The organism is Mesorhizobium sp. B2-4-6 (genome assembly GCF_006442775.1).
Classification (GTDB): domain Bacteria; phylum Pseudomonadota; class Alphaproteobacteria; order Rhizobiales; family Rhizobiaceae; genus Mesorhizobium.
In genome coordinates, this window is record NZ_VFVI01000006.1 from 284,640 (window position 1) to 329,919 (window position 45,280).

Annotated in this window: 36 protein-coding genes (1 of these 36 running past the window's edge); 23 read left to right on the forward strand and 13 right to left on the reverse strand. The window is 63.9% G+C overall.

The window, feature by feature from the left end:
* On the reverse strand, positions 1 to 857 hold the 5' portion of the coding sequence (locus FJ957_RS18045; RefSeq protein ID WP_140833607.1) for an XRE family transcriptional regulator. Its footprint begins 586 nt before the window's first position; 857 of the gene's 1,443 nt are visible here — the first part of the coding sequence; it begins with the start codon at positions 855 to 857; the stop codon falls past the left edge of the window.
* 251 nt (positions 858 to 1,108) lie between these two features.
* On the opposite strand from FJ957_RS18045, the gene aceA reads away from it, so the two are divergent.
* From aceA to FJ957_RS18060, 3 genes are all read left to right on the forward strand, one after another.
* Entirely contained in the window at positions 1,109 to 2,398 is a 1,290-nt protein-coding gene (gene aceA, locus FJ957_RS18050) for an isocitrate lyase (protein ID WP_140833609.1), read from the forward strand.
* A gap of 54 nt (positions 2,399 to 2,452) precedes the next feature.
* The gene (locus FJ957_RS18055; protein WP_027168360.1) at positions 2,453 to 2,695 is read left to right on the forward strand and encodes a hypothetical protein; all 243 of its coding nucleotides are present in this window, start codon (positions 2,453 to 2,455) and stop codon (positions 2,693 to 2,695) included.
* Positions 2,696 to 3,006: 311 nt separating this feature from the next.
* Positions 3,007 to 3,369: a response regulator transcription factor gene (locus FJ957_RS18060; RefSeq protein WP_140833611.1), complete on the forward strand. Its 363-nt coding sequence runs from the start codon at positions 3,007 to 3,009 to the stop codon at positions 3,367 to 3,369.
* A 14-nt stretch (positions 3,370 to 3,383) separates the two neighbouring features.
* Here the strand turns inward: FJ957_RS18060 and FJ957_RS18065 are convergent, their stop codons facing one another.
* Positions 3,384 to 4,091 (reverse strand): HAD family hydrolase, encoded by a 708-nt coding sequence (locus FJ957_RS18065; protein WP_140833613.1) that lies wholly within the window; start codon positions 4,089 to 4,091, stop codon positions 3,384 to 3,386.
* Positions 4,092 to 4,206: 115 nt separating this feature from the next.
* Here FJ957_RS18065 and FJ957_RS18070 point away from each other — a divergent pair, with 115 nt between their 5' ends.
* From FJ957_RS18070 to FJ957_RS18090, 5 genes are all read left to right on the forward strand, one after another.
* Positions 4,207 to 5,001, forward strand: coding sequence for a class I SAM-dependent methyltransferase (locus tag FJ957_RS18070; RefSeq protein WP_140833615.1), 795 nt, complete (start codon positions 4,207 to 4,209; stop codon positions 4,999 to 5,001).
* A gap of 127 nt (positions 5,002 to 5,128) precedes the next feature.
* Positions 5,129 to 6,004, forward strand: coding sequence for an ATP-grasp fold amidoligase family protein (locus FJ957_RS18075; protein ID WP_181180608.1), 876 nt, complete (start codon positions 5,129 to 5,131; stop codon positions 6,002 to 6,004).
* A gap of 70 nt (positions 6,005 to 6,074) precedes the next feature.
* Positions 6,075 to 7,508 (forward strand): glutamine synthetase family protein, encoded by a 1,434-nt coding sequence (locus FJ957_RS18080; protein WP_140833619.1) that lies wholly within the window; start codon positions 6,075 to 6,077, stop codon positions 7,506 to 7,508.
* A 10-nt stretch (positions 7,509 to 7,518) separates the two neighbouring features.
* Positions 7,519 to 8,805: an FAD-binding oxidoreductase gene (locus FJ957_RS18085; protein ID WP_140833622.1), complete on the forward strand. Its 1,287-nt coding sequence runs from the start codon at positions 7,519 to 7,521 to the stop codon at positions 8,803 to 8,805.
* Between the two features lie 257 nt (positions 8,806 to 9,062).
* A complete protein-coding gene (locus tag FJ957_RS18090) occupies positions 9,063 to 9,953 on the forward strand; it encodes an SH3 domain-containing protein (protein WP_140833624.1) in 891 nt (296 codons plus the stop codon).
* Here the strand turns inward: FJ957_RS18090 and FJ957_RS18095 are convergent.
* Together FJ957_RS18095 and FJ957_RS18100 are read right to left on the reverse strand one after the other, a co-directional pair.
* Positions 9,937 to 11,256, reverse strand: a complete 1,320-nt coding sequence (locus FJ957_RS18095) for a Mur ligase family protein (RefSeq protein ID WP_140833625.1) — start codon at positions 11,254 to 11,256, stop codon at positions 9,937 to 9,939. The genes FJ957_RS18090 and FJ957_RS18095 overlap by 17 nt on opposite strands.
* Before the next feature lie 105 nt (positions 11,257 to 11,361).
* On the reverse strand, positions 11,362 to 12,108 hold the full coding sequence (locus FJ957_RS18100) for an SDR family oxidoreductase (RefSeq protein WP_140833627.1): 747 nt from the start codon (positions 12,106 to 12,108) through the stop codon (positions 11,362 to 11,364).
* A gap of 306 nt (positions 12,109 to 12,414) precedes the next feature.
* Here FJ957_RS18100 and zwf point away from each other — a divergent pair, with 306 nt between their 5' ends.
* From zwf to edd, 3 genes are read left to right on the forward strand one after another with little or no spacing between them, the layout of a single operon-like run.
* Positions 12,415 to 13,884, forward strand: a complete 1,470-nt coding sequence (zwf, locus tag FJ957_RS18105) for a glucose-6-phosphate dehydrogenase (RefSeq protein ID WP_140833629.1) — start codon at positions 12,415 to 12,417, stop codon at positions 13,882 to 13,884.
* Positions 13,866 to 14,582, forward strand: a complete 717-nt coding sequence (pgl, locus tag FJ957_RS18110; protein WP_140833630.1) for a 6-phosphogluconolactonase — start codon at positions 13,866 to 13,868, stop codon at positions 14,580 to 14,582. The genes zwf and pgl overlap by 19 nt, the downstream gene beginning before the upstream one ends.
* A 59-nt stretch (positions 14,583 to 14,641) precedes the next feature.
* Positions 14,642 to 16,465: a phosphogluconate dehydratase gene (edd, locus tag FJ957_RS18115; RefSeq protein ID WP_140833632.1), complete on the forward strand. Its 1,824-nt coding sequence runs from the start codon at positions 14,642 to 14,644 to the stop codon at positions 16,463 to 16,465.
* A gap of 62 nt (positions 16,466 to 16,527) precedes the next feature.
* On the opposite strand, the gene FJ957_RS18120 is transcribed toward edd, so the two are convergent.
* The 4 genes from FJ957_RS18120 to FJ957_RS18135 all read right to left on the reverse strand — a co-directional run bounded on the left by FJ957_RS18120 (position 16,528) and on the right by FJ957_RS18135 (position 22,924).
* Positions 16,528 to 18,177 carry a VWA domain-containing protein gene (locus tag FJ957_RS18120; protein ID WP_140833634.1) on the reverse strand — a complete coding sequence of 550 codons (1,650 nt, stop codon included), beginning with the start codon at positions 18,175 to 18,177 and terminating at the stop codon, positions 16,528 to 16,530.
* Between the two features lie 88 nt (positions 18,178 to 18,265).
* On the reverse strand, positions 18,266 to 19,264 hold the full coding sequence (locus FJ957_RS18125) for a GlxA family transcriptional regulator (RefSeq protein ID WP_095819786.1): 999 nt from the start codon (positions 19,262 to 19,264) through the stop codon (positions 18,266 to 18,268).
* Positions 19,265 to 19,283: 19 nt separating this feature from the next.
* Complete coding sequence (gene folD, locus FJ957_RS18130; protein WP_140833636.1) at positions 19,284 to 20,183, reverse strand: bifunctional methylenetetrahydrofolate dehydrogenase/methenyltetrahydrofolate cyclohydrolase FolD; 900 nt, start codon at positions 20,181 to 20,183, stop codon at positions 19,284 to 19,286.
* A gap of 218 nt (positions 20,184 to 20,401) precedes the next feature.
* Positions 20,402 to 22,924, reverse strand: coding sequence for a GumC family protein (locus FJ957_RS18135; protein ID WP_140833638.1), 2,523 nt, complete (start codon positions 22,922 to 22,924; stop codon positions 20,402 to 20,404).
* A gap of 200 nt (positions 22,925 to 23,124) precedes the next feature.
* On the opposite strand from FJ957_RS18135, the gene FJ957_RS18140 reads away from it, so the two are divergent.
* Entirely contained in the window at positions 23,125 to 24,420 is a 1,296-nt protein-coding gene (locus tag FJ957_RS18140; protein WP_140833640.1) for a lipopolysaccharide biosynthesis protein, read from the forward strand.
* A 126-nt stretch (positions 24,421 to 24,546) separates the two neighbouring features.
* Here the strand turns inward: FJ957_RS18140 and FJ957_RS18145 are convergent, their stop codons facing one another.
* From FJ957_RS18145 to FJ957_RS18155, 3 genes are read right to left on the reverse strand one after another with little or no spacing between them, the layout of a single operon-like run.
* The gene (locus tag FJ957_RS18145) at positions 24,547 to 25,470 is read right to left on the reverse strand and encodes a DUF6492 family protein (RefSeq protein ID WP_140833642.1); all 924 of its coding nucleotides are present in this window, start codon (positions 25,468 to 25,470) and stop codon (positions 24,547 to 24,549) included.
* Entirely contained in the window at positions 25,467 to 26,261 is a 795-nt protein-coding gene (locus FJ957_RS18150; protein WP_140833644.1) for a WecB/TagA/CpsF family glycosyltransferase, read from the reverse strand. Before FJ957_RS18150 ends, FJ957_RS18145 begins: the two co-directional genes overlap by 4 nt.
* Complete coding sequence (locus FJ957_RS18155) at positions 26,258 to 27,430, reverse strand: glycosyltransferase family 4 protein (protein ID WP_140833646.1); 1,173 nt, start codon at positions 27,428 to 27,430, stop codon at positions 26,258 to 26,260. The genes FJ957_RS18150 and FJ957_RS18155 overlap by 4 nt, the downstream gene beginning before the upstream one ends.
* Before the next feature lie 170 nt (positions 27,431 to 27,600).
* On the opposite strand from FJ957_RS18155, the gene FJ957_RS18160 reads away from it, so the two are divergent.
* The 6 genes from FJ957_RS18160 (at position 27,601) to FJ957_RS18185 (ending at position 33,512) form a co-directional block, all read left to right on the forward strand.
* Complete coding sequence (locus FJ957_RS18160) at positions 27,601 to 28,599, forward strand: glycosyltransferase (protein WP_140833648.1); 999 nt, start codon at positions 27,601 to 27,603, stop codon at positions 28,597 to 28,599.
* Complete coding sequence (locus tag FJ957_RS18165; protein WP_140833651.1) at positions 28,568 to 29,887, forward strand: O-antigen ligase; 1,320 nt, start codon at positions 28,568 to 28,570, stop codon at positions 29,885 to 29,887. The genes FJ957_RS18160 and FJ957_RS18165 overlap by 32 nt, the downstream gene beginning before the upstream one ends.
* A 137-nt stretch (positions 29,888 to 30,024) precedes the next feature.
* Positions 30,025 to 30,840 (forward strand): pyrroline-5-carboxylate reductase, encoded by an 816-nt coding sequence (gene proC, locus FJ957_RS18170; protein WP_140833654.1) that lies wholly within the window; start codon positions 30,025 to 30,027, stop codon positions 30,838 to 30,840.
* A 317-nt stretch (positions 30,841 to 31,157) separates the two neighbouring features.
* On the forward strand, positions 31,158 to 32,564 hold the full coding sequence (locus tag FJ957_RS18175; protein ID WP_140833656.1) for a PTS transporter subunit IIC: 1,407 nt from the start codon (positions 31,158 to 31,160) through the stop codon (positions 32,562 to 32,564).
* Between the two features lie 184 nt (positions 32,565 to 32,748).
* Positions 32,749 to 33,210 (forward strand): PTS sugar transporter subunit IIA, encoded by a 462-nt coding sequence (locus FJ957_RS18180; RefSeq protein WP_140647720.1) that lies wholly within the window; start codon positions 32,749 to 32,751, stop codon positions 33,208 to 33,210.
* A gap of 14 nt (positions 33,211 to 33,224) precedes the next feature.
* Positions 33,225 to 33,512: a PTS sugar transporter subunit IIB gene (locus FJ957_RS18185; protein WP_140833658.1), complete on the forward strand. Its 288-nt coding sequence runs from the start codon at positions 33,225 to 33,227 to the stop codon at positions 33,510 to 33,512.
* Between the two features lie 7 nt (positions 33,513 to 33,519).
* On the opposite strand, the gene FJ957_RS18190 is transcribed toward FJ957_RS18185, so the two are convergent.
* Complete coding sequence (locus tag FJ957_RS18190; protein WP_140833661.1) at positions 33,520 to 34,860, reverse strand: NAD(P)H-dependent oxidoreductase; 1,341 nt, start codon at positions 34,858 to 34,860, stop codon at positions 33,520 to 33,522.
* A 410-nt stretch (positions 34,861 to 35,270) separates the two neighbouring features.
* Between FJ957_RS18190 and FJ957_RS18195 the strand changes: the two genes are divergently transcribed.
* The 4 genes from FJ957_RS18195 to FJ957_RS18210 are packed head-to-tail and all read left to right on the forward strand — an operon-like array spanning position 35,271 to position 40,826.
* A complete protein-coding gene (locus FJ957_RS18195) occupies positions 35,271 to 36,719 on the forward strand; it encodes a TolC family protein (protein ID WP_140833663.1) in 1,449 nt (482 codons plus the stop codon).
* Between the two features lie 38 nt (positions 36,720 to 36,757).
* The gene (locus FJ957_RS18200; RefSeq protein WP_140833666.1) at positions 36,758 to 38,890 is read left to right on the forward strand and encodes a type I secretion system permease/ATPase; all 2,133 of its coding nucleotides are present in this window, start codon (positions 36,758 to 36,760) and stop codon (positions 38,888 to 38,890) included.
* Positions 38,891 to 38,905: 15 nt separating this feature from the next.
* Positions 38,906 to 40,195, forward strand: a complete 1,290-nt coding sequence (locus FJ957_RS18205; RefSeq protein ID WP_140833668.1) for an HlyD family type I secretion periplasmic adaptor subunit — start codon at positions 38,906 to 38,908, stop codon at positions 40,193 to 40,195.
* The gene (locus FJ957_RS18210; RefSeq protein WP_140655301.1) at positions 40,185 to 40,826 is read left to right on the forward strand and encodes a ribbon-helix-helix domain-containing protein; all 642 of its coding nucleotides are present in this window, start codon (positions 40,185 to 40,187) and stop codon (positions 40,824 to 40,826) included. The genes FJ957_RS18205 and FJ957_RS18210 overlap by 11 nt, the downstream gene beginning before the upstream one ends.
* A 97-nt stretch (positions 40,827 to 40,923) precedes the next feature.
* Here FJ957_RS18210 and FJ957_RS18215 read toward each other — a convergent pair whose 3' ends face one another.
* A complete protein-coding gene (locus FJ957_RS18215; protein ID WP_140833670.1) occupies positions 40,924 to 41,874 on the reverse strand; it encodes a transglutaminase-like cysteine peptidase in 951 nt (316 codons plus the stop codon).
* 323 nt (positions 41,875 to 42,197) lie between these two features.
* Here FJ957_RS18215 and FJ957_RS18220 point away from each other — a divergent pair.
* Positions 42,198 to 45,280, forward strand: a 3,083-nt coding sequence (locus FJ957_RS18220) for a VCBS domain-containing protein (protein ID WP_210243247.1), incomplete at its 3' end; no start/stop codon positions are given.

Here is a 45,280-nt window from a genome sequence, read left to right on the forward strand (position 1 = left end):
GCATGGAAAACCTGATAGGGCATCATCAGCGCATGCGCGGCATAGCGGCCGAGCTCGAAGCGGGCGAGCCGCCGGGCCTCGTCGGTGCCGAGCTTCAGCGCCTGGAGCTCGCCCGCGATGGCCACCGACATCCGCATCAGGCTCGCCTCCATGGCGACTTCGCGCAGTTGGTCGAAAGGCGACAGCCGCTCGGAGAGGAACAGGCGCTGCGAATGGCGGTCGTAACGGCGGCGCCAGTTGGGCATGGTGGCGACCGGCAGCACCTTGACGACGATGCCGTGCTCGCGCCTCAGCCAGGCCTTGAGCGCGCCGGACAGGTCGTCGCCGGGTTCGAGCACCGATGTGAAAGCATCCGCCTCCTCCTCCAGCGAAGCGAAGTGGTTCGGGCGGCGCTCGAACACTTCGTGGACTTCATCGGCAGGCAGGCGCGTGCCGGTCAGCGCGGTTGCCCTGCCCTCCCTGGCCAGAAGCTGGTTGAGGTCCGACAGGCGCTCAGCCTGTTCGCGGTAGGCGCGAAACAGTTTCACCATCGCCGCCGAGGCGTTCGGCGCGGTCTCGGCGAGATCGACCAGTTCCTGATCGCCAGGGAGTTCGCCGGCAAGAAGCGGATCCCTGAACGCCTCGCGCAGTGCCGCGATCGAGCCTTTCGTCTCTCCTTGCAATTCATGCGGATCGACCTTGTAGACGGAGGCCAGCTTGAGAATAAGCTGCACCGTCAGCGGGCGCTGGTTGCGCTCGATCAGGTTGAGGTAGGAGGGCGAGATGCCAAGCCCCTCGGCCATCGCCGTCTGGGTCAGGCCTCTGGCGTTGCGCAGCCGGCGCAGCCGCGGACCGGCGAAGATCTTCTGGTCGGCCATCCGTGCCATCCTTGACAAGAATTTACATGGATATCGAGTCCGGCGTCCACTACGCCATTTTTACAATCGTGACAAATTTACAGAGATAGCTTGTCAATGACAACACAGCTTTTCCTTTATTTTCAGGGCCGAAAGGTGGTTTTTCTGGGCGTTTTCGCGCTGCAATGTAAATGATGTCACACGCAGACCTCGCAAGGCTACATGCTTGCGATGTAGCGCTGAAGCAGTTTCCAAACGATCCGGAGTGACCAATGACCGATTTTTACAACCTCGTCCCCTCCGCGCCGGAAGGCCGGTTCGACGGCATCGAGCGTCCCTATTCGCCAGAGGATGTGAAGCGGTTGCGCGGCTCCGTGCAGGTTCGCCAGACGTTGGCCGAGATGGGCGCGAACCGGCTCTGGAAGCTCATCCACGAGGAGGACTTCGTCAACGCGCTGGGCGCCATGTCGGGCAACCAGGCCATGCAGCAGGTTCGGGCCGGGCTGAAGGCGATCTATCTCTCGGGCTGGCAGGTGGCCGCCGACGCCAACACCGCCTCGGCGATGTATCCGGACCAGTCGCTTTACCCGGCCAATGCGGCGCCGGAACTCGTCAAGCGCATCAATCGCACCTTGCAGCGCGCCGACCAGATCGAGACGTCCGAAGGCAGCGGGCTATCGGTCGAGACCTGGTTCGCGCCGATCGTGGCCGATGCCGAAGCCGGCTTCGGCGGGCCGCTCAACGCCTTCGAGATCATGAAGGCCTTCATCGAAGCCGGCGCCGCGGGCGTCCACTATGAGGACCAGTTGGCGTCGGAAAAGAAATGCGGCCATCTCGGCGGCAAGGTGCTGATCCCGACGGCGGCGCATATCCGCAACCTCAACGCGGCACGCCTTGCGGCCGACGTCATGGGCACGCCGACGCTGGTCGTGGCGCGCACGGACGCCGAGGCGGCGAAGCTTTTGACCTCCGATATCGACGAGCGCGACCGGCCCTTCGTCGACTACGACGCCGGCCGCACGGTCGAGGGCTTCTACAATGTGCGGAACGGCATCGAGCCTTGCATCGCGCGCGCCGTGGCCTATGCGCCGCATGCCGACCTGATCTGGTGCGAGACGTCGAAGCCTGATCTGGCGCAGGCCAGGAAATTCGCCGAGGGTGTGCACAAGCACCATCCGGGCAAGCTGCTCGCCTACAATTGTTCGCCGTCCTTCAACTGGAAGAAGAACCTCGACGACGCGACGATCGCGAAGTTCCAGAGGGAGCTCGGGGCGATGGGCTACAAGTTCCAGTTCATCACGCTGGCCGGCTTCCACCAGTTGAACTTCGGTATGTTCGAGCTGGCGCGCGGCTACAAGGACCGGCAGATGGCCGCTTATTCGGAACTGCAGGAGGCCGAGTTCGCGGCGGAGGCCAACGGCTATACCGCGACCAAGCACCAGCGCGAGGTCGGCACCGGCTATTTCGACGCCGTGTCGATGGCGATCACCGGCGGCCAGTCTTCGACCACCGCCATGCATGAATCGACCGAGCACGCCCAGTTCAGGCCGGCCGCCGAGTAACGGATAACAACCAGAGGAAACGCCCGCAGGGCATCTACATAGAGGAGAAGAGCAATGGCATCGATAAGCCGTGTCAAGGAAAGGGCAGAAGAACAATCGAGCGCGATGAGCGTCGACCAGCAGGCGACGATCCGCATGCTCGCCAACGATCTGCACCGACTCAACCAGTCCGTCATGAAGGCGGTCGAGGCCGGCGTCTCGGTGGAACTGGTGCGCTCGGCCAGGCACCATGGCGGCGACGGCAACTGGGGAGATCTTTTGATCCCGGTGATCGTTACCCAGCAGAGCCACACTTGACGTAACGTCAACAGTCTCGGCGATAGTCTCCCGCGCGCTATACGTTCGGGAGACTATCGTCTTTTTTCGGTTTGCCTTCACCGTCAAGGGTACGACTTTCTCTGAATCTCGGAATTTCTTGCTATATTTTCGACCTCGACCGTTTCAGCTTGACACCGGCCGCGATCTCACCCAATTGTGCCTCAGGTTTCAACCCTGCATTGAACCAGAGTGCCAGCCCGCCGATGTGTCCCGCCGACCATGACGACCACTCCGAAAAACGCCCGAAACCGACAGCCCGAACTGGCGCGACCGCGGCGGATTTTTCCAAAGTGCTTGTCGTCGGAAAATCGTCGATCAACCGCGTCGTGGTGTCGAAAATCGTCGAGAAATCGGGACTGAAGCCGATCTCGGAACCGCCCGAGGCCGCCGAGAAGACGCTGAACGGCCAACTGCCCGGCGCCGTCATCCTGGACGGCGGCCCGGACAACAAGGATTGCGACCGGCTGATGTCGGCCATCGACGCGCTGCGGCGCGCCTCGGGCAAACCGTTGCCCGCGGTGATCCTGCTTTCAACCAGGAGTGGCACGCCGGAAAGCCTCGGCCTGTCGAGCGTGGTCGATGCGGTGGTTGCCAAGCCGATCACGCCCGAGAGGCTGCAACCGGTGGTCGATCGCCTGGTCGGGCGCGGCTAAGGCCCCTAATCTGGTCAGCCTGCGGCGGCGATGCTTTCGATCAGCGCGGGCAACTCGCTCAGGTCGGCGATCTCGCGGAAACGCGGCGCCGCGATCGGCGCCTCGGCATGCTCGGCCGCCCAGGTCAATTCATGCGGGACATAAATACCCCAGCCGCCGGCGTCGATGGCCGGGACCACGTCCGACCTGAGCGAGTTGCCGACCATCATGCTCCTTTGCGGTCCGTCGCCATGGCGGCTGAAGATACGGGCATAGGTGGCGGCGCTCTTGTCGCTGACGATCTCGACGGCGTCGAAGAACTCGCCCAGTCCCGATTGCGCAAGCTTGCGCTCCTGGTCCATGAGGTCGCCCTTGGTGATCAGCACCAGGCGATAGTTGCCGGCGAGCTTCTCGACCGTCTCGCGCGCTTGGGGCAGCGGCTCGATCGGGTGGCTGAGCATGTCGCGTCCGGCAGCCAGGATTTCCGCGATGGTCGAGGCCGGAACACGGCCTTCGGTAACCTCGATCGCCGTCTCGATCATCGACAGCGTGAAGCTCTTTATGCCGAAGCCGTAGAGGCCGAGGTTGCGTTTTGCCGCCTCAAGCAGGTTCGCCGAAATCCGGCTTGCATCGCCATGCTCGGCAAGCATGGCGAGGAAGCGTTGTTCGGTCATGCGGAAGAACTGTTCGTTCTGCCACAGCGTGTCGTCGGCATCGAAACCGATTGTGGTAAGAGCGGACATTGTCACGTCATCCTCTTCACGAACGCGTGGTGTAGACGCGTTTGCCGGGTACTGCTAGCTCTAGCTGGAGAACGGTAGAGCGCGGGGGTGCATGCTGAATTCATGGAAAGGCGAGTTGGAGCGTATCCTGGAAAGCTCCCAGGACAGCGATCCGATCGAGCTCGTCATGGCGCTTCGAGAACTCGGGCTCGGCATGGGTCACGAGACTGGCGATGCGTTGCTCGCAAGCCATCCGGAATTCTTTGCCCACAAGCCGGCGCTCACCGAGGCATTCCGAAAAATGGTCCACGCGCAAGACGTCGCCGAGATCGCCTTGCTCTTGCAGCAGGATGCCGATGGACCGGTTTCCTTTCAAACCGTGGCGCCAAAAAGCACCAATATCGGCCTCATGTCCTCGAACTACGCTTACAACCGGCTGAATGAAGTTTTCAACCGCCTCGATTTTCGCGGCTGCCAGCAGGTAGTGATGGTCGGCTGCGGCGGACGGCCTTTCACCATGTTTCGTTTCCACGACCAAACCACGATCCCGCAAATCATTGGGCTGGATATCGTCCCCGAAGCCGTGGAAACGGCCAATGTGCTTGCGGCAAAGCTGGGCTACCCACGAATCCGCGCCGAACTTTGCAATGGCCTCGATTACGACTACGCCAATGCGCAAGTGGTCTACATCGCCAACATGGTATCGCCGAAGGCCGCCGTCGTGGCACGGGTTGCCGATACCGCGCCTGAAGACGTGACGATCATCGTCTGGGATCCCTGCTCGCTCGGCCGGCTCTGGGCCGACAAGGCCGAAGATGCCTTGGATCCGCGGCTCCAGGTCACCGGCCGCACCTCCGTTTCGCAAACCATGACCAGGGACATCATTCTCAAGCGACGGAGGTCAAAAGCAGCGGGCGAGAATCTTGATTAGCAAGGCAGTTTCAAGCCGGACTGTCGACCGCCTGGTAATAGGCCTGACGCGGATGTGGTGTTTTGCGCGCCATCCTTTTGTTTGCTGGCACACCTACAAAGATAGCCGCGTTCTGCCGGATCCCGCCATGCCGGTCACCTATGTCGACAAGTTCTTGTGGCGAAAGCTGTTCGACCGCAATCCACTGTTCACCCTCGCCTGCGATAAGCTCGCCTCGAAGGCCTATGCATTGTCCGTTTGCCCCGAATTGAAGACGGCCAAGGTGCTGTGGTCGGGCAGCGATGCCGCTCTCATTCCTCCCGATGTCCTTCTCGGTAATGTCGTGGTCAAGGCCAATCACGGCTGCCGATGGAACATCATGGTCCGCAACGGAGAAGTCGATAAGGCCAGACTGCATAGGCGTGCATCGCGCTGGGTACGCCGCCGCTTTGGCAAGCGCTTCGGGGAATGGGCATACAAGGACACCGTTCGCTGCATTCTGGTGGAGGAGATGCTGATGGATCGCGGCGAGCCCATCGGCACGGAATACAAGTTTCATGTCTCGGGCGGGATCACGGAATATGTTTACGCAGCCAGCCGTAACAATCAGGGCGAGGAGCGCAAGGGGCATTACCAGAGAGACGGGCGCTATATCTCTCCATCGTCGGACAGCGGTGCCGCCTGGGTCGAGGCACCACTGCCGAAGACATTTTCACGCATGTGCGAAATTGCGGAGAAGCTCTCCGCGCCGTTCGATCGGATGCGATGTGATCTCTACGCGCTAAACGGCGAGATCTTTTTCTCCGAGTTCGCCGTCTACCCGCTCTCCGGAAAGGGAATAACAAACGTAGAACTGCGTGATCTGTCTCGTCACAGTTGGGATTTGCGGCAATCGTGGTTTCTCAGCGCGCCGCAAAAAGGCTGGCGAAGACTTTATGCGTCGGCGTTGCGGCGGAGGCTCGAAGAAACGCAGCCGGAAGCCGGTTCGGGTGACGTTCGACAATTGCGAAGCGCTGTCGCGTAAACCGCTTCCCCTTCCCTTCCCCCATGGCGCCCGGCTATACTTCGAAATCCGCAACACAATCTGGTGAATGATGCCGCCTGAAAAAAAGGAAGTCCGTCCGTCAAGCCGGGGGGGGCGCGCCCGCACGCCTGCATTCCTGAAAAACCAGCGCGGTGTGAAGAACTGGAAGGAAGCCAGCGCCTGGCTCGAATGGCGCGGCATCGAGGACATCGAGTGCATCACGCCCGATCAGGCGGGCGTCGCCCGCGGCAAGATGATGCCGTCGAAGAAATTCACTTCCAACACCTCGCTGGCGCTGCCTTCGGCCGTGTTCATGACGACGATCTCCGGCGGCTATCCCGAGGACGGCAACGGCTTCCATTACCCCGAGGACGATGGCGACCTGAAGCTGCTGCCCGATCTTTCGACGCTGACCGTCGTGCCCTGGGAAGAGGACCCGACGGCAGCGGTCATCTGCGATCTCGTTCACCAGGACGGCCGCTCGGTCGAATTCACGCCCCGCAACGTGCTGAAGCGCGTGCTGGCCGCCTATGACGAGCGCGGGTTGAGACCGGTGGTGGCGCCCGAGATCGAATTCTACCTGGTGCGCAAGAACCCCGATCCGGACTATCCGCTGACGCCGCCGGTCGGGCGTTCGGGACGGCCGATCGGCGGCGGCGCCGGCTATTCGATCGCCGGCGTCAACGAATTCGACGAACTGATCGACGACATCTACCATTTCTCGGAACGGCAAGGCCTGGAGATCGACACGCTGATCCATGAGGAAGGCGCCGGCCAGCTCGAGATCAATCTGCGCCACGGCAATCCGATCGAGCTCGCCGACCAGGTCTTCATGTTCAAGCGCACCATCCGCGAGGCGGCGCTGAAGCACGAGATCTACGCCACCTTCATGGCAAAGCCAATCCAGGGGCAGCCTGGCTCGGCCATGCATATCCACCAGTCGGTCGTCGACAAGAAGACCGGCAGGAACATCTTCTCGGCCGAGGACGGCTCGGAGACTGATGCGTTCTTCCACTTCATCGGCGGCATGCAGAAGCATGTGCCGAACGCGCTGGTGATGTTCGCGCCTTACGTCAATTCCTATCGCCGGCTGACGCAGCAGGCTTCGGCGCCGGTCAACAACAAATGGGGCTACGACAACCGCACCACCGCCTTCCGCGTGCCGCGCTCGGATCCGGCGGCGCGACGCGTTGAAAACCGCATCCCGTCCTCCGACGCCAACCCCTATCTGGCGCTGGCGGCCTCGCTTGCATGCGGGCTGGTCGGCATGAGCAACAAGATCAAGGCGGAACCGCCGGTGCTGACGACCGCCAATGCGGATGAAATCGACCTGCCGCGTGGTCTTCTGGAGGCCGTCGGCCTGTTCGAGGACGATAAGGAGCTCGGCACCATCCTCGGCAAATCCTTCGCCGCCACCTACACCGCGATCAAGCGCGCCGAGTTCGAGACCTTCATGGAAGTGATCAGCCCGTGGGAGCGGGAGTATCTCTTGTTGAACGTATAGGGCACTGATCATGCCCTATCAGTCTCCCATTTCCCCGGGCCGCTCGTGGTACGAGGATACGGCCGGGCCTCGGCCCGAATACCCTTCGCTAGATGGTGATCGCCAATGTGACGTCGTCATTATTGGCGGCGGCTTCACTGGCCTCTCGGCAGCCGCGCATCTCGCCAAAGCCGGCGCGAATGTCGTGCTGATCGAAGCCTATCGTTTCGGCGACGGCGCTTCGGGGCGCAATGGCGGCCAACTCGGCACCGGACAGCGCGCCTGGGCGGAGGAGTTGGAGGCCGAGTACGGCCTCTCCCGTGCCAGGGCGCTGTTCGACATGGCCGAAGAAGCCAAGGCGCATCTGTTCGACTTCGCTGCCGCCAACGCCATCGACATCGACTATATGCCGGGTCAGCTTTCGGTCGCGCACAAACGGCGCTACGTCGACGACTACAGGCGCCACGCCGAGATCATGGCGAACCGCTTCGGCTACCCGCATGTCAGCTTCATGGACGCGGCGGAGACAGCGGAGCGGCTCGGCTCGACACGCTACTTCGGCGGCGCCCGCGACATCGGTACCGGACACATCCATCCGCTGAAGCTGGTGATCGGCACCGCGAGAGTGGCCGCGGCGGCCGGCGCGCATCTCTTCGAGCAGACGCCGTCCACCGGCATCGCTTCCAATGGCGGCAAGGTGACGGTCACGACGCCCAGGGGCACGATCGCAGCCGACAGATGCCTGATCGGGGTCAATGCCTATGGCGGCAACCTGGAGCCGGTGAGCGCGGCTCACATCATGCCGATCGGCTCCTTCATTGGCGCGACCGTGCCGCTCGGCGCCGCTTCCAAGGTGCTGCCGGGCGGCGAGTCGGTCGACGATTCCCGTTTCGTGGTGCGCTATTTCCGCAAGTCGAAGGACGGCCGGCTGTTGTTCGGCGGCCGCGAGGTCTATGCCGTCAACGATCCGAGGGACATCCATATCCACATCCGCAGGCAGATCGCCGAGCTCTACCCGGACCTTAAGGATGTCGAGATCACGCATGGCTGGGGCGGCTATGTCGGCATCACGGTGCCGAGAAAGCCATTCGTGCGCGAAGTGATGCCGAAGGTGATTTCGATGGGCGGCTATTCCGGCCACGGCGTCATGCTGTCGAACTTCTTCGGCAAGCTCTATGCCGAGACCGTTGCCGGCAATCGCGACCGCTTGAAATTGATCGAGGATCTGAAAATTCCCGCCTTCCCAGGCGGTCGGCGTTTGCGGGCGCCGCTCTTGTTCCTGGCGCTGAACTGGTTCGCGCTGCGCGACAGGATTTGAAGCCGGCAGGCCAGCCGAAGCCACCGATTCGAGGCTGGCGGCCTCCACGCGGCAGGTTGTGGAAGCCTTAACAGGCGCGCAGAATTTCGCAAATTGGCTCACTCATGCCATAATCAGCAGTAAAAGATGCAATTATGGGCGAAAATCCGGGGATTTCGCGGGCCTGCCCGCAAAGATTTCGGGACCGATGCCGATCGAAGCCAATCGTTACGGCAATGATCGAAAGAACGTCGGCCCGCTTGTTGGAGGTGGTTTGAGTGAACGAGCCCTTCAGTTTCGGCGCGCCGGAACGGCAGCGCTTTACAATGCAGTTCGGCTATAACGTACGGCCATCCTTCTGGCAGAAGGTACAGTCGAACGCGCATCTGGTCATTGCAGCGGTCGGCACCGCCGCGCTGCTCGGCGTGGCCGCGGTGGCGCTGTGGCTGTGCGTTCCGGGCAGTGACCGGCAAGTGACTGCGGCAAATGCCGCGCAGATCGTTCCGACAATTCCGGTGAAGACCACGAAAGTCGCTCCGGCGGCAGCAGCGGTCACTGTGGCGACGGCGCCGCAGGCCGCGCGCAAGGGGGATGCGGTGACGCCCACGACGGCGGCCCGCGAAGCCAACATTCCGGCCTTGGCATCAAACAACCCTCGCTGGACGGCTTCCGATGCCAAGACGCCACCTGCCCCGGCCGAGAACCACCCAGCTCCATTCAAGCAGGACGCCGACACGGCCCCCGCGCAATCGACCGATACGGCCTTTGCCAAGGCCGATGCCGAGAACGACGCCGCGAACGCGCTGTCGCAGGTCGCCGGTTCCGCCAGCGAGACAGCAGCGGCCGCGAAGAAGCCGGGCGACACGATGGACGGCGCCCAAACCGCCGCTATTCCTGAAGCCAAGCCGCAGGTTCCAGATCCGCAGCCGGCAGCGACGGACAGCTCGGCACAGCCTGAGCCGAAAGCTCAAAGAGCCAACGCGGCCGCAAACGGGCGCGTCTTGAGAGCTGTGACCATGCGCTCAGGCCCGAAGAAAGGTGCCGCCGCAATCGCCACGGTGCCGGCCAAGGCATCGGTGCAGGTGATGAATTGCAAGCAATGGTGCGAGATCGTCTATAACGGCAAGCACGGCTGGGTCTACAAAAGCTACATCAAGACCGGCGCATAAGGCTTGACCCACCAAGCAGCCATTCAAAGCGACGCCGTCTGCGCTGAAGCCGGCGATTGGCGAGGAAGGATCTGTGTTCCTCGAACGGCACTTCGTAGAGGCCGCAAGCCTGACAGCTCTCTTTCTTGCCGCATGCCGGAATCCAGCATCTGACGTCATGCGTCCAGGCCAGCGCGATCCTCTCCAGATGGAGATTGGATGAGCTCTTCAGCAGGATCAGTTCTCCGGGAACGGCCGTCCGCTTGATTTGGTCCGAGACTTCCTTCGGGGTGCGAAGTTCGACGAAACGGCCGCTGTCGCGGTCGGCCTGGCTGGCGCGCGAGCGATGGGCATTGTCGCCGGTGAAGATGACCTCGTCGGCGATGTCGCGGGCGATACCATAAGCCGTGCCATACTTTCTCGACGAACCGGTGTAGTCGGAAATCTGTCCAACGACGATCCGTTTACGAACGGCCTTCGCTTTGGCCATCATCTCGAACGCAATGTTCAGCGAATGCCAGGGCGCTTTGACAGCATCGACGATGAACTGTGGACCCCGATCGGTCACCAGCACCGTACAACGGTTGGCCAGAGGTTCGAAGGATGCGGTCCTTGCGGCGATTTTCTCCGGTGGAACACCAAGTTCCAGCGCCGTGACGACGGCGGCGGCTGCCGGCAGCCAGAAGTGCTCGCCGGGGAATGGTGTCTGCATGTGTATGTCGCCACCGTGCCGTCGAAGCGAAAATCTGAGCAGGTCCGGATAGGCGGCATGGATGTCTGTTACACGATAGTCCGCGGCCTCGGACTGACCGAAAGTCGCGACGCGGCACCTTGCGCCCGAAGCCATGTCAAGCACATGCGGGTCGTCGGCGTTCAAGATCGCGAGTCCGCCGGGCTCCAACGCATCGACCAGCGCCCGTTTTTCCCGCGCAACAGCTTCCAGCGTCCTGAACTTGCCGACATGCTCCAGCCGGATCATCGTCACGAGCGCGACGTCCGGCTTCAGCATTTGCGCCATGCCTTGGATCGAACCGGGCTCATACGCGCCGGCTTCGAAGACGACGTAGTCGACTTCGCCCGCGCGTTTCATGCGCTTGTAGAGCGTGCGGACCAGTGCGTTGAGCGTGTTGGCCAGAACTTGCGTATGGACCGTGCCGTGACCGGCCAGGATATGCCCAAGCAAGCTGGTTGCCGTCGATTTGCCGGAACTGCCGGTTATCCCGATGAAGACAGCCTTGCTTTGGGCACGCGCACGGTTTGCCCGATAGCGACGCAATCGCCAGCCCAGATCATTGCGAATTTCACGCAGCCTGACCTTAACCACGCGCCAATTCCCCTACGCCGATCCGTTATCGTTTTGACGGACCATGAAGTCAAATGGGACTCGGCTTGACCGCGCATAAAGCTGCCATGCGCCACCTGAAGCGGCTCAGATGCAGCGGCCGCCGTCGACCTCCAGCGCCACGCCGGTGATGAAGGCGGCTTCATCCGAGGCCAGCCACAGCGCCGCGTTGGCGATATCGAGCGGCGTCGAAAGCCGGCCGAGAGGGATCGAGGCGCGGAATTTTTCCCGGATCTCCGGCGTGTCGGCGCCCATGAACTTCTCCAGCATGCCGGTCTCGCCGGCGACCGGACAGAGGCAGTTGACGCGGATGTTCTTCGGCGCCAGTTCGACCGCCATCGACTTGGTGGCGGTGATCGCCCAGCCCTTGGAGGCGTTATACCAGGTCAGGCCTGGCCTCGGCCGAAGCCCGGCCGTCGAGGCCGTGGTCAGGATGACGCCGCCTCCCTGCCGGTCCATGATCGGCACGACGGCAAGCGCCGCGTGGTAGATCGCCTTCATGTTGACCGCGGTGATCAGGTCGAAGGTTTCCTCATCGATGCCGAGCATGTCGCCGTTGCGATGGGTGAAGCCCGCATTGTTGACCATGATGTCGATGCGACCGAAGGCGCTCTTGCCGGCATAGATCATCTCGTCGAATTCGGAGCGCAGGGAAACGTCGGTCTGGGTCCATATGGCGCTCTCGCCGATCTCTTCGGCCACCCGCTGGGCGCCCCTGGCGTTGAGGTCGGCGACGACCACGCGCGCGCCCTCTTCGGCAAAGCGCCTGGCCATGCCTTCGCCGAAGCCCGACGCGGCACCGGTGATGACGGCGACCTTGTTTTCCAGACGCATGGTTTTCCCGCTCATTGGATTCCGCAGCTTGACGTGACTTTTCCACCTGCCGCCCGGCCCACCGCGAGCCAGGCTACATCTCCCTTAGCTTTCGTCACATTCGCGTTCTATGCTGCAGCCGCGAACGCTTCCGGAAGCCATGGCTTGCCCGACGGGCCTGCCGGCGGCGCGAGTGTCGGGAAACATGTGGACCGATGCAAGTGCAAGCGATTGGTCCTCGCATGTGACACCATGGCACTGGAAAATTTAAATCGATTAGAATATACCAACCACGCTGCCGGCGCCCGGCATCAAATCGGACTGACCATGACCAGCCAGATCATTCCTGTCGATCCCTTCGACTTCATCATCTTCGGCGGCACCGGCGACCTGTCGGAACGCAAGCTCCTGCCGTCGCTCTACTACCGCCAGTGCGGCCACCAGTTCTCCGAGCCGACGCGCATCATCGGCACCTCGCGCGCAAAAATGACCGATGCCGAATTCCAAGCCTTCGCCAAGAAGGCGATATCGCAGCATGTGAAGCCGGCCGATATCGACGCCAAGGAGTTGGAAAGCTTCCTGGCCAGGCTTTCCTATGTCTCGGCGGACGCGACGAGCGGCACCGGCTTCGACAAACTCAAGAAGGCAATCGGCGACAGCGACCGCATCCGCGCCTTCTACCTCGCGGTGGCGCCGGCTCTGTTCGGCGACATTTCGCACCAGCTCAAGGAGCACAAGCTGATCACGCCGAGCTCGCGCATCGTGCTGGAGAAGCCGATCGGCCGCGACCTCACCTCGGCGCGGGCGCTTAATGACGCGGTGGGTGACGATTTCCACGAAAGTCAGATCTTCCGCATCGATCACTATCTCGGCAAGGAAACGGTCCAAAACCTGATGGCGCTGCGCTTTGCCAACGCGCTTTACGAGCCGTTATGGAACTCGGCCCAGATCGACCATGTCCAGATCACGGTCGCCGAAACAGTGGGGCTCGAAGATCGCGTCACCTACTACGACAAGGCAGGTGCGCTGCGCGACATGGTGCAGAACCATATGCTTCAGTTGCTCTGCCTGGTCGCCATGGAGACGCCGTCGTCGATGGATGCCGACGCCGTCCGCGACGAGAAGCTGAAGGTGCTGAGGGCGCTGAAGCGCATCAACGGCAATGAGGCGCCCAAGCACACGGTGCGCGGCCAGTATCGCGCCGGCGCCTCGGCGGGCGGCCCGGTCAAGGGCTACGTCGAGGAGCTCGGCAAGGACAGCAACACCGAGACCTTCGTCGCCATCAAGGCCGAGATCGGCAACTGGCGCTGGGCCGGAGTTCCGTTCTACCTGAGGACTGGCAAGCGGCTCGCCACCCGCGTCTCGGAAATCGTCATTGAGTTCAAGCCGATCCCCTATTCGATCTTCGGCGAGAGCGCTGGGCCGATCTTCGCCAACCAGTTGGTGATCCGGCTGCAGCCGGACGAAGGCGTCAAGCAGTACATCATGATCAAGGACCCGGGACCGGGCGGCATGCGGCTGCGCCAAATCTCGCTCGACATGAGCTTCGCGCAGTCTTTCCAGGGACGCGCGCCGGACGCGTATGAGCGACTGATCATGGATGTGGTGCGCGGCAACCAGACCCTGTTCATGCGCCGCGACGAGGTCGAAGCGGCCTGGAAGTGGATCGACCCGATCCAGAACGCCTGGGAAAGCGCCAGGCAGGAAGCTCAGGGCTACACGGCCGGAACCTGGGGGCCGTCGGCCTCGATTGCCTTGATCGAACGTGACGGACGGACATGGCACGAGAGCAATTGAGCGAAGTCCGTTACGGCTGGAACGGCTTTGCCGATCGCCAGGACCTGGCGACGGCGCTTGCCGGGCAGATTGCCGACCGGCTGAGCGACGCCATCTCGGAACGCGGCACCTCGCTGCTCGCGGTGTCCGGCGGCACCACGCCGGCGAAGCTCTTCGCCGCGCTGTCGACCGCGCCGATCGCCTGGGACAAGGTCACCGTGACGCTGGTCGACGAGCGCTTCGTGCCGCCGTCCTCGCCGCGCTCGAATGCCGGGCTGGTGGCGGCGAACCTGCTCCAGAACAAGGCAGCCGCGGCACGCTTCGTGCCGCTCTACCATGAGGCGGCAAGCATCGAGGATGCAGCCGCGGCGGACAGCGAAGCACTGCAGGCGCTGCCCTGGCCGCTCGACGTGGTGATCCTCGGCATGGGCGGCGACGGCCATACCGCCTCGTTCTTTCCCGATGCCGGCAACCTCGAGGAATTGCTCGACCCTGCCTCGCGACGGATCGTGCTGCCGGTGCATGCGGCAAGCGGCGGCGAGCCGCGGCTGACGCTGTCGATGGCGCGCATCGTCGCCGCCGGCTTCGTCGCGCTCCATATCGAAGGCGAGGACAAGCGCGCCGCGTTCAACGGCGCGATGGGTCCTGGCGCGAAGAAGCCTATCCGCAGAGTGCTCGAGGCGGCGCCGAGACCAATAGAGGTGTTCTGGGCACCCTGATTGCAACATGACGGCCCGACGGCGCTGGGAGGAAGTTGCCGGGCTCGAAAGGACGGACCATGACAGCCAGACGCGATATCGAAGCCATCACGGAACGCATCCGCCAACGTTCGAAAGCCGGCCGCGAAACCTATCTCGGCCGCATCGCGGAGGCTTCCAGCCGTACCGCCAACCGCGCGGTGCTGGGCTGCGGCAATCTCGCCCACGGCTTTGCCGTGTGCAGCCCGTCCGAAAAGATCGCGCTGGGCGGCGACCGCGTGCCGAATCTCGGCATCATCACCTCCTACAACGACATGCTGTCGGCGCATCAGCCCTTCGAGACGTTCCCGGCGCTGATCAAGGAAGCCGCGCGCGAGGCCGGCGGCATCGCCCAGGTTGCCGGCGGCGTGCCGGCCATGTGCGACGGCGTCACCCAAGGCCAGCCCGGCATGGAGCTGTCGCTGTTCTCGCGCGACGTGATCGCGATGGCGGCGGCGATCGGCCTGTCGCACAACATGTTCGACGCGGCCGTCTTCCTCGGCGTCTGCGACAAGATCGTGCCCGGGCTGGTGATCGCGGCGCTCACCTTCGGCCATCTGCCCACAGTCTTCATCCCGGCCGGGCCGATGACGACGGGCCTCGCGAATGACGAGAAGGCCAAGATCCGCCAGCTTTATGCCGAAGGCAAGGTCGGCCGCGCCGAACTGCTCGAGGCCGAGTCCAAATCCTATCACGGGCCTGGCACCTGCACCTTCTACGGCACCGCCAACTCGAACCAGATGCTGATGGAGATCATGGGCCTGCACACGCCCGGCGCCTCCTTCGTCAATCCGGGCACGCCGCTGCGCGACGCGCTGACGAGGGAAGCGGCGAAGCGGGCGCTGGCGATCACCGCGCTCGGCAACGCCTATACGCCGGTCGGGCGCATGATCGACGAGCGCTCGATCGTCAACGGCGTCGTCGGCCTGCATGCCACCGGCGGCTCGACCAACCACACGATCCATCTGATCGCGATGGCCGCCGCCGCCGGCATCGCACTGACCTGGCAGGACATTTCCGACCTGTCGGAAGCGGTGCCGCTCTTGGCGCGCGTCTATCCGAACGGGCTTGCCGACGTGAACCATTTCCATGCCGCTGGCGGGCTCGGCTTCCTGATCCGCGAACTGCTCGACGAAGGCCTGTTGCACGAGGACGTGCAGACGGTGTGGGGCCAAGGCCTGCGGCCCTATGCCGTCGAGGCGCGGCTTGGCGACGACGGCAGTGTCGTGCGCGAGGCAGCACCTCCGCAGAGCGGCGACGAGAAGGTGCTGGCGCCGTTCAAGAAGGCGTTCCAACCGACGGGCGGCCTGAAAGTGCTGGGCGGCAATCTCGGTCACGCCGTGATCAAAACCTCTGCCGTGAAACCGGAACGCCGCGTCATCGAGGCGCCGGCAAAGGTGTTCGACAGCCAGCAGGCGCTGAACGACGCCTTCAAGGCCGGTACGCTGACCGGCGATTTCATCGCCGTCATCCGTTTCCAGGGCCCGAAGGCCAACGGCATGCCGGAACTGCACAAGCTGACCACGGTGCTCGGCATCCTGCAGGATCGCGGCCAGCGCGTGGCGCTGGTCACCGACGGGCGCATGTCGGGCGCCTCCGGCAAGGTGCCGGCGGCGATCCACGTGACGCCGGAAGCGGTCGAGGATGGACCGATCGCCAGGATCCATGACGGCGACGTCATCCGGCTCGACGCCGATGCAGGCACGCTGGAAGTGCTGGTGCCGGGGACGGAATTCGCGCTGCGCCGTACGGCCGAAGCCGATCTCATCGGCAACGAGTTCGGCTTCGGCCGTGAGTTGTTCGCCGGCTTCCGGCAATTGGTCGGCCGCGCCGACCATGGCGCCGCCGCTTTCGGCAACGCCTGATCTTCTGACTTCAATAAAAAAGGGCGGCTCGAGGCCGCCCTTTTTTGTCCTGATCGCAGTGCCTACTGGACGGTGAGTTCGTTGCGCTCGCCGGCCTTAATGGTGAAAGGCGTCTCCTTGTCGGCCTTGTCGGTGGTGAAGTTGGTCACCAGCACGTAGTCGCCCGCGGCAAGCGTGGTCTGCATCTTCTCGCCGTAGGCGTAGGTCGCCTGCTTGCGCTCGCCCTGGATGTTCTTCTTGGCCTCGAAGATCTTGAAGCCGTCCGCGCCGGGCGCGTCGACTGCCACGACACCGGCATTCAGCGTCACGTTGACATCGGTCATCTGTCCGACCGTCACGCTGAAAGGCTGCTCGGTGGACACGGCCTGCACGTCGACGCCCATCACGTAGTCGCCGGGCGGCAGGTCGAACTGGCTGTCGGGACCATAGGCGTAGGTCACCTGATCGCGGGTGCCGTCGAGCTTCTTGGCCGCCTTGTAGACCTTCCAGGACACGTCCGCCCCGGTCTTTTCGCCGCCCTGAGTGTAGAAGGCGTTGGCCTTGGCCTTGCCGACGCCGACGATCATGTCCTTGTCGACGACCTGGCCTGCGACGAGCTGCATCGTCTCGCTCGCCTCGCCGGCTCCCAGCCTGACGCTGACCTTGGTCTCGCCGGTCGGGACGACATACCTGACCTCGCCGAAATTGGCGTCCGACGTGCCGCCTGGATAGGCGATGCTGATCTGCGCCCCACGGTCGATATCGGCGCCCGGCGCCGGCCGCGCGTGGATGGAGATCTCCGCTGCGTTCAGGTTGAGCGCCGGCTCCGCCGCCTTGTCGGCCGTGAGCGAGACCTTCTGCTCGGCCCTGGCGGCGCCGCTGGTGGCAACGACGATATAGTTGCCGGCGGCGAGGTGGAACTTGACGGTGTTATAGCCGTAGTCGACGTGCTCGCCGCCGACGCCCTTGGCGTCGTCCTTGAAGATTTCAAAGTAGACGTCGGACTTCGGCGCCTCGCCACCCTCCTTCAGCGGCGCTTTCGGGACGAGATTGTAGTCGATCTCAGCTGCCGTCGGCGCAGGAGCCGGCGCTGGTTCGGGAGCCGGCGCCGGAGCCGCGACGGTCTCGACCAGAGCTTCCTGCAGCGCTTTCTCGTCGGAGGCCTGGATGTATTTGCCGCCGGTGTTTTCGGCGAGGCAGGCGATCTTCTTGCCCTCGTCGGCGGTCAGGCCGAAGCCGACGACATCGGCTGTGAAGTCGACCCCGCTTTCCTTCAGCTCCTTGCCGAGCGCGCAAGGATCGCCGCCGCAGGTCTCCAGACCGTCGGTGATCAGCACCACCGTCGCCTTGTCCTCGGTGTATTTCAGCGCCCCGGCGGCCTGCTTGACGGCGGCCGTGAGCGGCGTCTTGCCGAGGAATTTCATACTGTCGGCCGCTGACGAGATGGCGCTGGCGGAACCGGCTTGCGGCGGCACGATCAGCTCGATGTCGTCGCAGCTGCCTTTGGTGCGATGGCCATAAGCCATGAAGCCGATCTCGTCGTCGGCCGGAACCGACTGCAGCACCGTTCGCAGCGATTCACGCGCGATCTCCAGCTTCGGCTTGCCGTCGATCTGAGCCCACATCGAGCCTGATGCATCGAGGATGATGATGACCTTGTTGGCGGCAAAGCCGAAACTGGTCATCGACAAAAGCAGGAGCGCCGCAGCGACGCTCCGTATCAGTCCCGCCATGGAAATCTCCTGAGAGTAGCCCTCGTCCGCGTTGCGAAAGCTATTTGACGCGGCATTCGGAGACAAGTCCGATGGCCGGCGAAGTCACTCAATAAGTGGTGCGCCGCTCTTCCGATGGCGGACGGCCGAATTGCAGCCGGTAGCTCTGCGCGAAATAGGAATGCGAGGTGAAGCCGGTGGCGATCGCCACGTCGAGGATCGGCATGTTGGTCTGGCGCAGCAATTCGCGCGCGCGTTCGAGCCGCAGCCGCATATAGTAGCGGCCAGGCGTCACGCTCAAATGGCGCAGGAACAGGCGCTCGACCTGGCGCACCGACAGCCCCGCCGACTTGGCAAGCTGCACCGCCGACAGCGGCTCGTCGAGATGGTCGGCCATCAATTCGACGATGCGCCTGAGCTTTTCCGACTTTCCGGTGAGGTCGCGCTCCGGTCCGACGCGCTGGCGGTCGCCGGCCGAGCGTATGCGCTCGTGCTGGAACTGGTTGGCGACGCCGTTGGCGAGGTTGGAGCCGAAATCGCCGCGCACGATCTCCAGCATCAGGTCGATCGAGGTGGTGCCGCCGGCGCAGGTGTAGCGCTTGCGGTCGATCTCGAAGACATTGCCGGTGCAGTTGATGTCGGGGAAACGCTCCATGAAGCCGGCGCGGTTCTCCCAATGGATCGTGCAGCGATAGCCATCGAGCTGTCCGGCCTCGGCCAAAAGATAGGAGCCGACCGAAAGCGCGCCCAGCGCGTTGCCGCGCCGGCCCCAGCTGCGCAGCGCGGCCAGCACCTTGCTCTTGCCGGGGAATTCGGTGGTGAGCCCGACCGAGACGAACAGGATGTCGACCGGTGGCATGTCGGCGACCGAATAGTCGATCTTCAGCGGCAGGCCGTTCGAGGCCATCACCGCGTCGCCATCGGCAGAAATCGTCGTCCAGCCATAGAAATCGCGGCCGAGCAGGCGGTTCGCCGAACGGAAGCAGTCGATAGCCGCCGCCAGCGAGAACATCGAGAATTTGTCGACCAGCAGAAAACCGAACTGACGGCCGCCCTGAACGGGATCGTTCGTGATCGGCCGTTCAACGGGAGCAGTCAGGTTCGGCAATGCAAAGGCTTTCTCAAAATCAGAAGGACGGCCGCTTCAACCCGGCCGCGAGGTAGGCGGAAGCTACAGTGTTCGCCATCAGCATGGCAATGGTCATCGGCCCGACGCCGCCGGGCACCGGCGTGATGGCCCCCGCGACCTTGGCCGCTTCGGCATAGGCGACGTCGCCGACCAGGCGCGACTTGCCCTCACCCTTCTCCGGCGCCGGGATGCGGTTGATCCCTACGTCGATCACGGTGGCGCCGGGCTTCACCCAATCGCCCTTGACCATTTCCGGGCGGCCGACGGCGGCGACCAGGATGTCGGCGGTGCGGGCCAGTGCCGGCAGGTCCCTGGTGCGGCTGTGGGCGATGGTGACGGTGCAGTTGGCAGCGAGCAGCAGATTGGCCATCGGCTTGCCGACGATGTTGGATCGGCCGACGACGACGGCGTTGAGACCGGACAGGTCCTTGCCGCGCACACGCTCGATCAAAAGCATCGAGCCCGCCGGTGTGCAGGGCACGAATGCCGTCTCGAGTTCGCCGGTGCCGAGCTTGCCGACATTGATGAAGTGGAAACCGTCGACGTCCTTTTCCGGCGCGATGGTCTGGATGACCTTTCCAGCATCGATGTGACCGGGAAGCGGCAATTGCACGAGGATGCCGTGGATCGACTTGTCGGCATTGAGGTCGCCGATGATCTTCAGCAATTGTTCTTCGGTGGAATCGGCCGGCAGCGTATGCTGGAGCGAATGGAAGCCGCATTCCTTGGCGGTGCGCGATTTCGAGGCGACATAGACCTGGCTTGCCGGGTCTTCACCGACGATCACCACCGCAAGGCCAGGCTTGGTAGCTCCCTTGGCCGACAGCTCCGCGGTCAGAGCCTTGACCTTCGAAACCACGTCCTCGGCGACATTCTTTCCATCAATCACTTCGGCCATCACCAACCCTCGCCTTCGCTTCGAGGCCGCATCGATGCATGGCCCCATTCCTTAATCGGCATTGTCGATCCACCAAAGCGAGACGCTTGCGGCCGAAATGCAGCGCGGCATTTTCACCAAAATTCGACAAGGCAATCCCGTCAAAGCGTCGTCGGATGCCGTAAACCCGAAACCGGCCGCTTTTATCGAACCACGAGTCGTTTAGAAACACGGACGCCTTAGAAATAGCGGCGGCGCGTGCGGCTTTCGGTCAGCTCGCGCACCGCTTCGCGGAATTCGCGCAGGCTGGCGCGGATATCGTCGATCTCGCCCTGCTGATCGGCGGGGGGCTGGCCGGCGGGGGGCTGGTCGACCTCGCCGGCGGCCGGCGACCGCTGATGATAGGGTGCCGCCAATGCCGAATAGTGATCCTCGTAGGGATCGGCCCGGCCATGGTCCGCCCGGTAGGAATAGGAATAGCCCTGCTCGTATGGCGGCCGGAAGTTCTCCCGCGCCGATGTCTGAGCCCGGGGGTAGCGTTCTTCCACGGCAGGCGCGCGCCAGGCGCTTTCGGGCGGAACAGAGTCCATATCCACCGTTTCAACCGGCTCGCGCCGCACGAAATAGCGAACCGCCGAGGCAAGCGAGCCGAAAAGCCCCGGGCGGCCGGCATCGTTGGCCGGTTCCGGCGGTGGCGCGACGGGTTGGACTGGAGCCGGCGCGGCTGCCGTCGTCGGAGGCAGCGCTGGAGGTGAGGCGGACGGCGGAGTGTAGGATGCAGCTGCCGGCGGCGTGTAAGATGCGGCTGGGGGCGGCGTGAACGACGGCGGCGGCGTGAAAGACGCGGCCGGGGGCGGCGGCGTGAATGACCGAGCCGGAGGCGGGGCGACAGGTGGGGCCGGCGGCGTCACAAGCGGTGGCGGCGGCGGAGCGGCCCTGTTGGAACTGTTCTCCATCATTGGAGCGCGTTCATCGACGCTGCGGCGCGAGCGGTTATCGGCCGTCTCGCGCAGGCTCGCATAGACGCCGCGCAGCCCGCCCAGGCCAATGCCGGCGAACAGGCCGGCGAACAGGCCGGCCAAGGCCATCACCGCACGCGACGGCCCCTTGGCCTGCAGTGGCGCATAGGCGTCCGAGATGACGCTTATGTTGGCGGTGTTGATGTCCTTCTGCTCGCCGGTTTCCTTGGCGCGCAACAGGAACTGCTCGTAGACGGAACGCTTGGCGGCGGCCTCGCGCTCCAGCTCGCGCAGCGAGACCAGATTGTTGTTGACGTCGCCGCTCTGCACCTTGGCCTGCGCCAGGCGCGACGACAGGTCCTGCTCGAGCTGGACGGAGCGCTTCAGGTCGACCTGCAGGGAGGACGCGATGCGCTGCAGCTCGGCGCTGATGCGCTCGCGCGCGCCGGCGAGTTGGGCGTTGAGCGCCTCGATCTCCGGATGACGGGGCCCGAGCCTGACCTCGGCGCGATCGGCTTCCTGCTTCAATGCCGCATATTGCGAGCGCAGCTCGCTCATCATGTTGGAGTTGATTTCCTCGGGCAAGGTGCCGCTAAGCACCGAATTGACGTTCAGCGAGCGGGCCGAGGCGGCGCGGGCATTGAGCTCGAGCGTGCGGGCGCGGGCGACGGAAAGCTGCTCGTTGAGCTTCAGCATCTGGTCGTCGCTGATCAGGTGGCCCTGCGCGTCGACAAGGTCGTGCGTCGCCCTGAAATCCTCGACCTGGCGTTCGGCCGTCTCGACGCCCTTGCGCAATTCGCCGAGCCTGGCGGTGAGCTCGTCGTTGGCGCGGCCCGCCGTGCTGGACTGGATCTCGCTGGAGATCTGCCTGAAGGCCTTGACCATGGTGTTGGCAATCAAGGCGGATTTCTCGGCGTTCTGCGTGGTGGCGCTGACCGAGACCACGAAGGTCTTGCCGCCGCGCTCGACGTCGAGGCTGTCATACAGATTGCCGACCGCCAGCGCACGCTTGCGCGCTTCGTCGGCGGGGCTCGCATCCTGCCGCGACAGGATCGAGCGCAGCGTCGACATCAGACCGATGCCGCCCTTGCCCTGGCCGTTGAATTCGGGGTCGTTGGTAAGATTGAGATCCGTGACGACCTTGTTGAGAACGGTGCCCGAAGTCAGGATGCGAACCTGGTTCTCGACGATGGCGAGGGTCGCATCCGAGGCGACCACGTTCTGCGTCAGGTCGCGATCGGTGAGCTTGAGGTCGCGCGGGTCGACAATGACGTCGGTCGTGGCCTCATACTTCTTCGGCGTCGACAACGCGATGGCGACGCCGAGCGCCGCGCCCAGGATGGTTGTCGACAGGATCAACGCCTTGGATCGCGTGACGCCGTGAACGACCTGCATCGGGTCGATCAGCGGTTTCCACTCCTCGGAATAGCCGCCGGCAGACGGCCGGCCTGCATGGCGAGGTTCGGGAGCGGCCTGCGGCTGGCGGCCTTCCGCAGTTGCCTCGTAGCCCTGCCCGAACGAAGCGGGCCGATTTCTTCCCGCGCGGTCGTCCCCGGTTTCGGCCGTATCCGAATCCGGGTCCGCCTGATCGTGGTCAAATCCGCCGGTCTCGGCGGGACGCGGGTTCAACTTTTCTTCGCGCTCGGAACGCGCGGCGCGATGGCGCGCGGCTGCGTCCTCGCGCCAGGAAGAATTGGCTCGGTCGCCGATCGAGACCGTCTTGTCGTCGCCACGCATGGCTTGGCCGAGCGCGAGCAGAGAACGCTCGCGCCTCCAGTCATCACGGTTATCCCTGTCGACCATTGTCCTGGAACTTGCTCTCTGGCGGCTTGGGCGCGCGGATCGGCCAATCGTTAAGCCACGCTAAACAGGCATAGGAAACAAACGGTTAATTTTGCGCCTCGGCGGGCAGAGTTTTTCGCCTTGTTCACGGCACTTCAGCGCCACCGGGACGGGCGCCAGAACGCCGCGTTAAACTTTCCAGCCTATGTATCGCCCCCGACATGACCCAGGCCAGCGACATGCCGCAAAGGCGGAGCTTCGCGCGGATCGGCCACTTCGTGGCCACCCGCCGGCAACTGGTGTCCGATTATTTCTCGGCGATCAGCGGCGCCGGCGGCCGGCTGGTGTTTTCGCTCGCCTATTTCGTGGCTTTGGCCAACACGCTTTCGATCGCCGAGTTCGGCATGTTCGCGACCGCGTCGGCCGCCGGCATCATGCTGTCGCGCATCCTGGCCTTCGGCTTCATCTCGGCGCTCTACCGCACCGCCACCATCCGCCCCAACCTGATCGGCACCTTCACCGCCGGTTTCCTGCTTCTCGGCGTCTTGTCGCTGCCGTTCCTCGCCGCCGCGTCCTACGGCGTCTATCTGATCTTCTTTTCCGGCACAGTGCCGCTGTCGGCTTTCGCCGCGGTCGTCTTCGCGGAGGCGCTTCTGTGGCGACCGGTCGAAGTGGCGCTGATCGTCAACAACGGGCTCGGTAAGTTCGGGCGGGCGGCCGTGCTCGCCATCCTGGCGACGGCGCTCAGGGCAGTCGGCGCGATCCTGTTCATGCTTGGCGCGCAGCACAGCATCGGCGCCTGGTCGTTATACTACATCGGCGCCAATGCCGCCTCGCTTATCGTCGCCTTCGTCTTCTTCTATCCGCGCCAGCGGCTGAGGCTGCGCGCCGAGCTTTATTTCAGGCGGCTCGCCGATTCCATCTATGTCGCCGGATCCGAAGTGCTGTTCTACCTGCAGATGGAGTTCGACAAGCTCCTGGTGCTGTCGATCGGCGGACCGCATCTGGCCGGCATCTACGCCATCATCATGCGGCTGGTCGACCTCACCGCAATCCCGATCCGCACCTTCTCGATGATGCTGGTGCAGCGCATGATGCGTGCGCCGGAGCTTCTGTCGCGGCTGGCGGTCAAGAGCGGCATCGAAGGCGGCGTGTTCCTGGTCTCGACGCTGGCGCTGGTGTCGCTCGGCATCGTGCTGCATTTCTTCCCGAACGCGCTCGGCAAGAATGTCGCCGAGGCAGCGCCGCTGGTCGCGCTGGCGGTTTGCGTGCCCGGCCTGCGCAACCTCGTCGAATACCAGGCCGAGCTGCTCTTCGCGCGCGGCCAGACGGCAGTGCGGGCGATCAATCTCGGCCTGCTCGCCGGCCTGAAGGCGGTTTTGCTGACCTATGTGCTGACGACGATCCCCGACACGCCCAACCTGGTGCTGTCGCTCAACATCGTCTTCCTGCTGCTCTATCTCGCCTCGATGCTGCTGACCTATTCGGCGATGCGCCGGCCGGCGAAAGCGATCTGATTCAGGTGAGGCCGGCCTGCAAACAGCGGCTCCCTGCGCTTCCGGTGCTCACGTACTTTAGTACGCTCCGCTCCGGTTCTCGGAAGCCACTGTTTTCGACTCGGCCTGACCTGAATCCCGCGCAGGCTAATCGAGGCCGATCAGGCGGCGGATGCGGCCGATATCGGTGCCGATGAAGGACTGCATGCCGATCGCCACCTGTTCCGGCGCCATGGTGTCGACGAAGCGGCGGAATTCCTCATCCGACAGCGGCTCGCCGTTCCAATGGACGCGGCAGAATTCCTCCGAACCATGGAAATGGCCGGCGCCTTCAAGCACGTCGTCGACATAACGGCCATAGATCATGCATTCAGAGAACTGGCGCGCCGAACCGACGACGCCGACCCAGTCGCGGCCATGCACCTTCTCGACGCGCTCTAACATCGCATTGACCGTCTCGCGGCGCCAGGCGATCAGGGTCGAGATGTAGTCGTGGCTCGATTGATTGGCAGAATCGATGCCGAGCGCGGCGCCGGCATTGCGCGACCAGATGCGATGCTCGTCATGTCCATCGTTCGACAGCACGCCGTCGCGCCGGAACAGCCGCGCGTTGCCGTCGCGCCAGAAGGCGTTCGCGTCGAAGGGTTTCAGGAAGGCGACGTCGGAATCGCAGAAGACCAGCACGTCTTCCTTTGCCTGTCTGGCAATGGCGATACGGCGCAGCTGCTGCACATGCCACCCGCGCAGCGGCTGCGTTTTCAGGCTCAGCCAGACGCGGCGGCGAAAACCGCTCAGCGGATCGTCGAACACGCGCAGCCAGCGCGGCAACAGGTCCCGCTCGTCGATGACGCTGCGACGGCTGCCTTCCAGCTGGCGAAACAGCGCGACGTCGCGATGCTCGGTGAGGATGTAATGATGCGCCATGCCGGTGACATGGCGGTCGATGGTTTCGCACAGAAGCCGGCAGCGCTCGAAATCGGGAGCGTAGCTTGCCGTGACGATCGCAGCCAGGGGCATACGCGGCAGCGGTCCGATGGCGGTGGAGGTGCCCGGCACGAAGCGGCTGTTCACCGACGCGCCTCCGCTGGCCGCGGCCCGAGCGACAGCTTCTGCCTGACGACGCGCCACAGGAAGACCGGATTGCCGACGATGTAGCGACGCCACAGACGGCCGGGCTCGATCCCCAGGCGGAACAGCCATTCAAGCCGCAGCCGGCGCAGCCATAGCGGCGCGCGCGGCACAGAGCCGCTCATGAAATCGAGCAGCGCGCCGACCGCGACCGGCAGCGTGCAATGGCGGCTGTCGATGTGGCGTTCGATCCACAATTCCTGGCGCGGAACGCCCATCGCGACGAGGAGCACGTCGGGCCGCAACCTGGCGATGCGCTCGAGGACCGCCGGCTCCTCGGCGGCGGAGAAGAAGCCGTCATGGATGACGACGAAATTGTGCTGCACGGCGAGCGTCGAAAGCTTCGCACACGCGGCTTCGGCATTGGCCCGCGTCGTGCCGAGCAGCGCCACCGTCAGCGGGTGCGACGAGGCCTGCAGGAAGGCCGGAATGAAATCGGTGCCGTTGAGGTTGCTGGGGAAAGGCGCGCCGTAAAGCAGCTTTGCCGCCATGTCGACGCCGACGCCGTCGGGGAGGATGAGGAAGTTTTCCAGCGCCTCGGCAAAGACCGGATCGGTGCAGGCAAGGTTGGCATTGTGGGCGTTGAGGAAGCTCACCTTGGTGAAGCGACGCTCGTCGATCAGCCTGGTGAGCAAGGCGATGGCCTCGTCCCAGCGTATGGCAAGCACGGGAATGCCCAAAATGGTCTTGAGCGTGTCGAAGCCGAAGGCCGCGCGCGCGGTGTGCATGTTCATGCGGCGACCTCCTGCCTGACGGCGCCGAGCTTCTCCAGGCCAAGCCCGATCGCGGCATCGAGCGCCTTGAGCTGGCGGCGATGGAAGGCGCTGCCGTCGACGTCGCCGACATTGGCCGCGGCCGCCTGAAGAGCAGCGGCGAAGGCAATCGGATCGTCAGTCACCACGCAATTGTCGGGACGATAGCCGATGCCGCGCAGCGAGCGGCTGGTGGCGACGGACGGCAGGCCGAGCTCGAAGGTCTCGATGGTCTTCAACTGCACCCCGCTGCCTGCGGTGCTGATCAAGGGAATGACGGCGGCGCCACGCACGAAGGCCTGCGCGTCAGGAACCCTGCCGGCGAAGGAAACACCGGGATGCGGCGAGCTGACGCCGGAAGGCATGTGGCCTGCGATCCTGACGCGGAAATCCGGCTTCAGATGCGGCACGACCTTGCTCAGGAACCAATCGAGCCCGATGCGGTTCGGCTGCCAGGTCCAGGTGCCGATCAACGCGGCGTCGCAATCGATGTGGCGCTTCGCCTTGCTTGCGGGCGCTTGCGCGCGGGTCACCAGCGGCAGGACAGCCGAGCGTCCGCCGGAGGCGACGCCAAGTGCGGCGCGGTCCTCCTCGGCCAGCGTGAAGACAAAGCGCGCGGCACCGCAGAGCCGCTCTTCCATGACCTTGAGGAGCCTGGCCTCGCGGCGGAACATCCAGCGCTGCAGCGCGCTGCCGGCCGCGACGGCGTTCTCCGCTGCCGAGCGATGCTCGACATTGTGCGCGACAAAGACGAATGGACGGTCGGCGAGAACCTTCTCAAAGGCACCAGCGAATTGCACCGAATTCAGGACATAGCCATCGAAGGGACCGGCGCGCTCGATGGCGGCGCGCAACTCGGCGTCGGGAACAACACGCAGCTTGACCGAGGAGAAGGTAAGGCCCGAGAGAACCGCCTTGCCCAGCCAGGCAAGCTTGCGCAGCGGCGAAGCGCTTTCGGTGCGGACCTCGACGGCGTCGAGCACGATGGTGTTTTGCGGATCGGACGGGGCCTTTCCCGGCCAGATGAAGCCTATCACCGTCACGCGCACGCCGGCCCGCCGCAGCGCGTCGATGATCGCGGCGTTGGCAATCTCGTAGCCCGAGGCGAGAGCGCCATCAGGCACGATCGATGTGGCGAACAGCAGATGCATTTCACCTATCCTTGGCTGCAGCCGGTAGCAAAACGCGGTGAAGCCTTGATTAAATGGCACTGTCAAAGGCCGAAGACCCGACTTTTCCGACAGGCGGGCGACAAGGTGATTAACGAAGCGTTATCACCGCGATGCTATCGAGGGCGCGGAACCCACGCTGCTGGAAACGGATGATCCCTTTGCCGTCCGACGCTTCTGTATCGATCGCGGGGCGGTCGCCGGGGCTTGCCGCCGAGACCGTCGAGGCGGTCGTGACGCTGCCGACCTTCAAGCGGCCGAAGCAGGTGCAGGAAACCCTGGCTTCGCTCAAGGCGCAGCGGACCGACAGGCGCTTTGCCGTCATCGTCATGGAAAACGAGGCCGAGGCGCGCGAGGGCGCGGGCGCGGTGCTGCCGCTGTTCGAAAGCGGCGAGATGCCAGGCATCGTGATTATCGCGCATGAGCGTGGCAATTGCAGCGCCTACAATGCCGGCTGGCAGACGGCGATCCTGCAGTTTCCCAACTTCAAGCACCTTTTGGTCATCGACGATGACGAGATCGCCGAGCCAGACTGGCTGGAGCGCATGTGCAACGCCGCCGAAAGCCTTGGCGCCGACATCGTCGGCGGCCCGCAAGTGCCGGTTTTTGCCGATCCGAGCCACGCCAGATGGGCCGGGCATCCGGTCTTTGCACCACCCTATCGTGAAACGGGCCGCGTGCCGGCGCTTTATTCGTCCGGCAACCTGGTGGTGGGGCGCAACGTGCTTCAGGCGATGGGACCGCCCTTTCTTGATCTGCGGTTCAATTTCATGGGCGGCGGCGACTCCGACTTTCTCAGCCGTTCCGCGCAGAAAGGCTTCGTGCTCGGCTGGTGCGCCGAGGCAAAGGTCAACGAGACCGTTCCGGCCCGGCGCGTCGAGGCCGACTGGATCCGCGCCCGCAGCCTGCGCAATGGCGTGATCTCTACGCTGGTCGAAAAGAAGAAGCGGGCCGGCACGCCGCTTGCCGGCCTTAAAGTTCTCCTGAAGAGCCTGGCGCTGCTTGCGGCCTCGCCGTTGCGCGGCGCCGTCCGGCTGGCGCGCACCGGCTCGCTGACGAGCGGCCTCTATCCGGTCTATGTCGCGCTCGGCCGGGTGCTTGCCGAATTCGGATATGCCAATGAGCAATACCGACAGCCTGAGAAGAATTGAGCGCGCCCCGCTCAGCGCCGCCTTCACCAGGGAAGGTCTGGCGACGGCTATCGCCGCGCTCTTGTTCACCGTCATCATCGTCTCGTTCCGGCCCTTCCAGCCGGCAGGCGCGGAGCTGACCGGCGACGGCGGCGACATCGTCAACCAGCTTGGCTTCGGCTCGCTCGGCGCGGTCTCCATCTTCTCGCTGCTCGCCTTCGCCGATCCGCGCGTGGTGCGCTCGCTGGTGAGCCCGTCCTGGGCGCTGATGCTGGGCTTCTTCTTCCTGTCGGTGGTGCTCGCCACCGATCCGCCCGCGGCGATGCGCGCCGCCTCCTTCACCATGATCGGCATCATCACAATGGCGACGATCCTGGTGCTGCCGCGCGACGCCGACTCCTTCGCCAGGGTGGTGATCTTCACCGCCGTCGTGGTGATCGGCCTTTCCTATACCGGACTGATCGTCTTCCCGCACGAGGCGCTGCATACCGCCGACTCGCAGGAGCCCGAGCATGCCGGCCTGTGGCGCGGCGTCTTCACGCACAAGAACATCGCCGGTCCGGTGATGGCCTGTTTCAGCTTCGCCGGGCTCTATCTGTTCCGGCGTGGCCAGCGCTGGTGGGGCGCCGGCATCTTCTGCGCGGCGATGATCTTCATGCTGCACACCGGCTCCAAGACGACCGCCGGGCTGATCCCGTTCTCGATCATGATCGTGGTGCTGCCCAGCCTCATCGGCATGCGGTTGGGCACGCCGATCCTGTTCGCGCTGGCGATCGTGGCCACGGCCGTCGGCACGCTCGGCATCGTCTTCATCCCGCCGGTGAAGCATCTGGCGGCGATCTATTTCCCGAACCTGACCTATACGGGACGCACGACGCTTTGGGAGTTCGCCGGCGAGATGCTGGCGAAGAAGCCCTGGACCGGCTACGGCTATGAAAGCTTCTGGGGCACGCCGCTGCTGCTCAACCAGGACCAGCCCTTCGACCGGCCCTGGGACATCCGCACCATCGTGCATGGCCATGACGGCTATCTCGACATCGCCGTGCTGATGGGCATCCCGGCGCTGTGCGTCGCCGTCTACACCTTCCTGATCGCCCCTTTGCGCGACTACATGCGCATCCCGGCGCGCAAGGAAAACATCTTCCTCGGTGATTTCTTCATGATGGTGGTGCTGTTCACGGCACTGAACGGTTTTCTGGAAAGCTTCTTCTTTCACCGCGGCGATCCCGTCTGGTTGTTCTTCGTGCTGGGCGTGCTTGGCCTGAGACAAGTCTCGCTGCGGCCAATCCCGGTTCGCCTTTCAAACTGATTGGTTAGGCAATTCCGGACGGAAACCGCTGGACACTTTTCCTGGAATTGTTTCGACCTGGCCGGTCGATCTCCTGCCGACTGGCCTTTTCCGTTGCGGCGCAACCGTCTAAGGAGGGCCTTCTTGCGGAGGTTTTCATGACGATCAGGCTGATTCTCGCCGGCTGCGGCAATATGGGTTACGCCATGCTCTCGGGCTGGCTGAAATCCGCGAAGCTCGAGCCGCGAGCGGTGTTCGTGGTCGAGCCCAACGCGGAACTGCGCCGGCGCGCCGAACATCTCGGCTGCCACGCCGCAGCCGAAGCTGCAGCTATCCCGGCCGACGCTGTGCCCAATCTTGTCGTCATCGCTGTAAAGCCGCAGGTTATCCGCGAGGTGACGGCGCACTACAAGCGCTTCGGCGACGGCAGGACCAGCTTTCTCTCCATCGCCGCCGGCACGCCGGTCGCCACCTTCGAGGAAATTCTGGGCGAGCTCGCACCGGTGATCCGCTGCATGCCGAACACCCCGGCGGCGATCGGCAAGGGCATGATGGTGGTGTTTTCCAACCCGCTGGTCTCCGACGACGTCCGCCGCTTCGTTGCCGAACTGCTTTCGACAAGCGGCGTCGTGACGACGATCGACGACGAAGGCCTAATGGACGCCGTGACCGCCGTCTCCGGCTCCGGCCCCGCCTATATCTTCCACTTCATCGAGGCGCTGACGATAGCCGCCGAGAAGGCCGGCCTGCCCGCCGCAACCGCCAAGCTGCTTGCCATGCAGACCGTCTTCGGCGCCGCCTCGCTTGCCGCCGAAGCAGACGAGGAGCCGAGCGTGCTGCGCCAGCAGGTGACCAGCCCCAACGGCACGACCGCCGCCGCGCTTGCCGTGCTGATGGGCGGCGACCGCCTGACCAAGCTCGTCACCGAAGCCGTGGAAGCCGCCCGCCTGAGGTCGATAGAGCTGGGCAAGTAGCACCCTAACCCGATCCGGAAAACAGCCTGGCATGCGCCAAGCCGGCCAGGTCGAATCGACGATTGCTTTACCGGCCAACCGGTTTCCCCAAACAATCGGTGGGTTTCCCTTTGGCCCAAGGATTGCCGATTGACTTTAGCATAGGCCACCCAGATAAAACTTTCGTTCGCTGATAGAAGCAAATGTTCATTCGCTCGACTGAACATGCCGGCCTCGTCGGCGAGTGGGGAGTGCCTGGGCCGGGAGGGCCGAGGCGTCATTGAGTTGCGGGCATCATTCATGCTTCGAGCCGAAGCCGATGCCCCTGGGGAGGTAGAATGGACACCATACTTGCAGGCTTAAAGGGAGCCATCGACACGCTCGGCGCGACAGTGCTCTTGCCGATCGTCATTTTCATCATCGCCGTGGTCCTTGGAGCCAAGGTCAGCAAGGCCTTCCGCGCCGCCATCACGATCGGCGTCGCGTTCATCGGCATCAACCTCGTGCTCGGCCTGATGTTCACCTCGATCGGCGACGTCGCCAAGGCGATCGTCACCAACACCGGCATCCATCGAGACATCATCGATGTCGGCTGGCCGTCCGCCGCCGCTATCGCTTTCGGCTCGTCGGTCGGCCTCTGGGTGATTCCGGTCGGCATCCTGGTCAACATCGTGCTTCTGCTCACGCGCATGACACGCACGCTCAATGTCGACGTCTGGAATTTCTGGCATTTCGCCTTCGTCGGCTCGCTGGTCGTCGCCGCCACCAACAATCTGGCGTACGGCATCATCATTGCGGCGCTTGTCGCGGCGCTTGCGCTGCTCTTCGCCGACTGGTCGGCGCGTGCGGTGCAGCAGTTCTACGGCGTGCCCGGCATTTCCGTGCCGCATCTCGCCTCGGCGCAGATCCTGCCGATCGCCATCGTCCTCAATTGGATCATGGACCGTATCCCCGGGATCAACCGCATCAACATCAGCACCGAGACCATCGAGCGCCGCTTCGGCGTCTTCGGCGAGCCGGTGATACTCGGGCTCATCATCGGCCTGGTGCTCGGCCTGATCGCCTTCTACAACGCCGGCGATCTCGGCACCGTGCTGGCCAAGGTGCTCGGCACCGGCATGACGCTGGCGGCGGTGATGCTGCTTCTGCCGCGCATGGTGAAGATCCTGATGGAAGGCCTGCTCCCGGTTTCGGACGCCGCGCAGGAATTCGTGCGCAAGCGCACCGGCGACCGCGAGCTGCTGGTGGGGCTCGACTCCGCCATTCTGATCGGCCATCCGGCGGCGATCTCGTCGTCGCTGATCCTGGTGCCGATCGCGATCATCCTGTCGATCATCCTGCCCGGCAACCGCGTCATCCTGTTCGCCGACCTAGCCGTCATTCCGTTCATCGTCGCGATGACCGCGCCGCTGGTCAGGGGCAACGTCTTTCGCATGGTCGTCATCGGCACGGTGACGCTGGCCGTCGGCTTCTACGTCGCCAACGCGCTGGCGCCGCTGTTCACAAGTGCTGCCGTCACCTCGGGCTTCAAGCTGCCTGCGGATGCACTGCAGATCACCTCCGTGGTCGACGGGTTCCTCTGGGTTCCTTATGTGATCATCGAAGCGATCCAGGGGCTCGGTATCATCGGTATCGCCGTCATCGCGGTGGTCATCGCGGCGCTGTTCCTGTTCTACCGCCGCAACCCGCTCGGCTGGGAACGCGCCGCCGGTGCCGAGGATGAACCGGCCGAAGGCACTGCCTGAGCCGGGTTAGATCGTGATGGCGTTTCGTTGAATCGCCGTCACGATCCAACTCTTTGTTGGAGCATGATCTCTCTTCGAAAACCGGTTCCCACTTTTCGGGATCATGCTCTAGCCTGAAACTGAAATGATCGTGCGCCCGAAGCCGATGCGGCGGGCGCACGGTTCGCATCGAATGGAGTAGCCCTTGTCGAATGGCCTGATCCAACTGCTGGACCCCGAGGCGGTCGTCCTCGGCTCCGACGCTTCGACCAATGAGGAGATCATCCGCATCCTGGCCTCCAGGCTGGAGGCGCTGGGCTATGTCAAGAGCAGCTACGCCGACGCCGTCGTGCGGCGCGAGATGACGATCCCGACAGGCCTGCCGCTGGAGCGCGCCGACAATGTCGCCGTTCCGCATACCGACCCCGAACATGTGCTGAAGCCGGGCGTCGCGATGGGCACGCTCAAGCGACCCGTCACCTTCGCCAATATGGAAGATCCCGACGAGAAGCTGCCGGTGGGCTTCGTGTTCCTGCTTGCCATCAATGACAAGGACAAGCAGATTGACACGCTGCAGACCGTCATGGCCACCATCCAGAATCCCGCGGCGCTGGATGGCTTGAGGACGGCCAGGACCTTCGATGACGTCCGCGCCATTCTCAGCTGACAAAAGGAAAGAACATGTCCAGACAGAAAACCATTCTTTTTGCCTGTGGGACGGGCGTCGCGACCTCGACGGCGGTCAATGTCGCGGTGACGGAGGCGATGAAGAAGCGCGGCCTGACCTTTCACGCGCAGCAGGCCAAGGCCACGGAAGTGCCCGGACTGGCCGACAGCGTCGACTTCATCGTCGCCACCACGCCCATCTCGGCATCCGTGACCAAGCCGGTGATCAAAGGGCTCGCCTTCCTCACCGGCATCGGCAAGGACAAGGCGCTGGACGAGATCGAGGCGGAGTTGCGCAAATAGCAGCGGCTCAGCCCGACAGGGCTGGCGAGCCGATCTTCGCTCCGTAGAGCATGTCGTCCTGCAGCCGGCGCAGGGCGTAGAGCCTCGTCGTCCGATCCGGCGCAGCATTGTCCTCGGTCAACAATGCACCCTTCCTGACCGACTTCAACACCTTGCCGCCTTCGAGCAGGCCGACCGGAACGGCGCGGTTGGCGCGGGCGTCGGTGACGGTCATGGTCCAGGAGCGGTAGCAGGTCTCGCCGATGGCATCAAAGGTCTCCCCGGCGGCAAGGTCGCGCTTGGCGACCGCGCAGACTTCCGCCACCGGCCTCGGCAGGGGCACCATGTCGGGCTTGCCGTAGAGCATGATGCGGGCGGCGGTGAGCGGCACCTCAAGCGAGGTCAGGTGATAGGGCCGGAACAAGCCGTAGTAGGGGCCGTGGCCAACATGGAGATCATCCAAGCGCTCGACGACGCGCGGGTGCATCGCCTCGACGATGACGAAGACGCCGGGCGCCACGCCCTTGCCGATCGTGTAGTCGACGACGCCCTTCCTCGACAGGAGGCCGCCATCCTCCCGCGGGATCAGCACCGTGGCTAGTTGATCGCGATCGGCCTTGGGGCCGTGCATGCCTGGAACATCCGGGACCAGGCCGGTGGCATTGGCGATGGCGCACATCTCGACCATGGTTTTCGAGCCATCGACGAACTCGACCAGCATGCGCGGGTTCATGTTTCGGCGCGCCGCCTCTTCGCGATAATCGTCCGGAACGGCGTCATGGTTGAGCGGATTGTTCTTGCCCTTGCCGGCCGCGACGATGCCTAGTCCAAGCGCCGAGGCGAACTCGATCAGTTCCATGCAGCTCGACGGCTCGTCGCCCGCGCCGACCGAATAGACGACACCCAACCGGTCGGCCTGCTGCTTCAGGTAGCAGCCGATGGTCACGTCCGCCTCGACATTCATCATCACCAGATGCTTGCCATGCTGCATGGCCATCAGGTCGAAATCGGCAGCAACGCCGGGTTTGCCGGTGGCGTCGATGACGACGTCGATCAGCGGGTTGGTGACCAGCATCTCGTTCGAGGTGACGGCGATCCTGCCGCTCTCGATCGCCCGGGTGACCCCGGAGCCGGTCTCGGTCTCGGCCGCCATCGCCTCGTCGCCATAAGCGATGCGGATCGCCTCGCGGGCGGTGTGCGGGCGCCGCGTGGAAATGGCCGCGATCGAAATGCCCGGCATCAGCATGCCCTGCGTCACCAGATCGGTCCCCATCTCGCCGGACCCGATGACGCCGATGCGCACCGGCCTGCCCTCGGCGGCGCGCCGGGCAAGATCGCGGGCAAGCCCAGTCAAGGCGACATTGGTCATGCAAGAAATCCACGGCTTTTTTGCTTCGGCCCGCAATACAGGGAACGATCCGCTTTTGCCAATCAAACCAGGCTGAAATGGCGATTTCTTGCGCATGCTTTGCAAGGCCGCAGCAGATTTTGCGGGAGCTTGTGCATGGCCGCCGCACGATTCGCCGTTTCTTTCAGGCCATTAACCATTGCAGCGCGCTTTGAACGGGAAAAACTCGACGGCCGCCCCCGGTTTCTGTGCCATTTTTGCTACAGGTTTGGCCCTAATGTCCGGAATCGCACTTTTAAGGGGTGTCTAATCCATTATATGCTCACAACCTCGAAAAATCTGATAGATACTGGCCGAAAGCTCCGGTGGCAGGCTTGGGCAAATAAGCGCCAATAAAAAAACAATGGCGCGGGGATAGTCACGGGGTAGAAATGACCAGGACGGGTAAGGTTACCGTCGGCTGGCGCGTTGCGCTTGCTGTCACGGTGTCAATGCTGGCTTGTGGTAGCGCCAGCGCACTCACACTCAAAGAAGCCGTTGCCGTCGCTGTGGAATCCAATCCGGAGATTGGACAGGCGATCGAGAACCGCGAAGCGATCGAATTCGAGCTGCGACAGGCCAAAGGCCTTTATCTTCCCAGCGTCGATCTGGAAGCATCGACCGGCGTTCGCCGCCTGGACAATGATACACGGCGCGCGCTCGACGAGGATCACAAAGCCCTCTATCCGAACGAGGCCGACCTCACCGTCTCGCAGACACTTTATGACAGCGGCGCAAGGCGGGCGGAACTGAACCGACAGGCCTCGCGGGTCGATGGGGCTTCCTTCAGGGTTCTGGAACGGTCCGAATTCATCGGGCTCGCAGTCGTCCAGGACTATCTGGAATACATGCTGCAGGCTTCGATCGTGGCCGAAGCCAAGAAGAACCTCGGCTTCCATCAGTCCATCCTCAGCGACATCAAGCAAGGCATCGCGGGCGGCGCGCTCAACGACGCCGACCGGCAGCAGGCCGAGGAACGCCTTTATGCCGCCAAGGCACGGATGCAGGAAGCGACCGAAGAACTCGAGGCGGCCAAGATCCGCTTCTTTAAGAATGTCGGCAAGCCACTGACCAACGCGTCGCGGCCGTCCGATGTTGCAGCCGCCCTGCCGCGATCGCTGGACGATGCGATCGGGCTCGCCAGGCAGAACAATCCACGCGTCCACATGGCCAACAGCGACATCGATGCCGCCGCTTCGCTGGTCGACGCGGCGCGGGCGAAGTACGGCCCGACGATCACCGCCGAAGGCGTCGCCCGGGGCGGGTATGACATCGATGGCGACAATGGCGACGCGAGCGACCTGCAGGCCCGGGTGGTGCTGCGCTGGAACCTTTATCGCGGCGGCATCGACAAGGCCAACGAGCAGGAACAGATCCGCCGCACCAGCGAGCAGCGCCTTGGGCTTCACCAGGTGCTGCGCGAGATCGAGGAAGCCGTGCGCACCTCGTGGGACCGCCGCTTCCGCCAGGCAGAACTCGCAAAGACGCTGCGGCAGCAGGCAGCCACCAATGAAAAGCTGGTCGCCTCCTATCGCGAGCAGTTCAAGGTCGGGCAGCGCTCGCTGCTCGATGTGCTCGATGCCCAAAACACACGCTTCAACACCGCGACACTGGCCGACACGTCGTCCTACGCGTCGCTGTTTGCAGAATACCGGCTGCTGGCCGCAACCGGGGAATTGCTGAAGACACTCAACATCCAGCCGGCAAAGCAGGCCGCGGCCTACGCCCGTGAGGAATTCGGTGTGCCGGCTACGGCCGATACCGAGACCTATGCGCGGACGCCGTCGGAGCAGAAGAACGATCTGCCGTTCGACATCCTCGCGCCGGTCAGGAAAAAGTAGCCGATGTAGCGTCGATCTTCGGTCCTTCGGGGCGGATCGTGAACCAGCAACCTAATATCCTATCGCCCAAGGAGGCTTTCAAAGCCTGCTTCTGCGCTGTCGCGGCCTATCTCGGCAGGCCGAGCGCGGAAACCGTGCTGTTCGCCGGCGTGCCGATTTCGGAGACACGCATCGAGCCCGACGAAATCCGCCACCTGGCCGAGCGCATCGGCCTGGAGGTCCAGGATTTCAGCCATCGCGATTTCCTGCGTGGCCGCTTCGATCTTCCGGCCATCATCTTCCGCGTCAGCCAATTGCCGGTCGCCCTCCTGGCGGAGATGGAAGGCGGGCAATATCTGACGGCGCCGCAGGAAAACGGCCGCACCACGATCGACAGGTCGGAACTCGCCGAAAGCTATATCAGCGGCGGCACATCCTTCTCGATCACCTATGCCAACCAGGCCGAGGAGATGACGGTCGGCACCGCCGCGCGGATCGAAAGGCGCCACTGGTTGACCGGCACCATGGGGTCGTTCTGGCGCACCTATTCGAAAGTGGTGCTGTCGGCGGTGTTCATCAACCTGCTGGCGATCGCCTCGCCGATCTTCACCATGAACGTCTACGACCGCATCCTGCCCAACAAGGCGATCTCGACGCTGTGGGTGCTGGCGCTCGGCATCGGCGCGGCGATCCTGTTCGACCTGCTTCTGAAGACGGCCAGGGCGTCGCTGATCGACTATGCCGGCCGCAAGGCGGACCTGCGTATCTCCTATCTGCTGTTCGAGAAAGTGCTGAATTCCTCGCTTTCGGCGCGGCCAGGGTCGACAGGCGAATATGCAAACCGCGTCACGCAATACGAGTTCGTGCGCGAGTTCTTCACCTCGAACACGATCAGCGTCTTCATCGATACGATCTTCGTCTTCGTCTTCCTGGCTGTCATCTACGCCATCGGCGGCTGGCTGGTGGTCATACCGGCGCTGGCCTTCGTCATCTCCGTCATCGTCGGGCTGATCACGCAGCGGCGGATCGGCAAGCGGGTTGCCGCCTCGATGAACGAGGCGTCGCAGCGCCAGGCCCTGCTGGTCGAATCCATTTCAACGCTGGAAACGATCAAGTCGCTGCGCGCCGAAGCCTATCTGCTGCGCAAATGGGGCGAGCATTCGAAGAACGCGGCCAACACGTCGGAAAAGATCAAGGAGCTCTCGGCGGCGGCGGGCAACATCACCGGCGCCATCCAGCAATTCGTGACGGTCGCCCTGGTGGTGGCCGGCGCCTATGCCTTCTCGGAAGGCCAGGTGTCGACCGGCGCCATCATCGGCACCGTGATGCTTGCCGGCCGCGCCGTGGCGCCGCTCGGCCAGATCGCCATCACGCTTGCCCGATTCCGGCAGGCCATGCTGTCGCTCAAGATCATCAACACGATCATGTCGCAGCCGGAGGACCGCCCCGATACGGTCGGTTTCGTCAACCGGCCGATCCGCAGCGGGGCGCTGGTCTTCAAGAATGTCGGCTTCGCCTATCCGGGCACGGAAAACGAGGTTCTGAGCGGGCTCAACATCGCGGTCAGGCCCGGCGAGCGGATCGGCATCATCGGCCGCATCGGTTCCGGCAAGACCACGATGGGGCGGCTGATCGGCCGGCTGTTCCTGCCGACGTCAGGGGAGTTGCTGCTCGACGGCATCGACATCCGGCAATACCATCCCTCGGAGGTCCGCGCCGCGGTCGGCATCGTCGCTCAGGCCGGCGACCTGTTTTCAGGAACCATCAAGGAGAACCTCTTGATGGCCGCGCCGGAAGCCACCGACGAGGAGATCATCGATGCGGCGAAAGCCGCCGGCGTCGACGACTTCGTCTCGCGGCATCCGCGCGGCTATGACATGAATGTCGGCGAGCGTGGCACCAATCTCTCGGGCGGGCAAAGGCAAGCAGTGGCAATCGCGCGGCTGCTTTTGACCAAGCCGAAGATCGTCTTCCTGGACGAGCCGTCAGGTTCGATGGATCTCGCTTCCGAACGGCAGTTGATCAAGCAGCTCAAGGTGGCGTTCGACCGCGGCACGACGCTGATCGTGTCGACCCATCGCTACAGCATGCTGGAACTTGCCGACCGCCTCATCGTCATCGACCAGGGCCGCGTCGTCGCCGACGGGCCGAAGGAACAAGTCATTCAGGCGCTGCAGAAGGCAAATGCCTGACCGGAACGTATGGACATGCTAGCAAGGGAAGACCGGCCACCACTTTTCGCCTCGGCGTCCGTCTACATCGTCGGAGCGCTGTTCGTGTGTTTCACGGCCTGGGCGTCGTTCGCCGAGGTCGACGAGATCGCGCGCGGCGACGGCAAGGTGATACCCGCTTCGAAGACGCAGATCATTCAGGCCAGCGAACCGGGCGTCGTGCAGGAGATCGCCGTCCAGATCGGCCAGATCGTCAAGAAGAACGACCTCATCATCCGTCTCGACAATTCGGGCAATACTTCGAGCCTTGGCGAAGAGAAGGCCAAGGCGCGAGCGCTGCAGGCGCGAATCGCCAGGCTGCAGTTCGAGCAGAGCGGCAGTGTCGAAGGGGCGTTTCCCTGCCCTGTGGAAATCCAGAAAGTCGCGCCGGAGATCTGCGACAACGAGCAAAAGCTGCTTGTCGCGCGCCGCGACAATTTCGAGGTCAAGCTGTCGGTTCTCAAATCGCGCCTCGACCAGCGCGAGAAGGAGCTGGACGAGGCCACCGCCAATGCCGACCGCCTGTCCAAGAGCCTTGCCGTCACCGACCAGGAAGCGGCGCTGGTCGAACCCATGGTCAAGAAAGGCCTGATGGCCAGGACCGAACAGATCCGCGTCGAGCGGGAGCAGACCGATCTTCACGGGCAGTTGACCCTGGCCGGCGAGACCATCAAGAAGACCAAGTCGGCTATCACCGAGGCGCAGCTTCAGGTGAACGAATTGGGCCTGCAATTGCAGCAGGAGGCGTTGAGCGACCTGACGCAGGCGCTCGCCGATCTTTCCGTGGTCGACGAAACCATCCGCGGCGCCACCGACAAGGTGGCGCGCACCGACATCCGCTCGCCGGTCGACGGCATCGTCAACACGCTCGACGTCAACACGCTCGGCGCCTTCGTGCAGCCAGGCGCGGTCGTGGCCGGCATCGTGCCGACCTCCGAGACGCTGCTGGTCGAGGCCCGGGTTTCGCCGCGCGACGTCGCCTTCATCCAGCCGAACCAGGAGGCGCTGATCAAGGTCACGGCCTATGATTTCTCGATCTTCGGCGGCATCGAGGGCAAGGTCTCCAACATCACCGCCGACAGCCTCGTCGACCAGAAGACGGGCGAGCCCTACTACCAGGTGCGGGTCGCCACCGACAAATCGACGCTTATAAGGAACGGCAAGACCTATTCGATCATCCCCGGCATGATCTGCTCGGTCGACATCAAGACCGGACGCAAGACGATCCTCAACTATCTTTTGAAGCCCATCAACAAGGCGCGTCAGGAGGCAATGAGTGAGCGATAGCGCCATCCATCCGGACACTTCGCGCGAACGGCTGCTGCCGGCGCTCGCGGCCGAGGATTTCGGCCCGGAATTCCGCGTCGTGGCGCGCGGCGGCGTGCGTCGCGGCATCCGGCTGGAGCGGGCCTTCTGGGTGTCGCTGAAGCAGATGGCCGAAAGCCGCAAATGCACGATCGGCATGCTGGTCGAGGAGATCGCCGAACACCATCCCGACCAGGGCAATCTCACCTCGGCGATCCGCGTCGCCTGCATGCGCGGCCTCGCCGAGGAAAGCATGGAATTGCGCAAGCTCGCTTCGATCCGCACGATCAATGCAATCCTGATCGCCTGCCCCTCGCCCGCCTTCGCGCTGTCTTCGTCGAAGAAGATCCTGGCCTTCAACACGCCGTTCCAGCAACTGGTCAGGCGTCAGTTGCCGAGCGCGCCGGGCGAGGATGGGCGCCAGGACCTGAAGCTGGCGCTCGACCTCAACGTTCCCGACATCTTCGCCCGCCTCGACGCCAATGGCGAAACGCCGGTCACCAGCGGCTTCGTGATCGGCGCGGGCGAGCGCCGCTATCGCGGCCAGCTCAGCGCCGTGCGCGCGCCTGTCACCGATCCGGAACTGCTGATGGCTTTCGTCTACAACGGCTAGAGCTACGCATTTTCCTGGAACGGCGGTTTTCAGTCCGGAATGCGTCAAGACAATAAGCGACCGTGTGTATTTCGGTGAGACGCTGAACCGCTCGAGTCTACGGCCTCAGGCTCGAAGCCGCCGATGGTTCCAGCGATCCTTCGCCCGGAGCGACCGTCGCGAAGCCGCCTGCGATGTCGGCGATCTGCGCGCCAGACTTCGACCCATGGATCCAGGCGCGATCCGTGCTGAAGGAATAGAGCGGAACATAGTCGGGCAGTTCGCTGTCGCGCAGGACGGCGTTGCCGAGGCTGTCGAGGATGAAGGCCCCGCTTCCCGTGCTTACCGACAGGACGGCGTGGAAGAACTTGCGGCGGCGATCCTGGAGCACCACGAGCGACATGCTCTGTGCCGGGATCCCGGCCCTGAGCAGCGCCGCCATCTTGAGTATGGCGAAATCCTCGCAATCGCCGGCGCGATGTTCGAGGATTTCCGAAGGCTTTGCCCAATAGTCGAGCTTGCCGTAGACGACGCTGTCCTTGCGATAGGCGATCAGGCGGTTGATGCTGCTGTTGACGAAAGCGAGCTTCTCGCGAAAGCCCTTGTCGGCGGCAATGTTGATGATCTCGGCGAAAGCCGGGCTCTCGCGATCGCAGACGCTGCCGGCGGTGCAATCGACGATGGACCTGTAGACGGGAGCCCAGCGCGCCGCGACCGGGAAGTTGCGCATCGACAAAGCGACGGAGCCGAAGACACCGGGGATGATCGCGGCGGTCTGGATCGGATCGATGCCGGGATCGGCCTTGGCGCTCGAGTGGGCTTCAACCGCGTAGGCCGCTGCCGGCGCGTAGCCTGCCGAAACCTCCGCGATCCGGTAAGCGGTGGCCGGCTGCCGAGGCCGCGGCCGGGCCAGCGAAACACCGCCAAGGCTCGCCGGCGCAAGCACCTTTTGCAGGACCGAATCTGGGCCCGGATCTGCGCTGGCGGACGATGGATTTGCCGAACCGGCAAGGCCGATCGCCAGCAAAAGAACCTTGATCCCCGTCGGGCCTGCTTTTTGTATTTTCATAACGCCCACCTTTGACTGTGGACGCTACCAATCTTGTCTCAAATTATCGGAAAGGAAGGTAGGTAAATTTCCGCGAATCACTCTATTCTGTTTTACGTCAAATTTTATTCAAAATTATACTTCCATTTACCAAGGCGGAGGCGCGCGGCGCGCTCAATCCCGCCTTCCTTAAGATCATGCATACCCAGATATATCATCGCGATTTACCAAGTGTAAAAAATGCGATTCTCTACATATTCGAATATATGAAATCGATTGAAGGTCTGTTGCAAAGTCCAGGCCCGACATGTCTCTTTCCGGGAAATGCCGGAGGGGCTTCAGCTATGACAACCAATATCGAATTCGACGCCGTTTCAAATTCCTGGGACGAGCACGCGAGCGCTGGTGAGAATCATATTTCCACGGGTGTCCAGGTCGCGCAGGCGACCACCGGCCAGGCTGCAAGCGAGCCGGTGCCGGTCGACGTCGGCAGCGGCGCGCCGGCGCAGGGCACGGCCGATGCGCCGGCCGCGAACCAGCCGGCGGTCGATGCCAAGGCCCCTGCTTCCGCCGCTCCCGCAACGGCGGCAAATGCAGCGGCAGGGAATGTCCCGCATGAATATCACGTCGAGGCCGGCAACGTCGTAAAGCTTCCGGCCAGCGTGTCGATCGACAACATCAAGGTCGACGGACATGATCTCGTCCTCACGCAGCCCGACGGATCCCAGATCGTCATCAAGGACGCCGCGTTGAATGTGCCGACCTTCATCCTCGGCGACGTCGAGGTGCCGCGCGTGGCCCTGATCGCCGCGCTCGAGGCAAGCCATGTCGATGTCGCCTTCGGCGCTGACGGCTCGATCTCGGCCGGCGGCAACGGCTCGCCGGGCAGCGCGGGCGGAAATTTCGAACATCCCGCAGGTGGGATCGGCGACGGCTTCGGCCTGACGTCGCTGCTGCCGCCGACGGACCTGGCGTTCGGCCAGCCTGACCATCGCGAGCTGTTTCCGGGCCTGCTGCCCGACTCGACGCCGACGATCCTCGACCTGACGCCGTCGACCAGCGGCGGCGACACCATCGTCGACGAAAAGGGCCTTGAGACCGCCGGAGCGACGGGGTCCGGCGAGGCGGCCACCAGCGGTGCGGTGGACAACGACCCGTCCGAACACAACACTGGCACCTTTACCATCACCTCGCCCGACGGCATCGGCTCGGTGGACATCAACGGTAAGGTGATTACCGGCGCCGAACTCGCCAACAGCGCGTCGACGCCGATCAACATCACGACGCCATTCGGCAACACGCTGACCATCAACGGCTATGACGCCGCCACCGGCCAGGTGAGCTACACCTACACGCTGGAGCATAGCGCGCAGCATCCGGACGGCGCCGGTACCAATTCCACCTTCGACAACTTTACGGTGACAGTCACCGACAGTGACGGTGACGTCTCGCTGCCCGGCACGCTCTCGGTCCAGATCGTCGACGATGTGCCGGTTGCGCACAATGCGGATGCCGGCACGCTGACCGAAGACGGCGCCACGACCGCCGTCGGGGGCAACGTCACAACCGACTACAACAACATGTTCGGCGCCGACGGCCCGGCAGCGGCGAGCCCGGTAACCTGGGGCGCGGCGACCGCCACGCTGGGCGGCAACACGGTCAACCTGGCCGACTACGGCACGCTGACGCAGAACGCCAACGGCACCTGGAGCTTCGTGCTGGACAACAGCAAGCCCGCGACGCAGGCGCTGGAGACCGGCAATACGATCAACGTCTCGCTCGGCTACACGCTGACCGATCACGACAGCGACGCCGACGCCAAGACCATCACCTTCGAGATCAATGGCGCCCACGACAGCTCGACCGTCGTGGTCACGCCGAGCGATGATGCCAATGCCAATGGCGCTTCCAACGTCGTGTACGAACACGGCCTGACCTCGGTTGCCGACACCAGCGAGACCGACACCGGCACGTTCAAGGTCACGGCCACCGACGGCATCAAGGACGTCACCATCGGCACCGAGACCCACACGCTGGCCGACTGGCTCGGCAAGACCATCAACACGGGCGAAGGCACGCTGACGGTCACCGGCGTGACGCCCTCGGGAGCGGGCACGGAGGCCACGTTCGCCTATAGCTACACGCTCAACGGCGCGCAGACCCATCCCGCCGGCAACGGCAACAACACGCTGCCCGACAGCGTTGCGGTTGCGGTCGACGGCATCGGCGGCACCCACGGCGACGGCACCATCAGCATCGTCATCGTCGACGACATGCCGGCCGCGCATAATGCGGATGCCGGCACGCTGACCGAAGACGGCGCCACGACCGCCGTCGGGGGCAACGTCACGACCGACTACAACAACACGTTCGGCGCCGATGGCCCGGCTGCGGCGAGCCCGGTAACCTGGGGCACGGCGACCGCCACGCTGAACGGCAACACGGTCAACCTGGCCGACTACGGCACGCTGACGCAGAACACCAACGGCACCTGGACCTTCGTGCTGGATAACAGCAAGCCCGCCACGCAGGCGCTGGCTGACGGCAACACGATCAGCGTATCGTTCGACTACACGCTGACTGACAAGGACAGCGACGCCGATACCAAGACTATCATCTTCGATATCCACGGCACCAACGATGTGCCGACGATCACCGGGGACACCACGGGTGCGGTCGTCGAAGCCGGCAATGCCGATCTCGGCACCGCCGTCGCCGGCACGACCACGACCGATCCGGGCGCGGTGACGACCGGCACGCCGACGGTAACCGGCACGCTGACCTCGCACGACCCCGACCAGGGCGCCACGGCCTCCTGGAGCGGCAATGCCGCCGGCACTTATGGCAGCTTCGCCGTCAACCCGGCCACGGGCGTGTGGACCTACACGCTGGACAACAGCAAGGCCGCCACCAATGCGCTGGCCGAAGGCGCCACCGCGACCGAGACCTTCACCGTGACGGTGACGGATGACCAGGGTGCTACCGCCACGCAGGTCGTGACCGTCACCATCACCGGCGCCAACGACAGCCCGGTCATCAGCTATGCGGTGGGCAACGCCGCCGGCAACGTGACGGAAGACGGCACGCTGACCGCGAGCGGCCAGCTGGCCTCGGCCGACCCCGACACGGGCCACACGGCCGCCTGGAGCGTCAGCCCCAACAGCCCGCAGGGCACGGGCACGACCTACGGCTCCTTCAGCGTCAACAGCAGCGGCCAGTGGACCTACACCCTCAACAACGGCAGCGCCGCCGTGCAGGCGCTGGCGGCAGGCCAGACCGTGACCGAGACCTACACGGTGCGCGTCACCGACGACAAGGGCGCCTGGGACGACCAGCAGGTCAGCGTCGTCATCCACGGCACCAACGATGTGCCGACGATCACCGGGGACACCACGGGTGCGGTCGTCGAAGCCGGCAATGCCGATCT

What these genes read in the sequence shown, in the direction of transcription:
- aceA (WP_140833609.1), top strand. Translation starts at nt 1,109, where the DNA reads ATGACCGATTTTTACAACCTCGTCCCCTCCGCGCCGGAAGGCCGGTTC.
- FJ957_RS18055 (WP_027168360.1), top strand. Translation starts at nt 2,453, where the DNA reads ATGGCATCGATAAGCCGTGTCAAGGAAAGGGCAGAAGAACAATCGAGC.
- FJ957_RS18065 (WP_140833613.1), bottom strand. Translation starts at nt 4,091, where the DNA reads ATGTCCGCTCTTACCACAATCGGTTTCGATGCCGACGACACGCTGTGG.
- FJ957_RS18075 (WP_181180608.1), top strand. Translation starts at nt 5,129, where the DNA reads ATGCCGGTCACCTATGTCGACAAGTTCTTGTGGCGAAAGCTGTTCGAC.
- FJ957_RS18080 (WP_140833619.1), top strand. Translation starts at nt 6,075, where the DNA reads ATGCCGCCTGAAAAAAAGGAAGTCCGTCCGTCAAGCCGGGGGGGGCGC.
- FJ957_RS18085 (WP_140833622.1), top strand. Translation starts at nt 7,519, where the DNA reads ATGCCCTATCAGTCTCCCATTTCCCCGGGCCGCTCGTGGTACGAGGAT.
- FJ957_RS18100 (WP_140833627.1), bottom strand. Translation starts at nt 12,108, where the DNA reads ATGCGTCTGGAAAACAAGGTCGCCGTCATCACCGGTGCCGCGTCGGGC.
- zwf (WP_140833629.1), top strand. Translation starts at nt 12,415, where the DNA reads ATGACCAGCCAGATCATTCCTGTCGATCCCTTCGACTTCATCATCTTC.
- pgl (WP_140833630.1), top strand. Translation starts at nt 13,866, where the DNA reads ATGGCACGAGAGCAATTGAGCGAAGTCCGTTACGGCTGGAACGGCTTT.
- edd (WP_140833632.1), top strand. Translation starts at nt 14,642, where the DNA reads ATGACAGCCAGACGCGATATCGAAGCCATCACGGAACGCATCCGCCAA.
- FJ957_RS18120 (WP_140833634.1), bottom strand. Translation starts at nt 18,177, where the DNA reads ATGGCGGGACTGATACGGAGCGTCGCTGCGGCGCTCCTGCTTTTGTCG.
- folD (WP_140833636.1), bottom strand. Translation starts at nt 20,183, where the DNA reads ATGGCCGAAGTGATTGATGGAAAGAATGTCGCCGAGGACGTGGTTTCG.
- FJ957_RS18135 (WP_140833638.1), bottom strand. Translation starts at nt 22,924, where the DNA reads ATGGTCGACAGGGATAACCGTGATGACTGGAGGCGCGAGCGTTCTCTG.
- FJ957_RS18140 (WP_140833640.1), top strand. Translation starts at nt 23,125, where the DNA reads ATGACCCAGGCCAGCGACATGCCGCAAAGGCGGAGCTTCGCGCGGATC.
- FJ957_RS18150 (WP_140833644.1), bottom strand. Translation starts at nt 26,261, where the DNA reads ATGAACATGCACACCGCGCGCGCGGCCTTCGGCTTCGACACGCTCAAG.
- FJ957_RS18155 (WP_140833646.1), bottom strand. Translation starts at nt 27,430, where the DNA reads ATGCATCTGCTGTTCGCCACATCGATCGTGCCTGATGGCGCTCTCGCC.
- FJ957_RS18160 (WP_140833648.1), top strand. Translation starts at nt 27,601, where the DNA reads ATGATCCCTTTGCCGTCCGACGCTTCTGTATCGATCGCGGGGCGGTCG.
- FJ957_RS18165 (WP_140833651.1), top strand. Translation starts at nt 28,568, where the DNA reads ATGAGCAATACCGACAGCCTGAGAAGAATTGAGCGCGCCCCGCTCAGC.
- proC (WP_140833654.1), top strand. Translation starts at nt 30,025, where the DNA reads ATGACGATCAGGCTGATTCTCGCCGGCTGCGGCAATATGGGTTACGCC.
- FJ957_RS18175 (WP_140833656.1), top strand. Translation starts at nt 31,158, where the DNA reads ATGGACACCATACTTGCAGGCTTAAAGGGAGCCATCGACACGCTCGGC.
- FJ957_RS18185 (WP_140833658.1), top strand. Translation starts at nt 33,225, where the DNA reads ATGTCCAGACAGAAAACCATTCTTTTTGCCTGTGGGACGGGCGTCGCG.
- FJ957_RS18190 (WP_140833661.1), bottom strand. Translation starts at nt 34,860, where the DNA reads ATGACCAATGTCGCCTTGACTGGGCTTGCCCGCGATCTTGCCCGGCGC.
- FJ957_RS18195 (WP_140833663.1), top strand. Translation starts at nt 35,271, where the DNA reads ATGACCAGGACGGGTAAGGTTACCGTCGGCTGGCGCGTTGCGCTTGCT.
- FJ957_RS18205 (WP_140833668.1), top strand. Translation starts at nt 38,906, where the DNA reads ATGCTAGCAAGGGAAGACCGGCCACCACTTTTCGCCTCGGCGTCCGTC.
- FJ957_RS18215 (WP_140833670.1), bottom strand. Translation starts at nt 41,874, where the DNA reads ATGAAAATACAAAAAGCAGGCCCGACGGGGATCAAGGTTCTTTTGCTG.